At 67.4% G+C, this 56,143-nt stretch carries 53 protein-coding genes and 2 tRNA genes (1 of these 55 only partly in view); 24 read left to right on the forward strand and 31 right to left on the reverse strand.

Going from position 1 to position 56,143, the window contains the following annotated elements; genetic code table 11:
- Positions 1-440 precede the first annotated feature (440 nt).
- The 6 genes from ACM2ZB_RS00790 to ACM2ZB_RS00815 form a co-directional block, all read right to left on the reverse strand.
- Positions 441-1,646, reverse strand: coding sequence for an MFS transporter (locus ACM2ZB_RS00790; protein WP_416057050.1), 1,206 nt, complete (start codon positions 1,644-1,646; stop codon positions 441-443).
- Positions 1,647-2,002: 356 nt separating this feature from the next.
- Positions 2,003-2,079 (reverse strand) — tRNA-Pro (locus tag ACM2ZB_RS00795).
- A 142-nt stretch (positions 2,080-2,221) separates the two neighbouring features.
- Positions 2,222-2,298, reverse strand: a tRNA-Pro gene (locus tag ACM2ZB_RS00800).
- Between the two features lie 55 nt (positions 2,299-2,353).
- Positions 2,354-2,470, reverse strand: coding sequence for a cytochrome bd-I oxidase subunit CydX (gene cydX / locus ACM2ZB_RS00805; protein WP_005410354.1), 117 nt, complete (start codon positions 2,468-2,470; stop codon positions 2,354-2,356).
- Positions 2,471-2,496: 26 nt separating this feature from the next.
- On the reverse strand, positions 2,497-3,651 hold the full coding sequence (gene cydB, locus ACM2ZB_RS00810; protein WP_416057051.1) for a cytochrome d ubiquinol oxidase subunit II: 1,155 nt from the start codon (positions 3,649-3,651) through the stop codon (positions 2,497-2,499).
- Positions 3,652-3,666: 15 nt separating this feature from the next.
- Positions 3,667-5,250: a cytochrome ubiquinol oxidase subunit I gene (locus ACM2ZB_RS00815; RefSeq protein WP_416057052.1), complete on the reverse strand. Its 1,584-nt coding sequence runs from the start codon at positions 5,248-5,250 to the stop codon at positions 3,667-3,669.
- Positions 5,251-5,475: 225 nt separating this feature from the next.
- On the opposite strand from ACM2ZB_RS00815, the gene cydD reads away from it, so the two are divergent.
- Positions 5,476-7,221, forward strand: a complete 1,746-nt coding sequence (gene cydD, locus ACM2ZB_RS00820; protein WP_416057053.1) for a thiol reductant ABC exporter subunit CydD — start codon at positions 5,476-5,478, stop codon at positions 7,219-7,221.
- Complete coding sequence (cydC, locus tag ACM2ZB_RS00825) at positions 7,218-8,891, forward strand: thiol reductant ABC exporter subunit CydC (RefSeq protein WP_416057054.1); 1,674 nt, start codon at positions 7,218-7,220, stop codon at positions 8,889-8,891. The genes cydD and cydC overlap by 4 nt, the downstream gene beginning before the upstream one ends.
- A gap of 199 nt (positions 8,892-9,090) precedes the next feature.
- Here cydC and ACM2ZB_RS00830 read toward each other — a convergent pair whose 3' ends face one another.
- From ACM2ZB_RS00830 to ccmA, 11 genes are all read right to left on the reverse strand, one after another.
- Positions 9,091-9,435: a DUF1294 domain-containing protein gene (locus tag ACM2ZB_RS00830; protein WP_416057055.1), complete on the reverse strand. Its 345-nt coding sequence runs from the start codon at positions 9,433-9,435 to the stop codon at positions 9,091-9,093.
- Entirely contained in the window at positions 9,435-10,547 is a 1,113-nt protein-coding gene (metX, locus tag ACM2ZB_RS00835) for a homoserine O-acetyltransferase MetX (protein ID WP_416057056.1), read from the reverse strand. Before metX ends, ACM2ZB_RS00830 begins: the two co-directional genes overlap by 1 nt.
- A 118-nt stretch (positions 10,548-10,665) precedes the next feature.
- Positions 10,666-11,658, reverse strand: coding sequence for a tetratricopeptide repeat protein (locus tag ACM2ZB_RS00840; RefSeq protein ID WP_416058597.1), 993 nt, complete (start codon positions 11,656-11,658; stop codon positions 10,666-10,668).
- The gene (locus tag ACM2ZB_RS00845; RefSeq protein WP_416057057.1) at positions 11,652-12,137 is read right to left on the reverse strand and encodes a cytochrome c-type biogenesis protein; all 486 of its coding nucleotides are present in this window, start codon (positions 12,135-12,137) and stop codon (positions 11,652-11,654) included. Before ACM2ZB_RS00845 ends, ACM2ZB_RS00840 begins: the two co-directional genes overlap by 7 nt.
- The gene (locus ACM2ZB_RS00850; protein ID WP_313437742.1) at positions 12,106-12,723 is read right to left on the reverse strand and encodes a DsbE family thiol:disulfide interchange protein; all 618 of its coding nucleotides are present in this window, start codon (positions 12,721-12,723) and stop codon (positions 12,106-12,108) included. The genes ACM2ZB_RS00845 and ACM2ZB_RS00850 overlap by 32 nt, the downstream gene beginning before the upstream one ends.
- 8 nt (positions 12,724-12,731) lie before the next feature.
- Positions 12,732-14,651 (reverse strand): heme lyase CcmF/NrfE family subunit, encoded by a 1,920-nt coding sequence (locus ACM2ZB_RS00855; RefSeq protein WP_416058598.1) that lies wholly within the window; start codon positions 14,649-14,651, stop codon positions 12,732-12,734.
- Positions 14,652-14,663: 12 nt separating this feature from the next.
- Entirely contained in the window at positions 14,664-15,125 is a 462-nt protein-coding gene (ccmE, locus tag ACM2ZB_RS00860) for a cytochrome c maturation protein CcmE (protein WP_416057058.1), read from the reverse strand.
- Positions 15,122-15,307: a heme exporter protein CcmD gene (ccmD, locus tag ACM2ZB_RS00865; protein WP_416057059.1), complete on the reverse strand. Its 186-nt coding sequence runs from the start codon at positions 15,305-15,307 to the stop codon at positions 15,122-15,124. Before ccmD ends, ccmE begins: the two co-directional genes overlap by 4 nt.
- Complete coding sequence (gene ccmC, locus ACM2ZB_RS00870) at positions 15,304-16,080, reverse strand: heme ABC transporter permease CcmC (protein WP_416057060.1); 777 nt, start codon at positions 16,078-16,080, stop codon at positions 15,304-15,306. The genes ccmD and ccmC overlap by 4 nt, the downstream gene beginning before the upstream one ends.
- 43 nt (positions 16,081-16,123) lie before the next feature.
- Positions 16,124-16,819, reverse strand: a complete 696-nt coding sequence (gene ccmB / locus ACM2ZB_RS00875) for a heme exporter protein CcmB (protein ID WP_313437732.1) — start codon at positions 16,817-16,819, stop codon at positions 16,124-16,126.
- Positions 16,816-17,577 carry a heme ABC exporter ATP-binding protein CcmA gene (gene ccmA, locus ACM2ZB_RS00880; RefSeq protein ID WP_416057061.1) on the reverse strand — a complete coding sequence of 254 codons (762 nt, stop codon included), beginning with the start codon at positions 17,575-17,577 and terminating at the stop codon, positions 16,816-16,818. The genes ccmB and ccmA overlap by 4 nt, the downstream gene beginning before the upstream one ends.
- Before the next feature lie 98 nt (positions 17,578-17,675).
- On the opposite strand from ccmA, the gene ACM2ZB_RS00885 reads away from it, so the two are divergent.
- The 3 genes from ACM2ZB_RS00885 to ACM2ZB_RS00895 all read left to right on the forward strand — a co-directional run bounded on the left by ACM2ZB_RS00885 (position 17,676) and on the right by ACM2ZB_RS00895 (position 20,192).
- Positions 17,676-18,824 carry a pyridoxal phosphate-dependent aminotransferase gene (locus tag ACM2ZB_RS00885; protein ID WP_416057062.1) on the forward strand — a complete coding sequence of 383 codons (1,149 nt, stop codon included), beginning with the start codon at positions 17,676-17,678 and terminating at the stop codon, positions 18,822-18,824.
- Between the two features lie 13 nt (positions 18,825-18,837).
- Positions 18,838-19,644, forward strand: a complete 807-nt coding sequence (locus ACM2ZB_RS00890; protein ID WP_416057063.1) for an amidohydrolase — start codon at positions 18,838-18,840, stop codon at positions 19,642-19,644.
- Between the two features lie 113 nt (positions 19,645-19,757).
- Complete coding sequence (locus ACM2ZB_RS00895; RefSeq protein WP_416057064.1) at positions 19,758-20,192, forward strand: hypothetical protein; 435 nt, start codon at positions 19,758-19,760, stop codon at positions 20,190-20,192.
- 7 nt (positions 20,193-20,199) lie between these two features.
- On the opposite strand, the gene ACM2ZB_RS00900 is transcribed toward ACM2ZB_RS00895, so the two are convergent.
- The 6 genes from ACM2ZB_RS00900 to ACM2ZB_RS00925 all read right to left on the reverse strand — a co-directional run bounded on the left by ACM2ZB_RS00900 (position 20,200) and on the right by ACM2ZB_RS00925 (position 25,086).
- Positions 20,200-20,478, reverse strand: coding sequence for a hypothetical protein (locus tag ACM2ZB_RS00900; protein ID WP_416057065.1), 279 nt, complete (start codon positions 20,476-20,478; stop codon positions 20,200-20,202).
- Between the two features lie 3 nt (positions 20,479-20,481).
- Positions 20,482-20,727 carry a protein L gene (locus ACM2ZB_RS00905; protein WP_313437716.1) on the reverse strand — a complete coding sequence of 82 codons (246 nt, stop codon included), beginning with the start codon at positions 20,725-20,727 and terminating at the stop codon, positions 20,482-20,484.
- A 178-nt stretch (positions 20,728-20,905) separates the two neighbouring features.
- The gene (locus ACM2ZB_RS00910; RefSeq protein WP_416057066.1) at positions 20,906-21,628 is read right to left on the reverse strand and encodes a hypothetical protein; all 723 of its coding nucleotides are present in this window, start codon (positions 21,626-21,628) and stop codon (positions 20,906-20,908) included.
- Positions 21,629-21,655: 27 nt separating this feature from the next.
- The gene (locus ACM2ZB_RS00915) at positions 21,656-23,296 is read right to left on the reverse strand and encodes a pseudouridine synthase (RefSeq protein ID WP_416057067.1); all 1,641 of its coding nucleotides are present in this window, start codon (positions 23,294-23,296) and stop codon (positions 21,656-21,658) included.
- Positions 23,289-24,167 carry an SMC-Scp complex subunit ScpB gene (gene scpB / locus ACM2ZB_RS00920; RefSeq protein WP_416057068.1) on the reverse strand — a complete coding sequence of 293 codons (879 nt, stop codon included), beginning with the start codon at positions 24,165-24,167 and terminating at the stop codon, positions 23,289-23,291. The genes ACM2ZB_RS00915 and scpB overlap by 8 nt, the downstream gene beginning before the upstream one ends.
- A 13-nt stretch (positions 24,168-24,180) precedes the next feature.
- Positions 24,181-25,086, reverse strand: coding sequence for a ScpA family protein (locus ACM2ZB_RS00925; RefSeq protein ID WP_313437706.1), 906 nt, complete (start codon positions 25,084-25,086; stop codon positions 24,181-24,183).
- 371 nt (positions 25,087-25,457) lie between these two features.
- Between ACM2ZB_RS00925 and ACM2ZB_RS00930 the strand changes: the two genes are divergently transcribed.
- From ACM2ZB_RS00930 to ACM2ZB_RS00975, 10 genes are all read left to right on the forward strand, one after another.
- The gene (locus tag ACM2ZB_RS00930; RefSeq protein ID WP_313437783.1) at positions 25,458-25,757 is read left to right on the forward strand and encodes a YciI family protein; all 300 of its coding nucleotides are present in this window, start codon (positions 25,458-25,460) and stop codon (positions 25,755-25,757) included.
- Positions 25,754-26,029 (forward strand): BolA family protein, encoded by a 276-nt coding sequence (locus ACM2ZB_RS00935; RefSeq protein ID WP_416057069.1) that lies wholly within the window; start codon positions 25,754-25,756, stop codon positions 26,027-26,029. The genes ACM2ZB_RS00930 and ACM2ZB_RS00935 overlap by 4 nt, the downstream gene beginning before the upstream one ends.
- A 148-nt stretch (positions 26,030-26,177) precedes the next feature.
- Complete coding sequence (locus ACM2ZB_RS00940; RefSeq protein ID WP_313437700.1) at positions 26,178-27,215, forward strand: LacI family DNA-binding transcriptional regulator; 1,038 nt, start codon at positions 26,178-26,180, stop codon at positions 27,213-27,215.
- Between the two features lie 76 nt (positions 27,216-27,291).
- Positions 27,292-30,348 carry a TonB-dependent receptor gene (locus tag ACM2ZB_RS00945; RefSeq protein ID WP_416057070.1) on the forward strand — a complete coding sequence of 1,019 codons (3,057 nt, stop codon included), beginning with the start codon at positions 27,292-27,294 and terminating at the stop codon, positions 30,346-30,348.
- A gap of 277 nt (positions 30,349-30,625) precedes the next feature.
- Complete coding sequence (locus tag ACM2ZB_RS00950; RefSeq protein WP_313437695.1) at positions 30,626-32,230, forward strand: glucoamylase family protein; 1,605 nt, start codon at positions 30,626-30,628, stop codon at positions 32,228-32,230.
- Between the two features lie 4 nt (positions 32,231-32,234).
- Positions 32,235-33,575 carry a sugar ABC transporter substrate-binding protein gene (locus ACM2ZB_RS00955; RefSeq protein ID WP_416057071.1) on the forward strand — a complete coding sequence of 447 codons (1,341 nt, stop codon included), beginning with the start codon at positions 32,235-32,237 and terminating at the stop codon, positions 33,573-33,575.
- On the forward strand, positions 33,572-34,453 hold the full coding sequence (locus ACM2ZB_RS00960; protein ID WP_416057072.1) for a carbohydrate ABC transporter permease: 882 nt from the start codon (positions 33,572-33,574) through the stop codon (positions 34,451-34,453). The genes ACM2ZB_RS00955 and ACM2ZB_RS00960 overlap by 4 nt, the downstream gene beginning before the upstream one ends.
- Positions 34,450-35,286 (forward strand): carbohydrate ABC transporter permease, encoded by an 837-nt coding sequence (locus ACM2ZB_RS00965; protein ID WP_313437688.1) that lies wholly within the window; start codon positions 34,450-34,452, stop codon positions 35,284-35,286. The genes ACM2ZB_RS00960 and ACM2ZB_RS00965 overlap by 4 nt, the downstream gene beginning before the upstream one ends.
- Positions 35,283-38,450: a discoidin domain-containing protein gene (locus ACM2ZB_RS00970; RefSeq protein WP_416057073.1), complete on the forward strand. Its 3,168-nt coding sequence runs from the start codon at positions 35,283-35,285 to the stop codon at positions 38,448-38,450. The genes ACM2ZB_RS00965 and ACM2ZB_RS00970 overlap by 4 nt, the downstream gene beginning before the upstream one ends.
- 2 nt (positions 38,451-38,452) lie before the next feature.
- On the forward strand, positions 38,453-39,343 hold the full coding sequence (locus tag ACM2ZB_RS00975; RefSeq protein WP_416057074.1) for an endonuclease/exonuclease/phosphatase family protein: 891 nt from the start codon (positions 38,453-38,455) through the stop codon (positions 39,341-39,343).
- 168 nt (positions 39,344-39,511) lie between these two features.
- Here the strand turns inward: ACM2ZB_RS00975 and ACM2ZB_RS00980 are convergent, their stop codons facing one another.
- A complete protein-coding gene (locus ACM2ZB_RS00980) occupies positions 39,512-42,790 on the reverse strand; it encodes an Rne/Rng family ribonuclease (RefSeq protein WP_416057075.1) in 3,279 nt (1,092 codons plus the stop codon).
- 407 nt (positions 42,791-43,197) lie between these two features.
- Between ACM2ZB_RS00980 and ACM2ZB_RS00985 the strand changes: the two genes are divergently transcribed.
- Positions 43,198-44,172, forward strand: coding sequence for an RluA family pseudouridine synthase (locus tag ACM2ZB_RS00985; protein ID WP_416057076.1), 975 nt, complete (start codon positions 43,198-43,200; stop codon positions 44,170-44,172).
- A gap of 98 nt (positions 44,173-44,270) precedes the next feature.
- Here ACM2ZB_RS00985 and zupT read toward each other — a convergent pair whose 3' ends face one another.
- The 3 genes from zupT to ACM2ZB_RS01000 form a co-directional block, all read right to left on the reverse strand.
- Positions 44,271-45,080: a zinc transporter ZupT gene (gene zupT / locus ACM2ZB_RS00990; protein ID WP_313437676.1), complete on the reverse strand. Its 810-nt coding sequence runs from the start codon at positions 45,078-45,080 to the stop codon at positions 44,271-44,273.
- Between the two features lie 100 nt (positions 45,081-45,180).
- On the reverse strand, positions 45,181-45,597 hold the full coding sequence (locus tag ACM2ZB_RS00995; RefSeq protein WP_313437674.1) for an energy transducer TonB: 417 nt from the start codon (positions 45,595-45,597) through the stop codon (positions 45,181-45,183).
- The gene (locus tag ACM2ZB_RS01000; protein ID WP_416057077.1) at positions 45,594-45,944 is read right to left on the reverse strand and encodes a 4a-hydroxytetrahydrobiopterin dehydratase; all 351 of its coding nucleotides are present in this window, start codon (positions 45,942-45,944) and stop codon (positions 45,594-45,596) included. Before ACM2ZB_RS01000 ends, ACM2ZB_RS00995 begins: the two co-directional genes overlap by 4 nt.
- A gap of 90 nt (positions 45,945-46,034) precedes the next feature.
- Here ACM2ZB_RS01000 and ACM2ZB_RS01005 point away from each other — a divergent pair, with 90 nt between their 5' ends.
- Together ACM2ZB_RS01005 and ACM2ZB_RS01010 are read left to right on the forward strand one after the other, a co-directional pair.
- Positions 46,035-46,634, forward strand: a complete 600-nt coding sequence (locus ACM2ZB_RS01005; RefSeq protein ID WP_313437673.1) for an NfuA family Fe-S biogenesis protein — start codon at positions 46,035-46,037, stop codon at positions 46,632-46,634.
- Positions 46,635-46,644: 10 nt separating this feature from the next.
- Complete coding sequence (locus ACM2ZB_RS01010) at positions 46,645-48,399, forward strand: hypothetical protein (protein WP_416057078.1); 1,755 nt, start codon at positions 46,645-46,647, stop codon at positions 48,397-48,399.
- 61 nt (positions 48,400-48,460) lie between these two features.
- On the opposite strand, the gene ACM2ZB_RS01015 is transcribed toward ACM2ZB_RS01010, so the two are convergent.
- Positions 48,461-48,874, reverse strand: a complete 414-nt coding sequence (locus ACM2ZB_RS01015; RefSeq protein WP_313437670.1) for a barstar family protein — start codon at positions 48,872-48,874, stop codon at positions 48,461-48,463.
- Positions 48,871-49,329, reverse strand: coding sequence for a ribonuclease domain-containing protein (locus ACM2ZB_RS01020; protein ID WP_313437668.1), 459 nt, complete (start codon positions 49,327-49,329; stop codon positions 48,871-48,873). The genes ACM2ZB_RS01015 and ACM2ZB_RS01020 overlap by 4 nt, the downstream gene beginning before the upstream one ends.
- A 224-nt stretch (positions 49,330-49,553) precedes the next feature.
- On the opposite strand from ACM2ZB_RS01020, the gene ACM2ZB_RS01025 reads away from it, so the two are divergent.
- The gene (locus ACM2ZB_RS01025; RefSeq protein WP_079222465.1) at positions 49,554-50,165 is read left to right on the forward strand and encodes a superoxide dismutase; all 612 of its coding nucleotides are present in this window, start codon (positions 49,554-49,556) and stop codon (positions 50,163-50,165) included.
- A 92-nt stretch (positions 50,166-50,257) separates the two neighbouring features.
- Here the strand turns inward: ACM2ZB_RS01025 and ACM2ZB_RS01030 are convergent, their stop codons facing one another.
- Positions 50,258-51,109, reverse strand: a complete 852-nt coding sequence (locus tag ACM2ZB_RS01030; RefSeq protein ID WP_313437665.1) for an endonuclease/exonuclease/phosphatase family protein — start codon at positions 51,107-51,109, stop codon at positions 50,258-50,260.
- Between the two features lie 162 nt (positions 51,110-51,271).
- Here ACM2ZB_RS01030 and ACM2ZB_RS01035 point away from each other — a divergent pair, with 162 nt between their 5' ends.
- Together ACM2ZB_RS01035 and ACM2ZB_RS01040 are read left to right on the forward strand one after the other, a co-directional pair.
- Entirely contained in the window at positions 51,272-52,837 is a 1,566-nt protein-coding gene (locus ACM2ZB_RS01035; protein ID WP_416057079.1) for an oligopeptide:H+ symporter, read from the forward strand.
- A 12-nt stretch (positions 52,838-52,849) separates the two neighbouring features.
- On the forward strand, positions 52,850-53,473 hold the full coding sequence (locus ACM2ZB_RS01040) for a rhomboid family intramembrane serine protease (RefSeq protein ID WP_313437659.1): 624 nt from the start codon (positions 52,850-52,852) through the stop codon (positions 53,471-53,473).
- Positions 53,474-53,519: 46 nt separating this feature from the next.
- Here ACM2ZB_RS01040 and ACM2ZB_RS01045 read toward each other — a convergent pair whose 3' ends face one another.
- Positions 53,520-53,684 carry a hypothetical protein gene (locus tag ACM2ZB_RS01045; RefSeq protein WP_313437657.1) on the reverse strand — a complete coding sequence of 55 codons (165 nt, stop codon included), beginning with the start codon at positions 53,682-53,684 and terminating at the stop codon, positions 53,520-53,522.
- Positions 53,685-53,893: 209 nt separating this feature from the next.
- On the opposite strand from ACM2ZB_RS01045, the gene ACM2ZB_RS01050 reads away from it, so the two are divergent.
- The 3 genes in view from ACM2ZB_RS01050 to cfa are tightly spaced (at most 36 nt apart) and all read left to right on the forward strand, a layout consistent with a single transcriptional unit that may run on beyond the window.
- Positions 53,894-54,196: a GNAT family N-acetyltransferase gene (locus ACM2ZB_RS01050; protein ID WP_416057080.1), complete on the forward strand. Its 303-nt coding sequence runs from the start codon at positions 53,894-53,896 to the stop codon at positions 54,194-54,196.
- A 36-nt stretch (positions 54,197-54,232) separates the two neighbouring features.
- Entirely contained in the window at positions 54,233-55,120 is an 888-nt protein-coding gene (locus ACM2ZB_RS01055; RefSeq protein ID WP_416057081.1) for a PdaC/SigV domain-containing protein, read from the forward strand.
- A 17-nt stretch (positions 55,121-55,137) separates the two neighbouring features.
- Positions 55,138-56,143: the 5' portion of a cyclopropane fatty acyl phospholipid synthase gene (gene cfa / locus ACM2ZB_RS01060; RefSeq protein ID WP_416057082.1), read on the forward strand. It continues 110 nt past the right edge of the window; 1,006 of the gene's 1,116 nt are visible here — the first part of the coding sequence; its start codon is at positions 55,138-55,140; its stop codon lies beyond the right edge, outside the window.

Below are 56,143 nucleotides of genomic sequence, written 5' to 3' on the forward strand. Positions count from 1 at the left end.
CATTTCGATCTCAATTCGAAATATTCGATTCCGATTGAGAATCATCCACGCATGGCGTGGATCTACTGGCCGCCGGCGCCATGGATGGCGCCTACGAGTTTCCGCGATCTGTCGGAACGGCATTCTGCCTTGGTCGACACAGTAGAGCCACGCCATGCGTGGATGCATTTCGATTTCAATTCGAAATATTCGATTCCGATTGAGATTCATCCACGCATGGCGTGGATCTACTGGCCGCCGGCCAACTGTCAGAGGTGGGGCGGTGTGGGCTTGCAGGACCGCAGGCGCCATGGATGGCGCCTACAAGCCCCCAGGGACGGGTTTACGGCGTGTCCTGCAAGCCCACGCCGCCCCGCCATCCCACGGAAATTCCGCCTTGGCTTTGGCTTTCGCCGTTGCATTGAGCAGGTGCAGGGCTGCAAGCCCTGCCGAGAAAAAACCTACCAGAGATCTTCGAGCTTGCGCGGCTTGCACGCCACCCACGACGCACACAGCATCAGCGTCGCGCAGCCAAACAGGAACCCGAACGGCAGCCCCCAGCCTCCACTCACCGTGTGCAGCCAACCCACCAGGAACGGCCCCAGGCAGCTGAAGCTGTAACCCACGCCCTGCATGAACCCCGACAACGCCGCCGAACCGGTCGGCGTGCGCGTGCGCAGGTTGATCAAGGTCAGCGCCAGCGGGAACGTGGACGGACCCACGCCCAGCAGCGCCGCCCACAGCAGCGGTGCCTTCAACGGCGCCAGCAGCAGGCCGGTGAAGGCGATCACGAACGCGGAAAAACCAATCAGCACCAGCGGGAACGGGTTCGGCAGGCGTACCGCCAGCGAGGGAATGATCAGCGACGGCAGCAGGCCCAGCGCCGAGAACACCGCCACCATCACCCCGCCAAATGCCGGCGTGGCACCGGCTTCCACCACGATGCGCGGCAGCCAGGTGAACATCGAATAGGTCATCAGCGAGGTCATGCCGAACATCAGCGTCATGCTCCAGCCCAGCGACGTGCGCCAGACCCTGCCGTGCGGCTGCGCCGTGGGGTCGCTGCTGTCCTGCACCGGCTTCGGTGCGCGGCGGGCCAGCAGCAGCCAGGGCAGGGCGGCGGCCAGGGCCAGCAGCGCCCACATGCCCAGGGACACGCGCCAGCCTGCGGCGTTGGCCACCGGCACCGCCAGCAGCGCCGGCATCATCGTGCCCAACTGCAGCACGCTGATGTACAGCGTGCTCATCGTGCCCACCTTGTTGGCGAAGTAGCGCTTCACCAGCGGCGGCACCACCACGTTGCCGATGCCCATGCCCGCCAGTGCGATCACCGAACCCAGCAGCAGGGTGCCGACGTTGCCGGCGCTGGAGCGGAGCAGCAGGCCGGCCATGGCCAGGGTCATCGCCAGCAGGGTGGTGCGCTCCAGGCCCAGGCGCCGGGCCACGGCGGGGGTGGCCACGCCGAACAGCGCGAAGGAGGCCGTGGGCAGCATGCCCAGCACGCCGGTCATGGTGGTGCCGAAGCCGAAGTGCTGGCCCAGCACGTCCAGCAACGGGGTGATGGAGGTGACTGCCGTGCGCAGGTTCACCGCCGCCAGCAGGATGGCGGCGAACGCCAGCAGGCGCCCGTGCAGCAGCGATGGCGAGGGGGAAGTCGGGGACGTCATGGGGGTGGTCCTTGCAGGTGGCGCACGCACTGTCGGTGGCGTGCAGCGCCGCACTGGGCCAGGCCGGTGGGGCAGGTGGGGGAAGGCGGCCATTGTACGTGGGTGGCTGGGCCAGGTCCTGTCGGCGCAGATCTGTCGTGCTCGGCAGCGAACGGAGCCGCCCCGACCAGGACGTGGGGATGCGGTGGTCGAAGGCCTGATCCAGGCCTGCCGGCAGTTGACCGCACAGGCCAGCCTGCGGCTGCGGCCGGTGTGAAGATGGCCGGGGTGGGGCGACCACAGCGCCGCCCCCGGAGCGCAGGCACAAAAAAACCCGGAGGACTGTCGTCTTCCAGGCTTCTTGGTGACCACCGAAGTGGTCGGGGAGACAGGATTCGAACCTGCGACCTCTACGTCCCGAACGTAGCGCTCTACCAGACTGAGCTACACCCCGAAGGGAGCCGCCTATTCTATCCATTCACCCCGGTGGCGGCAAGGGGTAAATGCTGTTTCCTTCACACTGCCGAAGCAGTGGACTTCTTCAGGGAACAAAAAAGCCTGGAAGACTTCACCAGGCTTCAATGCGACCACCGAAGTGGTCGGGGAGACAGGATTCGAACCTGCGACCTCTACGTCCCGAACGTAGCGCTCTACCAGACTGAGCTACACCCCGAAGGAGCCGCCTAAGATACCGTGTGAAGGCCAAGGCGGCAAGGTTTTTTTACAGCTCAGCGACGATTTTCTTTCTCGATGCGGTTCTGCTCGCGGGCTTCGAACCACATGCCGTTGAGGATGGCCACCGTTGAAGCCAGACCGGCGCCAAGAATCCAGGCGAAGTACCACATGTTCGTTTCTCCTTGGGATCGTTCAATCAATACGCGTTCGGGTTGTCGCCCATTTCCTCGACCGTGGTCTTGCCCTTCAGCACGCGATACACCCACGTGGTGTAGGCCAGGATGATCGGCAAGAAGATGGCGGTGGCCAGCAGCATGATCCACAGCGTCAGATGGCTGGACGAGCTGTCCCAGACGGTCAGGCTGGAGGTGGGCTGGCTGGAGGACGGCAGCAGGAACGGGAAGATCGCAAAGCCGACGGTCAGGATGATGCCGGCGATGGAGGCGCCCGAGGCGATGAAGGCCAGGCCGCCACGGCGTGCACGCAGCAGCACCGCACTGGCCAGTGCGCCCAGCAGGCCCAGCAGCGGGAACACCACCGTGGCCGGCATGCTGCTGTAGTTGCGCAGCCAGCCGCCGGCAGCGGTGCCCAGTTCGGCCGTCTTCAGCAGCGGGTTGGTCGGGCCATCGGTCACCACCTGCGAGGTGATCTGGTAACCCGGCAGGCCGAAGGCCACCCACGCGCCGGCAACGGCGAACAGCACGAAGCTGATGATCGCGGCGATGCTGCCAAAGCGCGCAGCACGTTCGGCCACCGGGCCGTCGGTCTTGATCACCAGCATGGCCGCACCGTGCGACACCAGCATGGCCACGCTGACCAGGCCGGCAATCAGTGCGAACGGCGAAAGCAGGCCGAAGAACGAACCGGTGTAGGTCACGCGCAGAGTGTCATCGAAGTGGAACGGCACGCCCAGCAGCACGTTGCCCACCGCCACGCCGGCAATCAGGCCTGGCAGCAGGCCGCCCACGAACAGCACGCGGTCCCAGTTGTCGCGCCAGCGCTTGGACGGCATCTTGCTGCGGTACTTGAAGCCGACCGGCCGCAGGATCAGGCCGAACAGCATCGCAAACACCGCCAGGTAGAAGCCGGAGAAGCTGACCGCATACAGCGGCGGCCACGCGGCGAAGATCGCGCCGCCACCCAGCACCAGCCAGACCTGGTTGCCTTCCCAGACCGGGCCGACGGTGTTGATCACCAGCCGGCGTTCCTCATCGGTCTTTGCAACGAACGGCAGCAGGGTGCCGACGCCCAGGTCGAAACCGTCCATCACCGCCCAGCCGATCAGCAGGATGCCGAGCAGCAGCCACCAGATCACGCGGAGCGTGGTGTAATCAAGTGCAATGAATTCCATCTGGATTCTCCTGCCTCAAGCCTGGCCGGCAGCGGCTGCAGTGGGGGAAACAGGCCGGATATCAGCCTGCAGCGTCGGCAGGATGTCGTCCGGGCCGGTACGGATCGCCTTCAGCATCAGCTTGACCTCGATCACCAGCAGCACCGTGTACAGCGCGGTGAACACCGCCAGCGTGGTCAGGATTTCATGCAGGGCCAGGCCCGATGCCGCGTAGAAGGTGGGCAGCACGCCATCCACCGCCCAAGGCTGGCGGCCGTATTCGGCCACGAACCAGCCGCATTCGATGGCAATCCACGGTGCCGGCAGCGACCACACGGCCAGCTTCAGGAACCAGCGCTTGTCCTGGAAGCTGTTGCGGCACGAGTAGTAGAAGGCCAGTGCGAAGAAGGCGATCAGGTAGAAGCCCAGGCCCGCCATGATGCGGAAGGTCCAGAACAGCGGTGCCACGCGCGGCACGGTATCCATGGCCGCCTTGGAAATCTCTTCCGGGGTGGCGTTGAGGATGTCCTCGCGGTAGCGCTTCAGCAGCAGGCCGTGGCCCAGGTCCTGCCAGTGGCGGTCGAACATCTCGCGCGCTTCAAGATCGTTGCGGTCCTTCTTGATGCGCTCCAGTGCGCCATAGGCGATCTGGCCACCGCGGATGCGGTGCTCGGCACGTTCCACCAGTTCCAGGATGCCCGGAATCGGCTGGTCCAGCGAACGGGTGGCGATCAGGCCCATCAGGTACGGGATCTTGATCGAGTAATCGTTCTGGTGGGTGGTCTGGTTGGGAATGCCGAAGGCGGTGAAGTCGGCCGGCGCACGCTCGGTTTCCCACATCGCTTCGATCGCCGCCAGCTTCATCTTCTGGTGTTCGCTGGCGGCGTAACCGCTCTCGTCACCCAGCACCACCACCGACAGCGACGACAGCAGGCCGAAGGCTGCGGCCACCGTGAACGAACGGCGGGCCATGTCCTTGTGCTTGTTGCGCAGCAGGTACAGGGCGCTGATGGACATCACGAAGATGGCGCCGGTCACGTAACCGGCACTGACGGTGTGCACGAACTTGGCCTGCGCCACCGGGTTCAGCAGCACGGCGGCGAAGTCCACCACTTCCATGCGCATCGTTTCCGGGTTGAACACCGCACCGGTCGGGTTCTGCATCCAGCCGTTGGCGATCAGGATCCACACCGCCGACAGGTTGGTACCCAGCGCCATCAGCCAGGTGACGGTAAGGTGCTTGACCGGGCTCAGGCGCTTCCAGCCGAAGAAGAACAGACCGATGAAGGTCGCTTCCAGGAAGAAGGCCATCAGGCCTTCGATGGCCAGCGGGGCACCGAAGATGTCACCCACGTAGTGGCTGTAGTACGACCAGTTCATGCCGAACTGGAATTCCATCACCAGGCCGGTGGCCACGCCGATGGCGAAGTTGATGCCGAACAGCGTGCCCCAGAACAGGGTCATCTGCCGCCAGACCTGTTTGCGGGTCATGACGTACACGCTCTCCATGATGGCCACCATGAAGGACAGGCCGAGCGTGAGCGGTACGAATAGGAAGTGGTACATCGCGGTCAGAGCGAATTGCAGCCGCGACAGTTCTACGACTGTCTGATCAATCATGGCCTGGCTACCTCGTTGGATAGTGCCGTTGCAGGTGGCGGGAAGGGTGGTCTACGGGTGAATGATGTGACCGACTACTTCAAACAGCCTTGATCCAGATCAATGTATGAATGGGTACCCAGGAGGATCGTATGCCTTTCTGGTGACCACTGCGACCGCCGGCCGCAGGGGGCGGCTGTTGCCTGCGCCTACAATGCCGAGCATCTCCCGTTGCCTGTGAAGACCTTGAGCGCTGCCGAAACGACTGCTGAGCCCCTTGCCGCCGAAGAAGAATCGACCCGGCAGCGGCGCGCCCGTACGGTCTGGCTGGCCGGGCTGGCCCATGCCGCCCGCGGCCGCCAGCGGTTGGCGGCACTGTGCATCAGCCTGTCCGGCGCGCTGCTGATCGGCCAGGCTGCGGCCATTGCCTGGCTGGTGCAGACAGTGCTGGTGGAGCGCGCGCCGCTGGCCGGGGGATGGCCGGTGCTGGCCGCGCTGGCAGTGATCCTGGTGCTGCGCACGCTGTTGGGCAGTGCCACCCAGGCCGCCGCCGGCGACGTAGCCGATGCGGCCCGCCTGGCCCTGCGCGAGCGCGTGTTCGCGCGCCTGCTGGGCCATGGCCCGCTGTGGCTGCGGCAGCGCCGCACCGGCGAGCTGGGCGAACTGATGCTGCACCATGGCGATGCCATCGAAAGCTATTACAGCGGCTTCCTGCCGGTGCGCACCGAAGTGGTGGTGGTGCCGCTGCTGATCCTGGCCGCAGTGGCCTGGGTCGACTGGGTGGTGGCGCTGATCCTGCTGTTCACCGCCCCGCTGGTGCCGTTCTTCATGATGCTGGTGGGTTGGGGCGCCGAAGCGGCCGGCCGTGCCCAGCTGGGCGAGCTGGCGCGCATGAGCGGCCACTTCGCCGACCGCATCAAGGGTCTGGGCCTGCTGCGCCTGTATGGCCGTGGCGAGGCCGAACTGGCCGGCATCGAAGCGGCCGCCGAGGGCGTGCGCGTGCGTACCATGAAGGTGCTGCGCATCGCCTTCCTGTCGTCCACCGTGCTGGAATTCTTTGCTTCGGTCAGCGTGGCCATGGTCGCGCTGTACTTGGGCCTGAGCTATCTGGGGCTGATGTCGCTGCATGCCGCAGTGCCTACCCTGGGCGCCGGCCTGTTCTGCCTGCTGCTGGCGCCGGAGTTCTACGCACCGCTGCGACGGCTGGCCGCGCATTACCACGATCGCGCCAATGCACTGGCCGCTGCGGCCGAAGTGGAGCGCCTGCTGCACGCGCTGCCTGACGAACCGGCCCTGCTCGAGGCCCCTGCCGCGCCGCTGGCGGTGGAACCGGCCGAGGCCGCCTTGCCGCCGCTGCAGGCACAGGGCCTGGTGCTGCGCCCGCTGGGCGCCCCGCACGATGTGCTGCAGGGTGTGGATCTTCTGCTGGAGCCGGGCCAGAGGCTGGCCCTGGTGGGCCCCAGCGGCTCGGGCAAGAGCACCCTGCTGGAAGCGCTGGCCGGTTGGCTGCCGCCGCAGGCCGGGCGGCTGCAGCTGCGCCCCGGCGTGCAGGTGGCCTACGCCAGCCAGCGTCCCTATCTGTTCCACGGCAGCATCGCCGACAACCTGCGCCTGGCTGACCCCGGTGCCACCGATGCACGCCTGCGTGCGGTGGCCGAGGCCGCGCAGGTGCTGCAGTTCGCCCAGCGCCTGCCTGATGGGCTGGACACGGTGATTGGTGAGCGTGGCTTCGGCCTGTCCGGCGGTGAGGCGCGGCGCATCGGCCTGGCCCGCCTGCTGCTGCGCGACCCGCAGGTGCTGCTGCTGGATGAGCCCACCGCCTTCCTCGATGCCGACACCGAAGCAGCGCTGCTGGGCAGCCTGGCGGCCTATGCGCGTGGCCGCAGCGTGGTGGTTGCCACCCACAGCCCGGCGGTGATCGCCTGGGCCGACCGTTGCCTGCTGCTGCCCGAAGGACGCCTGGTCGACCCGGCACAGGCGGTGCACGCATGAGCCGTTCGCCCGATTCGCTGCGCGCGGTGTTCCTGCGCCATCGGCCACGCCTGCTGCTGACCGTGCTGCTGCTGTGGATCACCATGCTGGCCGGCACCGCGCTGCTGGGCCTGTCCGGTGGCTTCCTCACCGCCGCAGCACTGGCCGGGGCGGCCGGGTTGGCGCAGGGCTTCAACTTCTTCTCGCCGTCGGCCGGCATCCGCGGCCTGACCATGGCGCGCATCGTGTCGCGCTATTTCGAAAAGCTGGTGGGCCACGATGCCACCCTGCGCATCGCCCGCGACCTGCGCGTGTGGTTCTTCCGCCGCGCACTGCCGCTGGCCCCGGCGCGGTTGGGCGCCACGCGCACCGGCGAACTGCTGGCGCGCCTGCTGGGTGATATCGGCGAAGTGGATGGCCTGCTGGTGCGCGCGATCGGGCCGCTGGTGGCGCTGGGGGCACTGTCGCTGGTGGCGGTGGGCTCGGCCGCGCTGATCCTGCCGTCGGCCGCCTTGCTGCTGGCGGTGCTGGCGCTGCTGATCGGTTTCGGCGTGCCGTGGCTGGGCGTGCGCGGGCATGACGATGAAGAGGCCGACCGTGCCGCGCACCGTGCCGCGCTGCGTACCGCTGCATTCGAAGGCCTGGAAGGCGCGGGCGATCTGGCCGCGCTGCATGCCGATGCCGCATGGCAGTTGAAGGTGCGCGTGGCGGCCAAGCAGCTGGCCTCGCGCGATCGCCGTCGGCGCTGGCGCTTGATCGCGGCGTCGACCCTGCATGGCCTGGTGGCTGGCCTGGGCCTGGTGGCGATGCTGGCGCTGGCCCTGCACGCAGCCGAACAGCAGCGCATCGCTGCAGAAATGGCCGCAGGGCTGGTATTCCTCACCGTGGCGATGATCGAACTGTGGGCCGGCATGGGCCTGGCCTGGCAATCGCTGCAATCCGGGCGCATCGCCGCCGATCGCCTGCAGGCCATCGTTGAACAGGCGCCGGCCGTGGACGAGCCGAGCGTACCGCAGCCGGTGCCGCAGGCTGCGCGCGTGCACTGGGACGATGTGCATTTCCAGTGGCCGGGTGCAGCGCGGCCGGTGCTGTCGGGCCTGCAGTTGACCTTGGCGGCAGGCGAGCGCATTGCCATCCGCGGCGACAGCGGCAGTGGTAAGACCACGCTGTCCAGCCTGCTGCTGCGCCTGTGGGACCCACAGCAGGGGCGGGTGACCTACGGTGGCCGTGACCTGCGTGATTTCGCCCAGGCCGACTGGCACCGGCAACTGGCATGGCTGCCGCAGAACGCCCCGGTGTTTGCCGGCAGCGTGTCCGAAAACCTGCGGCTGGGCGATCCCGATGCCAGCGACGCGGCGTTGTGGGCCGTGCTGCGCCGCGTGCGCCTGGGCGAGTGGGCCGAGCGCAATGGCGGCCTGCAGGCGTGGGTGGGCGAGAACGGCGCGACCATGTCGGCCGGACAGGCACGGCGCCTGGCGCTGGCGCGCGCGCTGCTGCGCAACGCGCCGATCCTGCTGCTGGACGAACCGACTGAGGGCCTGGACGTGGATACCGCCCGTGCGCTGCTGCAGGATCTGGCCGGCCTGCTGGACGGCCGCAGCCTGCTGATGATCACCCACGATGACCTGCCCGACGGCGTGGTGGATGTGCAGTACCGCCTGCGTGACGGCGTGCTGGCGCGGGAAACGTAACCGCGGTGGATTTACGTGTGCCGTCCGCCCGAGGTAGCGCCGGGCGATGCCCGGCGGCCGTTTGCGTGATGGCGTGCCGGGCGGCACATCCACGCATGGCGTGGATCTACTGTAGAGCCGAGCCCACGCTCGGCTCCGCGCAGAAAGCAGCCGAGCATGGGCTCGGCTCTACAGGCACGCATCCGCGTCGTTCGAACGGTTACTGCGGAAATTCGCGCAGCATCACCGCGATCGAGGCCACATTGGCCACGACGCACAGCCAGAACACCCACTGGAATTCCGCTTTGCGATGCTTGTGGCGGAACAGCGCCTGGCCCAGCAGCGCGCCCGGCCAGCCGCCGGCGAAGGCCAGCAGCTGCAGGGTGCGCTCGGGAATGCGCCACTGCTTTCGCTGTGCCGCCCGCTTGTCATGGCCGTACAGCGCGAACGACACCGCGCTGGCCAGCAGGCACCAGCCACCGGCCCACAGCGGCAGCACGCCGCTGACCATCAGCGCGACCAGGGCGCCGAGCGCGGCCAGCGCGAGGTTGCGCCGCCAGGCCACTACAGCGCGTCGAGGAAGCCGCGCACGGCCGGGCCAAAGCGGTCGAAATCGACCAGGAACGCGTCGTGGCCCTGCGGCGAATCCAGGCCGATGAACTGCGCATCGGCACCGCCCGCACGCAGGCCGTCGGCGACCTGTTGCTGCTGCTGCACCGGGAACAGGATGTCGGTGTTGGCGCCGATGGCCAGCGCCTTTTCGACGCGGATCTTCGCCAGGCCGGCCAGCACATCACCGTCGGCATATTCGGCCAGGTCGAACCAGTCCATCGAACGGCTCAGGTACAGGTAGCAGTTCGGGTCGAAGAAACGCACGAAGCGCCGCGCATGGCCTTCCAGATAGCTTTCCACCTGGAATTCCAGGCCGAACGGATCATCGTCGGTCTGGTCAGAATCCAGGCGCACGCGGCCGAAGCGGCCATCCCATTCCAGCGCCGAACGGTAGGTGATCACGCCCAGCTTGCGCGCCATGCGCATGCCCGATTCCGGATACTCGGTTTCGGAATAGCGCCCGCCGTTCCAGCGCGGGTCCAGACGGATCGCTTCACGCTGCAGCGAGCGGATGGCGATGGAGAACGGCAAGGCCTGCGCGCTGCCGGAAATGTTGATATGGCTGCGGGCGATGCCCGGGTGCAGCATCAGCACCGCCAGCGCGGTCATGCCGCCCATCGAATTGCCGATCACGCAGGCCAGGTGTTCGATGCCCAGGGCGCGCACCACGTCGATGGCGGCGCGGGCGCCGTCTTCCACCGACAGTTCCGGGAAGTCGAGGCGGTAGGGCTCACCGGTGGCCGGGTTCAACGATGCCGGGCCGGTCGAACCCTTGCAGCTGCCCAGTGAATTGACGCAGACCACGAACCAGCGGTCGGTATCGATGGCCTTGCCGGGGCCGACCATGGCTTCCCACCAGCCGGGGGCCGGGTTGGCATCGTTGGCGGCAGCGTGCGCATCCGGCGACAGGCCGGTGACGATCAGGATCGCGTTGCTGCCATCGGCGGCCAGCGTGCCCCAGGTTTCGTAGGCCACGCGCGCGCCGTGCAGGGCGCCACCGCGCTTGAACGGGAACGGCGAGGGCAGGGCATGGAAGCGGGTGCCGGGCGGAATGAATTCGGTCATGCGGGCATTCTAGCGGGGCCGCCTGTGCAGCTGGCGACACGCTGGTTTCCATTGGGGCCGGTATCCACGCATGGCGTGGATCTACTGTAGAGCCGAGCCCATGCTCGGCTGCTCGGATCTACGGGAACCGCAACTCCACCACGCCGTCCTGCGGCAGCTTCACCCGCACCACGTCACTCTGCAGATCGCCTTCGCTGCGGTTGGCGCTGCCGCTGCGCGAGATGCGCGCCAGCACCTCCACTTCGCCATGCGCCGACAGCGGCGCGGTGGGCATGGGACTGTCACCGTCGCCCAGGCCGACCATGGCCGGGAAGCCGGCCAGCGGCAGCCTGCGCGCGGCCACTGGCATCGGCGGCCCGCCTACGGCGCGGGCCAGCACGAACACCTGGGTGCTGGCCGGCCAATCACGCGACGCGGCCGTATCGGGCAGGTGCACGCGCACCTTCAGCAGCGCCGGGGACGCGGCCGCCGGTGCATCCGCTGCCTGGCCCGCGGCGTCGCGGGCAATGGCGATCTGTGCCTGCAGTGCCTGCGCGGCACCTGCGTCCAGGCGGGGCAGCAGGCTGCTCCAGACATCGGCTGCTTCGGCATTCCTGCCGCGCTGGCGCAGGGCGATGCCCAGCAGCCAGCTGGCGCGCTCGGCCTCGGGGGCCAGGCGACGGGCCTGCTGCAGCCAGTCCATCGCGGTGTCATCGAACTGCTTGCCCGGATCGGCCTGCGCGCGTGCCTGCGCCGCTTCCACCAGCACGCCAGCATCGTCGGGGGCCAGTGCAGCGGCACGGGCGAAGGCATCGGCGGCGGCCTGGCTGTTACCCAGTTCGGCCTGCGAACGGCCCAGCAGGGCCCAGCCATCGGCGCGCTGCGGGTCGCGCTGCAGCGCCTGCTGCAAGGCCTGCACACCCTCACGCAGGGTGGCCACCGACGGCGCGGGCTGCACCTGCGCCGCGCGCGGGTCACCCACCAGCAGGTACAGGCAGGCACCCACCACGCCCAGCGCCACCACGCCCAGCACGAAGCCGCGGCGGCCGTGCTGGCGCAGCGGCCACAGCACCAGGGCGGCCATCACGGCGGCAACCAGGCCGGCCAGCACGGGCAATGCGTAGCTCACCAGCCATCTCCTTCGTCGGCCTTGCCGGCCGCTGCGGGGGCGACCTGGCGGCCGCGGCGGCGGACGATGCCCAGCACCACCAGCCCGCCTGCGCCCAGCACCAGCAGCGGACCCCCCCACAGCAGCCAGGTACCCGGCTGCAGCGGTGGCTGGTAGAGCACGAATTCACCATAGCGGGCGACCAGGAAATCCTTGATCGCGGCATCGTCGTGGCCCTGCTGCATCAGCTGCAGCACTTCACGGCGCAGGTCCTGGGCGATCTGCGCGTTGGAATCGGCCAGCGACTGGTTCTGGCACTGCACGCAGCGCAGCTGCGCGGCCAGGTCGTGGAAGCGCGCTTCTTCGGCGGCATCGCGAAACACCAGCGGGCGCGGGTCATGCAGCGGTTGCTGGGCAAGCGCCGGCAGCGCCGTGGCCACCAGCAGCGCCAGCAGCAGCCCGTGCAGGGCGTTACGGATTGCCGTGCAGGCCGGTATCGGCATTGCCCTGGGCCTTCTCGATCTTCTGCAGCGCCGGAATCAGCTTCTCGTCCACCACCTTCTGGGTCATCGCGCCGCTGTACTTCCAGCGCACGATGCCGCTGCCGTCGACCAGGAAGGTTTCCGGCGCGGCGGTCACGCCCCAGTCGATGGCGGTGCGGCCTTCAACATCGCTCAGCACCACCATGAACGGGTTGCCCAGCGTTTCCAGCCAGTGCAGCGCGTCGGTGGGTTCGTCCTTCCAGTTGTAGCCGATCACGCGCACGCGCTTGCTTTCGGCGAAGCGGGTCAGCACCGGGTGTTCCTCGCGGCAGGCCGCGCACCAGCTGCCCCAGACGTTCAACAGGTACGGTGCGCCACGCAGTTCTTCGCTGCGCACGGTCATGCTGGGGTCGTGCAGCACCGGCAGGGCGAAGGCCGGTGCCGGCTTGTCGATCAGCGCCGAGGGCAGCACGTCGCGCTGCGGGTCGCCCGACTTCATCACCCCGTAGATCATCAGCCCGAGCAGGCCGAAGAAGAACAGCACACCGATCACGATGGCTACCGGCGGCAGCGGGCGGGACGGGCGCGGGGCGGGGGACTCGGACATGGAAACTCCTACGGACGACGGAAACGACGATCAGCGGCGGTGATGAATCCGCCCAGGGCCATCAGCAGCGCGCCCAGCCAGATCCAGCGCACGAAGGGCTTGATGTGCACCCGTACCGCCCATGCATTGTTGCCCAGCGGCTCGCCCAATGCCACGTAGACATCACCGCTCAGGCGTGCATCGATGCCGGCTTCGGTCATCACCTGGCCGCCGCTGGCGTACTGGCGCTTTTCCGGATGCAGCAGGGCCAGCTCGCGGCCATTGCGGAACACCCGCAGATGGCCACGATCGGCGGTGAAATTGGGGCCCTCGCGGTGGTCCACGCCTTCGAAGCGCACTTCATGGCGGCCCACCACCAGCTGCTGGCCCGGTGCCAGGGCGACTTCGCGCTGCACGTTCAGCGCTTCCACCAGCAGGGCGCCGGCCAGGAACACGGCAATGCCGGCGTGGGCAACGATCATGCCGAGCATTTCGGCGGTGAAGCGGCCATTGCCACGCAGGCGCTGCCAGACGAAGCGTGCGGTGCCCAGGGCCACCCAGGCCGCTGCAGCCACGCCGATGCCGGCCTTCCAGCCGTTCTGCGGTGCCTGCCACCAGGCCAGCGCGCCCAGCGCCACGGCCAGGCCCAGCCACGGCGCCAGCAGCGCGAAGGCGCGCGAGGGCTGGTCACGCTGCCACTTCACCAGCGGGCCGAACGGCAGCAGCAGCACCAGCGGTGCCATCAGCAGCAGGAACAGACTGCCGAAGTAGGGTGGGCCGACCGAAATCTTGCCCAGCGACAAGGCATCGGCCAGCAGCGGATACAGCGTGCCCAGCAGCACCATCGCGCAGGCGGTGGCCAGCAGCAGGTTGTTGGCCAGCAGCAGGGTTTCGCGCGAGGTGGCGGTGAAGCCGCGGCGCGGATCATCGGCATCCACGCTCAGGCCACTGGCACGCAGCACGTACAGCAGCAGGCTGCCGCCGACCAGCAGCGACAGGAACACCAGGATGAACAGGCCGCGCGAGGGATCGGCGGCGAACGAGTGCACGCTGGTCAGCACGCCCGAGCGCACCAGGAAGGTGCCCAGCAGGGACAGCGCGAAGGCGGCGATGGCCAGCAGCAGGGTCCAGCTGCCGAAGGTGCCGCGCTTTTCAGTGACGGCCTGCGAGTGGATCAGCGCGGCACCGACCAGCCACGGCATGAAGCTGGCATTTTCCACCGGATCCCAGAACCACCAGCCGCCCCAGCCCAGTTCGTAGTACGCCCACCAGCTGCCCAGCGCGATGCCCAGGGTCAGGAAAGCCCAGGCCACATTCGTCCATGGCCGCGTCCAGCGCAGCCAGCGTGCATCCAGGCGGCCTTCCAGCAGCGCGGCCACGGCGAAGGCGAACGGCACGGCGAAGCCCACATAGCCCAGGTACAGCATGGGCGGATGGATGATCAGCCCCGGGTCCTGCAGCAGCGGGTTGAGGTCGCGGCCTTCCAGTGGTGCCGGGTTCAGGCGCAGGAACGGGTTGGAGGTGAAGATGAGGAAGGCAAGGAAGCCGACGCTGACCACGCCCATCACCGCCAGCACGCGTGCCTGCACAGGTGCCGGCAGGTGCCGCGAGAACAGCGCCACCGCGCCGGTCCACAGCGCCAGCACCAGCGCCCACATCAGCAGTGAGCCTTCGTGCGCGCCCCACACCGCCGAATAGCGGTAGATCATCGGCAGCAGCGAATTGGAGTTCTCGGCCACGTAGCGCACCGAGAAGTCCTGCTGCACGAACGCGGCGGTGAGGACGGCAAAGGCGCCGGCCACCAGCAGCAGCTGGGCGAAGGCGGCCGGGCGCGCCACCGCCATCCACGCGCGGTGGCCCCGCTGCGCGCCGACCAGCGGCAGGCCAGCCTGCAGCAGCGAGGCCAGCAACGCGCACAGCAGCAGGATCTGGCCCAGCTCGGGCAGCACGCCGGGCAGCACTCAGTGCACCTCGGGCGCCGTTACCGGCACGTCGTGCTTGCGATGGGCATCGCCCATCTTGTCAGCCACTTCCTTGGGCACGTAGTTCTCGTCGTGCTTGGCCAGCACTTCATCGGCCACGAAGACACCCTCCTGCAGGCGCCCGCTGGCGACCACGGCGGTGCCTTCGCGGAACATGTCCGGCAGGATGCGCGAGGTGGTGACCGGCAAGGTGGCGTCGCCATCGGTCACCACGAAGTGGGCGTCCAGCGAACCACTGGGGCGGTTGAAGGAGCCCTTCACCACCATGCCCCCCAGGCGGAAGCGTGACTGTGCATCGACATCGCCACGCAGGACTTCAGCGGGCGTGTACAGATAGGCGATGTTGCGCTGCAGGGCGAAGGCCACCAGCGTGGTTGCCAGCGCCGAGGCCAGCAACAGCAGCAGCACCCAGATCATGCGGCGTCGCTGTACCGGCGTCATCGGCTGAGCTCGCCGGCCAGCGGTGCTGGGGCCGTGGCGTTGCTGCGTGCCTGCAGGCGCTGCTGCCGGCGCAATGCCTGTTGCCGCGCGTGCCGCAGCCGCAACCACGAACCCAGCGCATCGCAGGCCAGCACCAGCAGGAACACCGCGAAGGCGGCAATGATGAAGGGCAGGTGGGTCATCGCAGCGTCTCCGGCGCAGTGTGCGGGGCCGCGGTACCGAAGCGTTCGCCCACCCAGGCCTTGCCGGATTCGCGCGCCAGGTTGTCCGCACGTGCCTTGGCCAGCAGCGAACCTACGAACCAGAGCTTGGTGGCCACCACCATCCACCACAGCGGCGCGATCAGTTCAGGGCGCACCGCGTTCTCGCCGAATACGTTGATCGACTGGCGCTGGTGCAGCGCGCCCCACCAGTCCACCGAATAACGGATGACCGGCAGCAGGCCGACACCGACGATGGCCAGCAGGCCGGCCGCGCGCGCGGCGCTGCGGCGATCCTCGATGGCGTGGTACAGCCCGATCACGCCCAGGTACAGGAACAGCAGGATCAGCTCGCTGGTCATGCGCGGGTCCCAGTCCCACCAGGTGCCCCAGGTGCCCTTGCCCCAGATGCTGCCGGTCAACAGGGTGATGAGGGTGAAGCCGGCACCCATCGGGGCACAGGCCATGGCCAGGATCTCGCAGATCTTGATCCGCCAGACCAGGGCAATGATCGAATACAGCGCCATCAGCGCGAACACAAACAGGCTCATCCATGCGCTGGGGACGTGGATGTAGATGATGCGGAAGGCATCGTTCTGGTTCTGTTCCGGCGGCGCCACGAACAGGCCCTGCCACAGGCCGATCAGCAGCACTGGCAGCGCGGCGATGTAGAACACGCGCGACCAGCGCGCGGAGAAACGGTCGAAGGTGGGCGGTGAGCCGAGTTGGTGGAACCAGCGGACAATCGGATTCATGCGTGGTGGCTATCCAGCAGGGGTGGATTGGCTTTCAGCCGGGTCAACTCAGGGAAATACGGATTGCAGCAGCGGTGGCCAGCGGTGCCAGTACCAGGGCGATCACCAGTCCAGCCCCCAGCATCAGCAGCGCACCGACCGGGTCCTGCCCGCGGCTGGCTGCCGCCAGGCTGCCTGCACCGAACACCAGCACCGGTACGTACAACGGCAACGACAGCAACGCCACGAGAATACCAGAGCGCCGGATGCCCACGGTCAGCGCGGCAACCACGCCACCGATCAGGCTCAGCACCGGTGTTCCCAGCAGCAACGATGCCAGCAACATCGGCAGCTGGTCATGTGGCAGATGCAGCATTTCCGCCAGCAGCGGGCTGACCGCGATCAGCGGCAGCGCGGTGGTGGCCCAGTGCAGCAGTACGCGCACCAGCACCAGCCAGGCCAGCGGCACCGGCGCCAGCAGCCATTGTTCCAGCGATCCATCCTCGGCATCGGAGCGGAACAGCGAATCCAGCGCCAGCTGCCCGGCCAGCAGCACTGCCAGCCACAGCACCGCCCCGGCGGTGGCCGCCAGCGGCTGCGGGTCGCGGCCCTGCGCCAGTGCGAACAGCACCACCACCAGCACGGCGAACAGCACCGGCTGCAGCGCATCGCCGCGGCGGCGCCACAACAGGCGCAGGTCACGCCCGATCAGGGCACGCGCGGTCTGCCAAAGACCCGGTTCGGTGCCTGGTGCGATCACGAGTCACCCCCGTCCATGTGCGCGGCTGCCTGCCCGGCGGCGGCCAGTTCCAGCAGGCGCGTGCGCACCGGCGGTGCGGCATAGGCGCCGTGGGTGGTGACCAGGGCGGCACCACCGCTGCGCAGATGTGCGGAAATCATCCGGTTGACCAGGTTGATGCCATCCAGATCGAGGTTGGCATAGGGTTCGTCCAGCAGCCACAGCGGAGCCGGTGACAGCCAGATGCGGGCCAGCGCCAGCCGCCGTTTCTGCCCGGCCGACAGGTGCCGCACCAGGGTGTCCTCGTAACCGGCCAGGCCGACGATGGCCAGTGCGTTGCCCGGCATCTGCCGGGCGCGGCGGCCATGCAGGCCGCAGAGGAAATGCAGGTTTTCCAGCGTATCCAGGTCCGGCTTCAGTGCCGGCAGGTGGCTGAGGTAGGCGACATAACGGGCACGTTCGGCATTGCTGGCCGGCTTGCCGTCGATGCGGACCTGGCCGGCGCCGGGGCGGGCCAAGCCCGCCAGCACGCGCAGCAGGGTGGTCTTGCCGGCACCATTGCCGCCCTGCACCAGCAGGGCTTCACCGGCGTCCACCTGGAAGTCCAGCGGGCCGAACACGGGTTCGTCATTGCGGGAAAAACTCAGGCCGCTGGCGGCCAGCAATGCTGGGGTGTTCAAGGGGCAGGGGTCTTCGTGCCGGAGTGCGGCGGCAATTGTAGCGATGAAACCTTCCCAGGTAGCGCCGGGCAATGCCCGGCGGCGGCAGGGAATATGCAAAGAGCCGCCGGGTATGACCCGGCGCTACCGGCTGAGCCCACGGGCAAGGCTTGGATTTCGTACACTTTCAGCCCTTGTCTCCCCATATCCCCAGGCCGATGCAACCCACCACCAAGCTGCCCAAGGTCGGTACCACGATCTTCACCGTGATGTCCCAGCTCGCCGCCGAACACGGCGCGGTCAACCTGGGCCAGGGTTTCCCGGATTTTTCCGCGCCGCAGCGCCTGATCGACGAAACCACCCGGGCGATGGCCGCCGGCCTGAACCAGTACCCGCCGATGACCGGCGTGGCACCGCTGCGCCAGGCCATCGCGCAGAAGTCGCTGGACCTGTACGGGGCGACGATCGACCCGGATACCGAGATCACCGTCACCAGCGGTGCCACCGAGGCGATCTTCAACGCCATCCACGCCGTGGTGCGTGCCGGCGAGGAAGTGATCGTGCTGGACCCGGCCTACGACTGCTATGAACCGGCCATCGAACTGGCCGGTGCCACCGCCGTGCACGTGCCGCTGGACCCGCAGACCTTCGCCGTGGACTGGGACCGCGTGCGTGCGGCGATCACCCCACGCACCCGCATGCTGATGGTCAACACCCCGCACAACCCGTCCGGCGCGATGCTGGACGAGGCCGACATGCAGGCGCTGGCCGACGTGCTGCGCGGCACGCAGATCTACCTGATTTCCGATGAGGTGTACGAGCACATCATCTACGATGGCCGCCGCCATGAATCGGCGCTGCGCTACCCGGAACTGCGCGAACGTACCTTCGTCATCTCCAGCTTCGGCAAGACCTACCACTGCACCGGCTGGAAGATCGGTTATGCGGTGGCGCCGCCGCTGCTGACCGCCGAATTCCGCAAGGTGCACCAGTACAACACCTTCACCAGCTTCGGCCCGGCCCAGTATGGTTTCGCCGCGATGATCCGCGAAGAGCCCGAGCACCACCTGGAGCTGGGCGCGTTCTACCAGGCCAAGCGTGACCGCTTCCGCGAGCAGCTGGCCGGTACGCGCCTGAAGCCGCTGCCGGTGCCGGGCGGTTACTTCCAGCTGGTCGACTATTCGGCCATCAGCGATCTGCCCGACCACGAATTCGTGAAGTGGCTGACCATCGAGAAGGGCGTCACCGCCATCCCGCTGTCGCCGTTCTACGAGACCGCGCCGGTCGGCCAGCGCCTGGTGCGCCTGTGCTTCGCCAAGAACGAAGCGACCCTGGACGCGGCGATCGAACGCCTGCGCCTGCTCTGAGGACGTGACGACCATGCAGGACCTGCGCATTTCCCTCGTCCAGGGTGACACCCGCTGGCACGACCCGGCGGGCAACCGTGAGTACTACGGCGCGTTGCTGGCGCCGCTGGCCGGCAGCACCGACCTGGTGATTCTGCCGGAGACCTTCACCAGCGGCTTTTCCAACGATGCCATCGCCCAGGCCGAAGGCATGGAGGGACCGACCGTGGCCTGGGTGCGCGAACAGGCCAAGGCGCTGGACGCGGCGGTGATGGGCAGCGTGCAGCTGCGTGATGGCGACGGCGTCTACAACCGCCTGCTGTTCGCCACGCCCGATGGCGCGCTGCAGTACTACGACAAGCGCCACCTGTTCCGCTACGGTGGCGAGCACGAGCGCTACGCCGCCGGCCGCGACCGCCTGAGCGTGGAATGGAAGGGCTGGCGGATCAATCCGCAGGTCTGCTACGACCTGCGTTTCCCGGTGTTCTGCCGTAACCGCTACAACGTGGAGCGGGCCGGGCAGATGGATTTCGACCTGCAGATCTTCGTGGCCAACTGGCCGTCGGCGCGTGCCTATGCGTGGAAGACCCTGCTGCGCGCGCGGGCCATCGAGAACCTGTGCTTCGTGGCGGCGGTCAACCGCATCGGCGTGGATGGCAACCAGCTGCACTACGCCGGCGACAGCGCGGTGATCGATTTCCTGGGCCAGCCACAGGTGGAGATCCGCGAGCGCGAACAGGTGGTCACCACCACCATTTCGGCTGAGGCGCTGGCCGCGCACCGCGCGCGCTTCCCGGCCATGCTCGACGCCGATGCGTTCCACCTGGACGAGCAGGCCTGAGCCTCGTGGCGGGCGGCTGAACGCCGCCCCCACCGCAGCGCGCGCCTGCATCCGGCCTGCACGCGCGCGCTGCTAGATTCGCCCGCAGTCCGACCTGAAGTGGAAGTCCTGTGATGAACAAGCCCCTTGCCCTGCTGCTGGCGCTGGCCGCCGCCTCCCTGGCCCCGGCCGCGCATGCCGGCGGCAACCTCGATTGCCAGCTGCGCTACAACCTGTCCGGCTGGTCGCTGATCTACAAGACCGCGTCGGGCACCGGCACCGTCCACTGCAGCAACGGCGCCAGCATGCCGGTGCGCATCCAGCTCAAGGGCGGCGGCCTGACCGTGGGCAAGTCGAAGATCACCAACGGTCGTGGCAGCTTCACCGGCGCCAGCAGCGTGGGCGAACTGCTGGGCACGTATGCATCGGTGGGCGCACATGCCGGTGCGGTGAAGTCCAGCAACGCCCAGGTGATGACCAAGGGCGATATCTCGCTGGCCCTGTCCGGCACCGGCAAGGGCTGGGACCTGGGCGTGGACGGCACGGCCTTCACCATCAGCCGCCGCTGACGCCGCCTTACCAGCCGATCTGCACGTTCCAGCCGTGGCCGGTGACGCTGAGCTGTTCGACCACGAAACCGCGCGCCTGGTAGGTGCGGATCACCGTTTCGGTGTGCCCTTCGTTGGCCAGCGTGCGGGGCAGGGTGACGATGATGCGGCGTTCGCCACGGCGCGAGGTGACGCCGATCAGCAGGTCGAATTCGGCAATGAATTCATCCGGGCTGCGCGTGGCGGCGGCGGCGTTGGCACGGGCCTGGTCGGGGGTGATGGAGGCGACCGGTGATGGCGTCGACATGGCTCATTCCCCCTTCGTGTTGGTGCGCACGTTCAGCCGCCAGCGGATGCTGCCCTGTGCCGGCGTATGCGTATGCCCGGTCTGCGGCGGGAAGGGGTCACCTTCGTTGCTGGTGACCTCGCAGTCGCAGCCCAGGCAGCGGTAGATGCCCGACATGGGCACGATGTCGCCCGGATGGTGGATCTTCGCCCAGTGTGGTCCGTCGCCGACCACGATCTGGACCTTCGAACTAGCGGTGTACCAGGCCATGTGAACTCCTTGGATGTGCGGGAGCGATCACGATAGGCATGGACCGGGTTCAATGCGGCGATGCACGGCACAAACGGCACCGTTTCAAACTATTCCTAGCAACACTGCCTGGGCGCACTGAAAACGAAGCCCCGTCGAAACGGGGCTCCAGGGATCGGCAGGTGGCGCGAGGCGGTGCCTACTGCTGCGCCAGCAGCCACGCCAGCGTGCCGCGGTGCGGCTCGGGCAGGGTGGTGACGGCATCGAACATGGTGCGCGTGGCCCAGCAGGCATCGGCCGGTGACGCCGCTTCAAGCGCAGGCATTACCGCAATGGCGCGCGAACGCACGGCCTCGGTGGGCAGGGACAGGATGAAGGCTTCGGACGCGGCCTGGATCTGTGCATCCTTGAGCTTGGTCGGCGGGTGCTGCTCCAGTTCGGCCAGGGTGGCCTGGTAGCTCATTTCGAACCAGAACTCGATGTCCTCGGCCGGGCGCTTTTCCAGGTGGGCGAAGAACAGGTCGCCCAGCTGGGCAACCTCGGCGGCGGTGCTGGTGCGCGCGACGCGGGCGCAGTCCTGCTCCGGCATGGCGTGCAGCATGCTGCCCATCACCTTGGCGCGCTGTTCCAGCATCGGCAGCGGCAGGCGGGCGATCCCATCCAGTGCCAGCTGTGCACCGGCCACGGCGGCCTTCTGCTTGCTGCCGGCCTGCTTGATGCGGGACACGTAGCGTGGCTCGATGATCAGCCTGCGCAGCATGCGATCGGCCGGCGCGTGCAGTGGCGAGGACTTCGGCCAGGGATTCTGCCGGGCCACCAGTTCCTGCTTCAGGCGGTCGGCGGCGCGTTCGCATCCGCCCACCACCAGCAGCAGGGCCAGCAGGGCGCCGATGCGGGCGCCCAGGGACAACATCCGTGTCATCGATCGTTCCTTCGTGGTTGCAGGGAATCAGCCGCCGCGCGGGCCGTTGCGGCGCGGGCCGCCCGGACCACGGTTGCCGCCGGGGCCACCCGGGCCGCGGTTGCCACCGGGGCCGCCGGGACCACGGTTGCCACCCGGGCCGCGATTGCCGCCACCCGGGCCACGGCTGCCCGGACGGGCACCCTGGGCGGGCTTGGGGCTGCCATACGGGTTGAAGCCCGGATTGGCATGGTCGGACGGGAAGCTGGGGGCGTTGCCCGGATGGCCGTACGGGTGCTTGTTGCCCTGGCCCTGCGAGCGGTTGCCCGCAGCGGCCGGACGACCCTGGCCGCCACCGGCGCCGCCGCGGCCTTCGCCGCCGAAGCCGCCACGACCCTGGCCACCACCGGCGCCTGCGCCCGGACCCTTCGGCTTGCCGTACGGACGGCCCTGGCCGCCTGCGCCCGGACCACGGGCACCCGGGCCACGGGCACCCGGACCGGCGTTGCGGTGGCCGCTCGGGCCGGTGCTGACGCCATCGGGCACGTACCAGGTGCGGAATGCGGCCGGGTTGCCTTCCGGCAGCGAACGGTCGTTCTTCGGCGCGCGCTGCTTGAACGGCTTCTGCGACTGCTTGGCGGCCGCTTCACCGCTGACGGTCAGGCCGCCCTTGAAGCCACCACCACCCTTGCCGCCGCGGCCACGGCCACGGTCTTCGCGCACGTTGTCGAAACGACGCAGCTCGCGACCTTCGTCGGCGGTGCTGTGGCCGTTGACGTAGGCATTGCCACGACCGCCTTCGCGCACGCGCACGGTGGTCTTGGCGGCACGACGCTGGCCGATCACCGGCTGCAGGGTCAGCGCCGACGGCGCACCTTCTTCCAGCTTCAGCTGCGCGCGCAGCGCTTCCACCTGGGCCGTCGGCAGTTCCACCGAGTGGCCACGGGCCAGTTCGCGCGGCAGGCCGACCTTGCCATAGCGGGTGCGCTTGAGGCGGCTGACCTGGCAGCCCTGCGATTCCCACAGGCGGCGCACTTCGCGGTTGCGGCCTTCCTTCACCACGACGCGGAACCAGTCGTGCGAATCGGTGCCGCCGATGCGTTCGATCTCGTCGAACTTGGCCGGGCCGTCTTCCAGCGCGACGCCACGGGCGAGGCGGTCGACGATGGCGTCGGACACCTTCTCTTCGCCTTCCGGGGCACGCACGCGCACCACGTATTCGCGCTCGACCTCGAACGACGGGTGCATCATGGCGTTGGCCAGTTCGCCGTCGGTGGTGGCCAGCAGCAGGCCGGTGGTGTTGATGTCCAGGCGGCCGACGGCGATCCAGCGCGCGCCCTTCAGCGCCGGCAGGGATTCGAACACGGTCGGGCGGCCTTCCGGATCATCGCGGGTGGTCACTTCGCCTTCCGGCTTGTTGTAGACCAGCACGCGCGACGGCTCGGCCAGCGCGGTGGCGACGAAGCCACGGCCATCCAGCTCGATCTTGTCGCCGCTCTTGACCGACATGCCGGTCTGCGCGACTTCGCCGTTGACCTTGACCAGGCCTTCGGCGATGCGCTGCTCCAGCGCGCGGCGCGAGCCGAGGCCGGCCTGGGCCAGCACCTTGTGCAGGCGCTCTTCCAGCTTGAACTGTTCGGAGGTGGCTTCGCGCTTGAGCGAGAGCTTGTTACGGGGGGTGTCACTCATCAGTTTTGCTCCGGCCGACGGTTTCGAGGTCGGCCTCTGGTTCGGAATCGGCTTGGTCAACAGCCACGGTCGTCGTCGCGACGGCGTTGTCTTCGCGTTCGTTCAGGGGCACCGCGCGCTCGCCCGGCGCGGAATCGGGGTGCCCATCTTCGAGGGGCGAAGGTGCTTGCTCATCGGTGGCCGGTGCAGCAGCTGCTCCGGCGGAATCGGGGGGGTTGCCATCGCCGCCCTGCAGGCCGGCATCATCGTTGACGGCCGCATCGGGGTCGGCGCTGATATCCGGGCCGGCGGCACCGGCAACGGCGGGACCATCGCGGTCCAGCGCCAGCTGCGGTTCCAGCTCGCCCAGGTCTTTCAGTTCCGACAGTGGCGGCAGTTCGTCCAGGCGCTTCAGGCCGAAATAGTCCAGGAAGCCCTTGGTGGTGCCGAACAGCGCCGGCTTGCCGGGCACGTCGCGGTGGCCGACCACGCGGATCCATTCGCGTTCTTCCAGCGCCTGGATGATATTGCTGCTGACCGCCACGCCACGGACCTGTTCGATCTCGCCGCGGGTGATCGGCTGCCGGTAGGCAATCAGCGCCAGGGTTTCCAGGGTGGCACGGGTGTAGCGGGTCTTGCGTTCGGTCCACAGCCGGCTGATCCAGCCATGCACTTCGCCGGTCACCTGGTAGCGGAAGCCGGAAGCGACCTCCACCAGTTCCACGCCGCGGCCTTCGCAGCCTTCGCGCAGCCGTTCCAGCGCGCGTTCAATGCTGCCCGCCGGTGCCGGTTCCTCTTCCGGGAACAGGTCTTTCAGCTGGGCCAGGGTGAGCGGCTGGCTGGACGCCAGCAGGGCACCTTCGACAATGCGGTTGATCAGCGATTGATCCATCGGCAGTCAGCGCTCACTCGTTTTCATTGGCGGCGTCGTTGTCGTCGAATTCGCTGCTGAACTGCAGCGGGGCATTGGTGTTGCCGGCCGCCAGCGACTTCACGTAGATCGGCGCCAGCGGTTCTTCCTGGACCAGGTCCAGCAGCTGTTCCTTGGCCAGTTCCAGCACCGCCAGGAACGTGACCAGCACGCCCAGCTTGCCTTCTTCGGCGGTGAACAGCCCTTCAAAACGGTAGAACTTGCCATCTTCCAGCCGGCCCAGCACTTCACCCATGCGCTGCCGCACGCTCAGCGCCTCGCGCTTGATGGCGTGGCCGCTGAACAGCTCGGCGCGCTTGAGCACGTCGTGCAGGGCCAGCAGCATCTCCTTCAGATCCACCGGCGGCGGCAGCTTCACCGCAGCGCGTTCGGGCATGAAGGCATGCGCCACCGAGGTGTCGCGGTCCTGCCGGGGCAGGGCGTCGATATCCTCGGCGGCCTGCTTGAAGCGTTCGTACTCCTGCAGCCGGCGCACCAGCTCGGCGCGCGGGTCGGCTTCGTCGCCTTCCTCGCTGACCGGGCGCGGCAGCAGCATGCGCGACTTCACCTCGGCCAGGATCGCGGCCATCACCAGGTACTCGGCGGCCAGCTCGAAACGCAGCTCGCGCATCACGGTGATGTATTCCACGTACTGCCGGGTGATCTCGGCCACGGGAATGTCCAGCACGTCCAGGTTCTGCCGGCGGATCAGGTACAGCAACAGGTCCAGCGGGCCTTCGAAGGCATCCAGGATGACTTCCAGCGCATCCGGCGGGATGTACAGGTCCTGCGGAATCTGCAGGACCGGTTGCCCATGCACCACGGCCAGCGGCATTTCCTGCTGCTGGGGGGCGGGCGGCCGGGTTGGCGGGTTCGCGTCGAGCGCGAGTTCGGAAGTCATCTAATGGACATCAGGATTGCAACGGACCAGTCGCGGCACCGGGTTCGCCGGGCCAACGCCACGGAGCCCCAGGGCACCAGACACGCCGGGATCGGCGCGATTCCACACATATCAAACAGCAGGACGCGCCGCTGGAAACGGCGGCGACGGAACTACGGGGAGGTCGTCTACGTGGCCCGGCCAGATGGTCCGGTTGAGGCAGCGGGACGGTCGTCGGGGGCTGCGGTGGCCGCAAAAACCGACGGGCTGCTGCATCCAGCCACGTGCAATGGACCTAAGGGTAAGGCTTTGCTGGCCCAGTGTCCAGCCGGGCCGGGGCAGGGCGCCCATTGGCTAGAATCACCGCACCGCAACATGAACGAGGAATGCCCGTGTTCTATGTGATTGAAGGATATGACGGCCAGGACGTGCTGGCGCAGCGGCTGCAGGCGCGGCCGGAACACCTGGCGCGGCTGCACGCGCTGCGTGACGAGGGCCGCCTGCTGCTGGCCGGGCCCTGCCCGGCGGTCGACAGCGAGGACCCGGGTCCGGCCGGCTTCAGCGGTTCGGTGGTGATTGCCGCGTTCGACTCGCTGGTGCAGGCCCAGGCCTGGGCCGATGCCGACCCCTATGTGGCGGCAGGCGTCTACACCCGAGTGCAGGTGCGGCCGTTCCGCAAGGTGCTGCCGTGAACGCGCGACGCATTGAATTGATTCGTGATGCACTGCAGCAAACGCTGGCCCCCAGCGTGCTGGAGATCGAAGACGACAGCCATCGCCATGCTGGCCATGCCGGCGCGCGTGACGGGCGGGGCCATTTCAACGTGCATGTGGTCAGCGAACGCTTCGCCGGCATGCTGCCGCTGGCGCGCCACCGCGCGGTGTACGCCGCGCTGGGCACGCTGATGGACACCGATATCCACGCGCTGTCCATTCGCGCACACACCCCGTCAGAGCAGGGCTGATGGCCTGTCCTGACAAGTCCTGGCCGGTCCAGGAACCGACCGCTCATGGTCAGATTTTGATGTCCGTCGTGGGACATTCGTCTAACGGAGTGTTTACAAGCGCAGATGGAAACGCTTACATTCCGCGCCAAGCTGGTAGGTCCAAGCCGTGGAGGGCGGCTTCGTGAACAAGGCAGCCATAACAATCAAAGACGTCGCACGCGAAGCCCGGGTCTCCGTGGCCACGGTTTCCCGCGCGCTCAACGGGCATGAGAATGTCGCCGAACCGGTCCGCCAGCTTGTGCTGGAGGTCGCCGCACGGCTGCGTTACACCCCGCACGCCGCCGCCCGCAGCCTGAGCAGCCGCCGCACCAATACGGTGGGCGTGGTCCTGCCCGACCTGTACGGCGAATTCTTCTCCGAGCTGATGCGCGGCATCGACAACGTTGCCCGCAACCGCCGGCAGCACCTGCTGGTGTCCAGCTACCACGGCGACCAGGAGCAGCAGGGCGCGGCCCTGCGTGCCATGCGCGGCCGCGTGGACGGGTTGCTGGTGCTCTCGCCCTATGCCGAGAGCCCTGGCTTCCTGACCGACAACCTGCCGCAGTCGCTGCCCACGGTGCTGATCAACACCTACCTGCCGGGGCAGGATCATCCGGTGCTGAGCATCGATGACCATGCCGGCGCGATGGCGATGACCCGCCATCTGCTCGATGCCGGCCACCGCCGCATCGCTTTCATTTCTGGCCCGGACCTCAACTTCGACGCGCGCGAGCGCCTGCGTGGCTTCCGTGACGCGCTGGCGGCTTTTGGCAACGGCGCCGAAGGCATCGAGCTGCCCGGTGATTTCGACGAAGCTTCCGGCCATCGCGCCGGTCAGGAGTTGTTGGCAGCCGGTGCGCTGCCCGATGCCGTGTTCGCCGCCAACGACATGATGGCCCTGGGTTGCCTGTATGCGTTCGCGCAGGCAGGTGTCCATGTGCCCACCGATGTCGCCCTGGCGGGTTTCGATGACATTCCACTGGCGCGGTTTGTACACCCCTCGTTGACCACCATGCAGGTCAGTATCGCCGAGTTGGGCGATAGGGCGATGACGCGTCTGATGCAGTTGATGGACGGCAACACCCCCGATGGGGCTGGTGACAAGCAGACGCTCGTTCCCAGTCTCGTCGTTCGCGATTCCACCACTCCGCCATCGGGCCATTGAAGCCAGAGGCGTTCCTTCTTTTTTGATTGATCGCAGGTACCGCATTCGCGGTTACCGCCACCCGGAGATTGAGTTGATGATGCATTCCACGATCCGCATGCCGGCGCGCCGGCTGCTGAGCACCGCACTGGTCAGCTGCCTGATGCTGGCTGCCGCCCCGAACGTCATGGCCCAGTCGGCCAACGCCAGCCTGCGTGGCCAGGTGTCCGGCGCCCAGGCGGGCTCGGAAGTCACCGCCACCAACGTGGCCACCGGTACCGTCCGCCGCGGCACCGTGCGCGCCGATGGCAGCTACTCGCTGATGGGCCTGGACCCGGGCACCTATGACGTGGTCGCCAACGGCCAGACCCAGAAGGTCACCGTCACCGTCGCCTCGACCTCCACGCTGAACTTCAGCGAAGCCGCCGCCAGCGGCGGTGGCAGCACCGCAGCCACCAACCTGGACACCGTCAACGTCGTCGCACCGACCCTGCTGCAGGAAGTGCGCACCTCCGAAGTCGGCAAGACCGTCAGCCTGCAGCAGATCCAGACCACCCCGCAGGTGTCGCGCAACTTCCTGGAATTCGCCGACGCGGTGCCGGGCATGATCTTTACCCGTGATGCGAAGGGCAACACCTCGCTGCGCGGTGGTGCCACCAACTCCGACGGCACCAACGTCTATATCGACGGCGTGGGCCAGAAGAGCTACGTCAAGGGCGGCGGCGTGGCCGGCCAGTCCGGCAGCGCCGGCAACCCGTTCCCGCAGTTGGCCATCGGCGAATACAAGGTCATCAGCGGCAACTACAAGGCCGAGTACGGCCAGGTGTCGAGCGCCGCAGTGACCGCGGCCACCAAGTCCGGTACCAACGAATTCAAGGGTGAGGCGTTCTACCGCTACACCAACGACAGCATGCGTGCGATGACGCCGGCCGAGCGCCAGCCGAACAAGGGCAAGGAAGAATCGGCCGAGAAGGAATACGGCTTCGCCCTGGGTGGCCCGATCATCAAGGACAAGGCGCACTTCTTCGTGACCTACGAAGCCAAGCGCTTCGACCTGCCGGTCACCATCGCGCCGGACGGCGCGGTCACCGGCGCTGCCGGCCTGCTGCCGCCGGCCGGTGCCGCTGGCCTGGGCCCGGCCAGCCAGCCGTTCCAGCAGGACCTGATCTTCGGCAAGATCGACTTCGAGCCGACCGACAACGACCGCATCGAGCTGACCTTCCAGGATCGCGACGAAACCCAGTCGCAGTTCAGTGGCCAGACCTCGCCGGAAGCCGGCCGTGAAGTGGTCAACACCGACCGTCGTTATGCGCTGCGCTGGAACCATAGCGGCGAGCGTTACTACAACGAAATGATGGTCACCCATGAAGATTCGTTCAACAACCCGACCCCGCTGACCCTGGCCAACGGCATCACCTACACCGCACCGGACGGCACCGAAGACCGCACCGTGGTGAAGATCGGTGGCGCCTCGGCGCTGGATTCGCAGGTGAAGGGCCAGAAGGGCTGGTCGATCGAAGACAACCTGACCCTGGACGGCATCCAGTGGGCCGGCGACCACACCATCAAGATGGGCGTGAAGTACAAGGCCATCGACCTGTACGCCTCCGACGCGGCACAGATCAACCCGACCTTCACCTACAGCCTGGGCGATCCGGACTTCCCGGATGGCATCCCGTACAAGGCGCAGTTCGTCAAGCCGGTGACCGGCGTGGACGGCGTGTCCGGTGAAGTGCGTTCGAAGTCCAAGCAGTACGGCGTGTTCATCCAGGACGACTGGCAGGTCAATGACCACCTGCAGATCAACCTGGGCCTGCGCTGGGACTACGAAAAGACTCCGTCCTACCTGGATTTCGTGACCCCGCAGGCCGTGGTCGATGCGATCTACTCGCAGGATCCGCGCGCTGCCGCCGGCCAGACCTACGCCGATTCGCTGGCGCTGGGCGGCCTGGACATCAGCGACTACATCAGCAACGGCCACAACCGCAAGGCGTTCAAGGATGCCTGGCAGCCGCGCCTGGGCTTCTCGTATGACATCAACGCCGACGAGCAGCACGTGATCCACGGTGGTGCCGGCCGTTCGTACGACCGCGATCTGTTCGACAACCTGCAGCTGGAAACCACCAAGCTGGCCCTGCCGCAGCCGACCATCTACTTCCGCAACCCGGCCACCGGCGCCTGCATCAACGGCCAGGCCGCCTGCTATGACTGGAACCCGAACCTGCTCAACGGCATCGGCAACCTGCAGGCCCTGGTGGGTGCCACCAGCAACGCCGGCCTGGAAGTCGATCTGCTGAACAACAAGCTGAAGGCTCCGTATTCGGATCAGTTCAGCCTGGGCATGAGCAACCAGATCGGTGACTGGCTGACCGACGCCACCATCGCCCGTACGCTCAGCTACGACGGCTTCGCCTTCACCCTGGGCAACCGTTACCCGACCGGCCAGTTCTTCGATGACCCGCGCCTGTGCGGTGGCACCGAGCCGGGCCTGAGCCAGGCCTGGAGCTGCAACGTGCCGGGCTTCGGCAGCCTGATCATCGGCCAGCAGGGCATCAAGACCCGTGCGACCCAGGTCCTGCTGTCGGCGCAGAAGCCGTTCACCCAGGAAAGCGGCTGGGGTACCTCGATCGCCTACACCTGGACGACCGCGCGCCACAACCGCGACATCAACGAGAAGTACGCCTTTGACCGCGGCCTGATCGGCGATTACCCGACCATCCGTTCCAACGGCGCGCCGCGCCACCGCCTGGTGGTCACCGGTTCGTACGCTGGCTTCTGGGGAATCACCTTCGGTGGCAAGATCACCCTGGCCACCCCGACCGCAGTCAACGACTGGTACCCGGTGCCGCAGGCCAGCGGTTACAACCTGCCGACCCCGCAGGCGGCCGTGCCCAACGCCAATGGCAAGTTCCTGGTGGGTGGCAAGATCTTCGGCTACCGTTCGGTCGATCTGCAGGCCACCAAGACGTTCAAGATGGCGGGCGACACCGAGCTGTACGCGCGTATCGACATCATCAACGTGTTCAACTTCGATAACTTCTCCAGCTACAACTACATCAAGACCAACGGCAAGCTGCAGGCCAGCTACAACGAGACCGGCGACATCATCGGTACTCCGCGCCAGGTCAAGGCCGAAGTGGGCTTCCGCTTCTAAGCCACGATGTACTGCAACACCCTGTTGCCACCGGTCCGCCGGTGGCAGCGGGACCTGGCAATGGCCGGCCTGCGGGCCGGTCCATTGCCCAGGCCCCTGTGCCGTCGCGCGTGTTCCGGCGCGCCGACGGCACACGGGCCTGGGCGATGAATCCCATGAAGTACCCGGTGTAAGGCGACCACGTTTTCGTGGTTTTTTCAGAGCGCGGCTTGTAAACGATTTCAGGTCATTGGACGTTATGCTTTCCCTTCGATCAGCTTCCTGGAGGACCCGCGCCATGCAGGCACGCCATCTGTTGACCGCCGCAGCCATCACCGTGGCTGCAGTTGCCTGCAAGCCCGCACCGCCGGAGCCGGCCAAGCCGAAGCCGCCGGTGATCCTGATCGAAGCCGATGCGCCGCCGCGGCCGATGAAGCCGGAGCTGCCGCCGCTGTTCGACGACATCGAACGCCGCACCTTCCAGTTCTTCTGGGACACCACCAACGAAATCAACGGCCTGACCCCGGACCGCTATCCGTCGCGGCCGTTCGCCAGCATCGCCTCGGTGGGCTTCGCGCTGACCGCATACCCGATCGGCATCGAGAACGGGTGGGTCAGCCGCAACCAGGCCATCGACCGCACCCTGACCACCCTGAAGTTCTTCCGTGACGTGCCGATGGGCCCGCAGCGCACCGGCAAGGCTGGTTACAAGGGCTTCTACTACCACTTCCTGGACATGCAGCAGGGCCGCCGCTACGACAGCTGGGTCGAGCTGTCCTCGGTGGACACCGCGCTGCTGATGATGGGCGTGCTGTTCGCGCAGTCGTACTACGACGGTGACGACCCGCGCGAGAAGGAAATCCGGCAGATCGCCGATACGCTCTACAAGCAGGTCGACTGGCCGTGGCTGCAGCAGCGGGCGCCGTTGATCTCGATGGGCTGGTTCCCCGAAAGCGGCTTCATCGACCACGACTGGATGGGCTACAACGAGGCGATGATGGTCTACATCCTCGCCCTGGGTTCGCCCAGCCACCCGGTCAGCCCGGATGCGTGGACCGTGTGGACCCGCACCTACGACAACGACTGGGGGGTGTACCAGGGCCAGGAATACCTGTCCTTCGGCCCGCTGTTCGGCCACCAGTACAGCCACGTCTGGATCGACTTCCGCGATATCCAGGACGCGTACATGCGCGAACGCGGCAGCACTTACTTCCTCAACAGCCGCTCGGCTGCGCTGGCCCAGCGTGAATACGCCATCGCCAACCCGATGCAGTGGAAGGACTACGGCGAGAACGTGTGGGGCCTGACCGCCAGCGATGGCCCGCAGAACACCACCCAGGACTACCGCGGCGAGCAGCGCCAGTTCCGCCATTACTCTTCGCGCGGCGCTGGCCTGCGCGAGAACTTCGATGACGGCACCATCGCGCCCACCGCGGCGGTGTCCTCCATCGTGTTCGCGCCCGAGCAGGTCATTCCGGCCACTGTGGAAATGCACAAGCGCTACGGCGACTACATCTATTCCAGTTACGGCTTCCTGGATTCGTTCAACCCCAGCTTCAACTACGACATCCCGATCAAGACCGGCCGCATGGTGCCGGACCGTGGCTGGGTCGCCAGCGATTACATCGCCATCGACCAGGGCCCGATCCTGACCATGATCGCCAACTACCGCGACGACTTCGTCTGGGATGTGATGAAGAAGAACCCGTACATCCGCAAGGGTCTGGAACGGGCAGGCTTCAGTGGCGGCTGGCTGGCACCGGAAGGCGAATTCCAGCCGCTGGTGCTGCAGAAGGATGAAAAGGCCGCGGCGGCACGCGCGGTCGGTATCGCAGAATCGCGCGCGGCTGCCGCGCAGGAACAGAAGAACAATGCCAACCGCAATACGGGCCAGGGGAAGTAACAAGGTGCACGATTGGATTGACCGCCTGCGACGCTGGGCCCTGCCTGCCATGGCCGCCCTGGCCATCGCCGGCTGCGCGCGCACCGAGCAGGGCACCACCACGGTGCGCTTCTGGGCAATGGGCCGCGAAGCGGAAGTGGTCAGCGAGCTGATCCACGAGTTCGAAGCTGAAAACCCCGGCATCAAGGTGGATGTGCAGAACATCCCCTGGACGGCCGCGCACGAGAAGCTGCTGACCGCCTTTGCCGCCGACGGCCTGCCCGATGTCTGCCAGCTGGGCAACACCTGGGTGCCCGAGTTCGCCGAACTGGATGCACTCACCCCGCTGCAGCCGTTCGTGCAGCGTTCGGCCGTGGTCGATCCGAAGGACTACTTCCAGGGCATCTGGGATACCAATGTGATCCATGGCGAGCTGGTGGGCGTGCCGTGGTACGTCGATACCCGCCTGATCTACTACCGCAAGGACCTGCTGGCCAAGGCCGGGTTCGACCACCCGCCGCGCACCTGGGCCGAGTGGGACCAGCAGATGGCCGCGATCAAGAAGATGCAGGGCCCGAACCGCTACGCGGTGCTGATGCCGATCAACGAATTCGAGCAGCAGCTGTCGCTGGCCCTGCAGCAGCCTGACCCGCTGCTGCGCGACGATGACACCCGCGGCAACTTCGCCAGCCCCGGTTTCCGCCGCACCCTGGCGTTCTATTCGAACATGTTCGAACAGGGCTGGGCACCGAAGATGTCCGAGACACAGATCTCCAACGTCTGGGATGAATTCTTCCGCGGCTTCAACGTGTTCTACATCTCCGGCCCGTGGAACATCCGCGAGTTCAAGAAGCTGCAGCCGAAGGAACTGGAAGGGCAGTGGGGCACCGCCGCCCTGCCGGGCCCGGACGGTCCAGGTGCCGGCATCGCCGGTGGCACCAGCCTGGTGATCTTCCGCAAGTCGCAGCAGAAGGAAGCGTCGTGGAAGCTGATCGAGTTCCTGTCGCGGCCGGAAATCCAGGCCCGCTTCCATTCCATCATCGGCGACCTGCCGCCGCGCCGCAGCACCTGGAACGCCCCGTCGCTGGCCAATGATCCGCTGGCGGCCGCCTTCCGCGACCAGCTGGAGCGGGTCAAGCCCACGCCGAAGGTGCTCGAATGGGAGCGCATCGTGCAGGAAATGCGCATCGTCACCGAAAAGGTGGTGCGTGGTGGCCTGCCGCAGGACAAGGCGGTGGAGGAGCTGGACCAGCGCGTGGACAAGGTGCTGGCCAAGCGCCGCTGGATGCATGAACAACAACGCCTGCAGCGCAGCGAAGCCCCCTCGGGTTCGACCAGTGCCGTAGCGGTCGGGAGCCCGCAATGAAACGTACCTCGCTTGCCGGCTGGATCTTCGCCGGTCCCTCGCTGATCGTGCTGGGCCTGTTCTTCGGCCTGCCGGTGGCCTCGGCGCTTGCGCTGAGCGTGACCGACTTCGATCTGTATGCGCTGGCCGACGGCAGCAACCTGCGCTTTGTCGGCCTGGGCAACTACATCGATCTGCTGCAGACCCCGATGTTCTGGAAGTCGCTGTGGAACACCACCTACTTCGTGCTGATCGGCGTTCCGCTGTCCATCGGCGTGTCGCTGGGCGCGGCGATGCTGCTCAACGCACCGGCGGCGCGCTTCAAGGCCCTGTTCCGCACCGCGCTGTTCGCCCCGGTGGTGACCACCCTGGTGGCGGTGGCGGTGATCTGGCGCTATCTGTTCCATACCAGCTACGGCCTGGTGAACTACGGGCTGGGCCATATCGGCATCAGCCCGATCGACTGGCTGGGCGACCCGAACTGGGCCATGCCCACCATCATGCTGTTCGCGGTGTGGAAGAACTTCGGCTACAACATGGTCATCTTCCTGGCCGGCCTGCAGGCCATCCCGCATGACCTGTACGAGGCCGCGCGCATCGATGGCGCCTCGCGCTGGAAGCAGTTCCTGCACATCACCCTGCCGATGCTGGGCCCGGTGCTGCTGGTGGTCGGTGTCATCACCGTGTCCGGCTACTTCCAGCTGTTCGCCGAACCCTACGTGATGACCCGCGGCGACCCACTGCAGAGCACCGTCAGCGTGCTGTATTTCATGTTCGAGGAAGGCTTCAAGTGGTGGAACCTGGGACGCGCCTCGGCTGTGGCGTTCCTGCTGTTCCTGATCATCCTGGCGGTGACCACCGTGATGCTGCGTTTCGGCCGCAAGAGGCAGTTGGTATGAGTCGTGAAATCGGCCAGTCGCGCTGGCACCCGTGGATGATCAATGGCGCGTTGCTGGTGCTGGCCCTGGTCAGCCTGGCGCCGCTGTTGTGGATGCTCTCGGTGTCGTTCATGCCGCAGGGCGAGGCGACCCATTTCCCGCCGCCGCTGCTGCCTTCGCACGTGACCACCCGCAACTACCTTGAGCTGTTCGCACGCACCGGCATGGGGGGCAACTTCGCCAACAGCCTGCTGGTGTCGGTCGGCATCACCCTGGGTTCGCTGCTGCTGAACACCATGGCCGGCTATGCCTTCGCCAAGCTCAACTTCGTCGGCCGTGAACGCCTGTTCCAGGTGCTGATGGCCGCGCTGGTGATCCCGGCGCAGGTGGCGATGCTGCCGCTGTTCCTGCTGATGAAGCAGCTGGGCCTGGTCAACAGCTTCGGCGGCGTGATCGTGCCGGCGCTGGCCAGCGTGTTCGGCATCTTCCTGGTGCGCCAGTACGCCCGTTCCATTCCGGACGAGCTGCTGGAGGCGGCCCGCATCGACGGGGCAGGGGAGCTGCGCATCTTCTTCCAGATCGTGCTGCCCATGCTCAAGCCGGTGCTGGTGACCCTGGCCATCTTCACCTTCATGGGCGCATGGAACGATTTCATGTGGCCGTTGATCGTGTTGACCGACCAGGAGCACTACACTCTGCCGGTGGCCCTGGCCACCCTCTCGCGCGAACACATCATGGACGTGGAAATGATGATGGCCGGCGCGGTGGTCACCGTGGTTCCGGTGCTGGCGCTGTTCCTGGTGCTGCAGCGGTACTACATCCAAGGTCTGTTGCTGGGGAGCGTCAAGGGATGAAGCGTGCGGTCGCCGTTGGATTGGGTCTGTTGTGGACGTCCCTGGCGATCGCCGCCCCACCGGCGCTGCCGGCACCGAAGGTGCTGGATGATTTCGACGACATCGGCGCGTGGAAGCTGGTGTTGTCCGACCAGGTCAGCGGTTCGCTGCGGCCGGTCAACGGTGCCGGCGGTGGCCGCGCGCTGTGCCTGGATTACGACTTCCACAAGGTGTCCGGCTACGTCGGCATCCGCCGCGCGCTGAATATCGAGTACCCGGCCAACTACCGGTTCGGCTTCCAGCTGCGGGGGGATTCGCCGCGCAACGACCTGCAGTTCAAGCTGATCGACGCCAGCGGCGACAACGTGTGGTGGGTCAACCGGCCCGGCTACAGCTTCAGCAAGACCTGGGCGCCGGTGGAGTACCGCCGCCGGCAGATCGACAAGGCCTGGGGGCCGTCGCCTGAAAAGGAGATGGCACGCAGTGCTGCGGTCGAGTTCACCGTCTACAGCAAGGTCGGTGGCCGCGGCACGGTGTGCTTTGACAAGCTGACCCTGCAGGGCCTGCCGCCGCAGGATGATTCACCGCTGCGCCCGGGCGTGATTGCCGATACGGCCACCGCGCTGCAGGAACGGATGATCGACGGCAGGAGCGATACCTTCTGGGTCAGTGGCGGGGTCAAGCAGCAGACCATCAGCCTGGACCTGCACAAGAGCCGCGAGATCGGTGGTGCGGTGATCGACTGGCTGCCCAGCCTGGAGGCCACCCGCTATACGGTGCGCACGTCGGAAGATGGCCGCGACTGGCGCACCGTGCGCGAAGTGACCGGCGGTGGTGGCGGCCGGGACTGGCTGGCGCTGCCCGATACCGATGCGCGCTACGTGCGGTTCGACCTGCAGGATGGACCGAACTGGCGCTATGGCATCCGTGACATCGCGCTGAAGCCGCTGGCGTTCGCAGCCACGCCCAATGCGTTCCTGTCTTCGGTGGCCGGCGATCTGCCGCGTGGCGCGCTGCCACGTGCCTACGTGGGCGAGCAGCCCTACTGGACCCTGCTGGGCCTGGATGGCGGCCAGGAACAGGCGTTGATCAGCGAGGATGGTGCTCTGGAGCCGGCCAAGGGCAGCTTCAGCATCGAACCCTTCATCCGCCTGGACGGCAAGCTGCTGGACTGGTCGAAGGTGGCCATCAGCCAGTCGCTGCAGGATCGCTACCTGCCGATCGCCACCGTGGACTGGGTGCATGAGAAGGCCGGGCTGTCGGTCACCAGTTTCGTGCAGGGTACGCCTGATCGCGCGCAGCTGATCGGCCGTTACCGCCTGAGCAACCCGGACAAGGTCGCCCACGAATACACCCTGGCGCTGGCGATCCGCCCGTGGCAGGTCAACCCGCCCACCCAGTTCCTCAACACCACCGGTGGCTTCAGCCGCATCGACGCGCTGGACGTGGGCGAGCAGCTGGTGCGCATCAATGGCGAGCCGCGCGTGTACCCGCTGCAGGTGCCGGATGCGCGCTTTGCCTCGACCTTCGACGGCAAGCTGGATGCGATGCACCTGGCATCGGGCAGGTACCCGGCCAGCACGGCGGTGAAGGACAGCACCGGCATGGCGTCCGGTGCGCTGCTTTACACCCTCAAGCTCGAACCCGGGCAGAGCCGCGAGGTGGCCATCGTGCTGCCGCAGACCGGCGGCTGGAAACCGCAGGCGCTGGACGTGGCCAAGGCGCAGCAGCAGGTTGCGGCGATGTGGCGTGACAAGCTGGGCGTGGTCAACCTGCAGGTGCCCGATGCTGGCAAGCCGCTGGTGGAAACCCTGCGCACTGCGGTGGCGCACATGCTGATTTCGCGCGTCGGCCCGCGCCTGCAGCCGGGCACGCGTTCGTATGCGCGCAGCTGGATCCGCGATGGCGCGATGATTTCCGAAGGCCTGCTGCGCATGGGCCGCAGCGATGCGGTGCGTGATTACGTGACCTGGTATGCGCCCTTCCAGTTCGAGAACGGCAAGGTGCCGTGCTGCGTTGACGCCCGTGGCAGCGACCCGGTGCCGGAGAACGACAGCCATGGCGAGCTGATCTACAACATCGCCGAGTACGGCCGTTACACCGGCGATACTGCCTTCCTCGAGCAGATGTGGCCGCACGTGCAGGGCGCCTTCAACTACATGGAGCAGCTGCGCGCCAGCGAGCGCACCGAGGAAAACCGCGCGCGCAATCCTGCCTTCTACGGGATGATGCCCGCCTCGATCAGCCACGAAGGCTATTCGGCCAAGCCGATGCACTCGTACTGGGACAACTTCTGGGCGCTGCGCGGCTACAAGGACGCCGCACAGCTGGCGGCCCAGCTGGGCAAGGTCGAAGCGATGCAGATGAGCGAATCGCGTGACCAGTTCCGCGATGACCTGCAGGCCTCGCTGCTGTCGGCCATGCAGCAGCACCGCATCGACTACCTGCCGGGTTCGGCCGAGCTGGGCGACTTCGACGCGACCTCCACCACCATCGCGCTGGCCCCCGGTGGCGAACAGGGCCGGCTGCCGCAGGAAGCCCTGGACGCGACCTTCCAGCGCTACTGGAACGAGTTCGTGGCACGCCGCGATGGCAAGCGCGAATGGAAGGACTACACCCCGTACGAATGGCGCAATGTCGCTGCCTTCGTGCGCCTGGGCTGGCGTGACCGCGCCTGGCAGGCGACCGAGTTCTTCTTCAAGGACCGCGCGCCGCAGGCCTGGAACCAGTGGGCCGAGGTGGTGTCGCGCACCCCGCGCAAACCGTTCTTCGTCGGTGACCTGCCGCATGCCTGGGTGGCTTCGGACTTCGTGCGCTCGGCGCTGGACATGTTCGCCTACAACCGCGATGTGGATGATGCGCTGGTGCTGGCCGCCGGCATTCCCACCGCGTGGCTGCAGGGCGAGGGGATCGCCGTACAGGGCCTGCGCACGCCGCAGGGCCAGTTGAACTACCGCCTGCAGCGCAGCGACAAGCAGCTGGTGCTGGACGTGCAGCCGGGCCTGGTGCCGCCGGCCGGTGGCGTGGTGCTGCCGTGGCCCTACAGTGGCGAACCGGGCCAGGCCACCATCAACGGTGAACCGGCCGAATGGATCGACCGCGAACTGCACGTGCACCAATTGCCGGCGCGGGTCGAGATCGAGGTGCCCAGCGCGGTGCGCCGCGCCGAACGCAAGGGACAGTAAGCATGGAGCAGCGGTGGGGAAGGGCGGGCAGCGGCCTGCGCGCCCTGGGCCTGGCGATCGCCCTGGCATTGCCGGGGCTGGCGGTGGCCGCATCGCCGCCGGTTGCGGCTACCAGCGAAAGCGCCACCGCGCCGGGCATGGGCATGGGCATGGTGACCTTCAACCTGCACCATGACCGCGAGGACTGGCCGACCCGGCGCCGCACCATCGTGGCCGAACTCAAGCGCCTGCAGCCCGATGCCATCGCGCTGCAGGAAGTGATCCAGCGCCGCAACGTGCGCAACCAGGCGCAGTGGCTGGCCAGCCAGCTGGGCTACCAGTATGTGTTCGTGTCCACCGATCCGGTGGGCGCGCCCAAGCGCTACGGCAACGCGCTGCTGACCCGGCGCCCGATCCTGGCCCGTGGCGAGCACCTGCTGCTGCCGTTGGATGACTACCGCACCGTGGCCCATCTGCGCATCGACGTGGAGGGTCGCCCGGTGAACATCTACGCTACCCATCTGAACGAACGCAGCGACGAGCGCGGGCAGGGCATCCGCCGGACCCAGGTGGAGGATCTGCTGCGCTACATCGCCAGAACCTCCGCCGGTGCGCCGGTGGTGATCGCGGGCGACTTCAACGCCCTGGTCGACGCCAACGACCTGAGTGAGCTGCGCAGCCACTACGGCGACAGCTACGGCAGCGTGCACGTGAACACCGACCTGGCCGGGGTCAGCACGCTCAACCGCCACTATTACCAGGCGCCGTCGCGCATCGACCACATCTTCTTCCAGCAGGATGAGCTGGTCGCGCGCGAAGCGAAGATCCTGTTCGACCAGCCCGACGACGGCGGCCGCTGGGCCTCGGATCACTACGGCGTCTGGACCCGGCTGCAGTTCGCCCCGGCACGCTGAAATCGCCGCGCTTCATGCTCTGGCAGGTGCCAGCCCTGATTGGCACGGGCGTATCCGCGCGCATTGAATCAATGGCTCCGACCAAGATTGGCAGCTACCAGAGGCACAAACAAAAACGGCGGGGATCATCGATCCCCGCCGTTTCGTTTTCAGACGATCAATGAACGATCAGTTCGCCGGCGGCGTGCGCTTGGCGGCTTCTTCGTCTTCGTCCGACGCCTGGGCTTCGGCCGCCTGGCTGGCCGCATCGGCGTGGCCATCGGCCACCGGGTCGACCGACGGGGTCACCACGGCTTCGGCCACCGGGGCGGCGGCTTCAACCGGCGCGGCTTCCACCACGACCGGAGCGACCGGCTGTTCGGTCACCGGCGCGGTCTCGACAACCGGCTGTGCTTCCACTGCCGGTGCGGCCTCGACCACCGGAGCGGCCTCCACAGCGACCGGCTTCGATTCGACCACCGGAGCCGCCTCAGCGACCACCGGCTTCGACTCGACCACCGGGGCGGCTTCTGCCACGACCGGTGCCGGTTCGGCTGCCGGGGCGACCTCGACCGCGGCCGGGGTCACTTCAGCCACCGGGGCTGCAGCAACCACCGGCTGGACCGGGGTAGCGGCGTCGATCGCGTCCAGCATGCTGGTCTGCACCGGCTGCGGCTTGGCTTCGGTCCTTGCAGCGGCGTCTGCCGGTGCCTGCACGTCGGTCACGACCGGGGCGACCGCCTCGACCACGGCGCTGCTCACGGCAAGCACCGGGGCGGCAGCGGCAACCGCCACCGGCGCGCGCGCCGGCTTATCGGTTCCCACGGCGACCGGCTCGACTTCGTCATCGAAGTCGAATTCGGGCTGCGAGCGGGCCGGCTGCCGTGCGGCGGCGGCCGGGGCAACGGCATCGGCACCCTGTTCGGCAGTGTCCATGCTGTCGCCGTCATCACCTTCGTCACCGTCGTCCTGGTCATCGCCCAGGGCGTCGGTACCGGCGGCATTCTCGGCGCCACCGCGACGACGGCGACGGCCACCGCGACGCCCGCGACGACGGCGGGTTGCGCCTTCGCCGGCCTGTTCGCCGTTTGCATCGGTCGCCGCGTCTTCACCGGCCGCGGCAGCGACCGCCGCCTCGGCTGCGGTGTCCCCGCTGGCAGCGGTGTCGATCACCGCAGTGGTCTCCGTCTGAGCGCGCTCCACGTGGGCAGGCTCGGCCGGGGCAGCGACAGCCACCGGGGCCGTCGCTTCCTGTGCAGTCACCACGTTGGCGGCAACCGCAGTGGCGGCCACGGCAGCGGCAGCGGTGGTGGCATCGGCCGGAGCTTCAGCGGCGGTGCGCTGCGGCTTCTCGGCCGGCTTGTCGCCATCCTGCTGCGGACGCGGCTGCTTGGGCTGCTTCAGCTTCGGCTGCTGCTGCGGGTTCTGACCCTGGCCCTGCTGCTCGTTGCGCGGCTGCTTCTGCTGCTGGCCGTCCTTCTGCTGGGCGTCCTTCTGCTTGCCCTGCTGCGGCTGCTGCTGGGCATTGCCGTTGTTGTTGCCACCCTGGCGGCCGTCCTTGCGCTGCTCACCGCGGTCCTTGCGGTTGCCGCCGTCCTTCTGCTGCGCATTGCCGTTGCCGCCGTTGCCACGGCTGTCGTCGCGACGGTCCTTGCGGTCCTTGTTGCGATCCTTGTTGCGGTCCTTGCGGCCGCCATCCTGCTGCGGCTGGCGGGCTGCCGGGGCCGGAGCGGCGGCCGGAGCCGGCTCGCCACCGAAGATGCGCTTCAGCCAGCCGACCACGCCGCCACTGGCGGCAGGTGCCGGGGCAGCGGCGACCGGTGCCGGGGCCGGGGCGGCCACCGGTTCGGCTTCGGCACGCACCGGGGCCGGTGCGGTGTGCTTGACCTGGGTCACGGCCGGCGGCGGGATGTTCAGCTGGCCCTTGGTCAGGGCGTGCACCGGCAGCTTGCGCGGGGTGCCGCGCTGGTAGCTGGGCTTGCTGCTCTCTTCACCCAGCTCGTTCTCGCGCAGGCGGGTCACGGTGTAGTGCGGGGTGTGCAGCTGCTCGTCGGCGACGATCACGATCGGCGCTTCATGGCGCTGCTCGATCTCACGCAGGGCGCTGCGCTTCTCGTTCAGCAGGTAATTGGCGATTTCCACCGGGGCCTGGACCAGCACCTGCCCGGTGTTCTCCTTCATCGCATGCTCTTCGGCGACGCGGATGATCGACAGCGACAGCGACTCGACGCTGCGCATGCGGCCGTGGCCGTCACAGCGCGGGCAGACGATCTGGCTGGATTCACCCAGGCTCGGGCGCAGGCGCTGGCGGCTCATTTCCAGCAGGCCGAAGCGCGAGATGCGGCCGACCTGGACGCGCGCGCGGTCGTACTTCAGCGCGTTGGCCAGGCGGTTCTCGACCTCACGCTGGTGCTTGTTGGAGGCCATGTCGATGAAGTCGATCACCACCAGGCCACCCAGGTCGCGCAGGCGCAGCTGGCGGGCCACTTCCTCGGCCGCTTCCAGATTGGTCTGGAAGGCGGTGTCCTCGATGTCGCTGCCCTTGGTGGCGCGCGAGGAGTTCACGTCCACGGCGGTCAGCGCTTCGGTCTGGTCGACCACGATCGAGCCGCCCGACGGCAGGCGCACGTTGCGCTCGTAGGCGCCTTCGATCTGCGATTCGATCTGGAAGCGGTTGAACAGCGGGATGTCGTCCTTGTAATGCTTGAGCCTGCGCAGGGTCTGCGGCATCACCTGCTGCATGAACTCGCGGGCGTGCTCGTACATCTCCTCGGTGTCCACCAGGATCTCGCCGATGTCGGCGCGCAGGTAGTCACGCAGGGCGCGCACGATCAGGCGCGATTCCTGGTAGATCAGGAACGGGGCCGGCTTGCTCAGCGCGGCCTCGGCAATGGCGCGCCAGACGTTGAGCAGGTAATCCAGATCCCACTGCAGCTCTTCCGCATCGCGGCCGACGCCGGCGGTACGGATGATCACGCCCATGTCGTCGGGGATGTTCAGCTTGTCCAGGGCGTCCTTCAGGGCGGCCCGGTCTTCGCCCTCGATGCGACGGGAGACACCGCCGGCGCTGGGCGAGTTCGGCATCAGCACCATGTAGCGGCCGGCCAGCGAGATGAACGTGGTCAGGGCGGCGCCCTTGTTGCCACGCTCTTCCTTGTCGACCTGGACGACGATCTCCTGGCCTTCCTTCAGCAGTTCGCGGATGCCGGCCTTGTTGTGGTCGACACCGGCCTGGAAGTAGTCGCGGGAGATTTCCTTCAGCGGCAGGAAGCCATGGCGGCCACCACCGTATTCGACGAAGGCCGCTTCCAGCGAGGGCTCGATGCGGAAGATCCGGCCCTTGTAGATGTTGGACTTCTTCTGTTCCTTCGCCGGCTGCTCGATATCGATGTCATACAACGACTGGCCATCGACGATGGCAACACGCAGCTCTTCGGCCTGCGTGGCGTTGATCAGCATTCGCTTCATTGTTGCGTTCCTCGCAAGCGGCTACCGCGCGGAACGCCATGGGGTTTCGCCTCTGGACACGGTTCACCGCCCATTCGCGCATGCGCGGGGAGGGCGGCTTGGGTTTCCAGCGCTACGACACCACGGCAGGCCGCGGGAGCGCTTCACTTTTCTGGTTTTGGGGTGTTGCAGGGCCGGCGGCAGCTGTCAGCCAGGCTGGAGCGCCACACGGGACATGTTCAGCACGGTTGCGTGTCAGGCATCCGGCGATGGCCGGGAAGGCCGGTGAGCCGCTAACATGGCCGCCCCGCGGGCGGTGGTCGCGCACTGTGCCGGATTCGTCGGAAGCTGGGCTTCTGGCCCTGAGTAACTTCCAACAAAATCAATCCCTTATCTCGCCCCCCGAGTGTAACAGAATAAACAGCCAGATGACTGCCCCAGACCCCACCAAGCCCGCCGGCGACAAGCCTTCCGTGCGCATGATCACCGTTCCCGAGGACCGTGCCGGCCAGCGCCTGGACAATTTCCTGCTGGGCCAGTTGAAGGGCGCCCCGCGCAGCCTGGTCTACAAGCTGGTACGCAGCGGACAGGTCCGCGTGAATGGCGGCCGGGCCAAAGCCGAGCGCAAGCTGGAGGCGGGCGACGAGGTGCGTGTGCCGCCGGTTCGTCTCACTGAAGAAGGAGACAAGGCTGGCCCGCCCGAGTCGTTCATGCGCCGGCTGGAACAGGCCATCGTGTTCGAGGATGCGCGCCTGCTGGCCCTGAACAAGCCCACCGGCGTGGCCAGCCACGGCGGCAGCGGCATCAGCTTCGGCGCCATCGAGACCCTGCGCGCCCTGCGCCCGGGGCAGACCCTGGAGCTGGTCCACCGGTTGGATCGCGACACCTCAGGCCTGCTGATCGTGGCCAAGAAGCGCTCGGCCCTGAGCGAACTGCAGGCGCTGCTGCGTGAAGACCATGGCGCCGGCATCCGCAAGCGCTACCTGACCCTGCTGGCTGGACGCATGCCCGACGGGGTGATGACCGTGGACGCACCGCTGCACGTCGGCCTGCGCCAAGGGGGCGAGCGCCACGTGCAGGTCAACGCGATCGGCAAGGAATCGATCAGCCACTTCCGGGTGCTGGAACGCAAGGGCGGCCATTCCTACTGCGAAGTGCGCATCGAAACCGGGCGTACCCACCAGATCCGCGTGCATGCCCAGCATCTGGGTCATCCGGTGGCCGGTGACGACAAATACGGCGATCCGGCAGTCAACAAGCGGCTTCGTGAGCAGATCGGGCTGAAGCGCCTGTTCCTGCACGCGGCCTCGCTGGAGTTCGCGCTGGACGCAGGCAAGACCCCGTACGTGCTGAACGCACCGCTGGCTGACGAGCTGGTGGAGGCGCTGGATCGTCTCCGCTGAAGGTTGCCCCGGACGCCGGTCACTGCCGCCAGGCATGGCCTGGCGCTACCTGGGGGCGGTAGATCCACGCCACGCGTGGATGCGCGTTGCGAAACCCCTCACCACTTGAACAGCACCAGGCTGATCGCCAGCGTGCCCATGCCCGCCACAAGGCCATACACGGTCTCGTGGCCCTTGGCGTAACGCTTGGCCGCCGGCAGCAGCTCGTCCAGCGCCAGGAACACCATCACGCCGGCAATCAGTCCGAACACCCAGCCGAACGTGGCGTGCGACAGCGAACCCTTCAGCAGGAAGTAGCCGAGCACTGCGCCCACCGGCTCGGCCAGGCCCGACAGCAGGCTGGCGGCGAAGGCGTGCAGCTTGCTCTGCGTGGCGAAATACACCGGCACCGCAATCGCGATGCCTTCGGGAATGTTGTGGATGGCGATGGCGAAGGCCAGCGGCATGCCCACTGACGGGCTTTCCACGGTGGCGAAGAAGGTGGCCAGGCCTTCCGGGAAGTTGTGCGCGGTGATCGCCACGGCGGTCAGCAGGCCGACCCGCTTGATGTAGGCCTTGTTGTTGTCGCGGAATGCCGGTTCCTTCGAATCCAGCGTCTCGTGCGGGTTCGGGATCAGGTGGTCGATGGCCACGATCGCCAGCACGCCCAGCAGGAAGGCGATGGTGCCGTAGGTGAACCCGCTGCGCTCGCCGTAGGCCAGGGCAAACGAGGCGATCGACTTGTTCAGGATTTCCGACAGCGACACATACACCATCGCGCCGCCGGCAAAGGCCAGGCCGAACGCCAGCAGGCGTGGGCTGGGGCGCCGCGAGAACAGCACCAGCAGGCTGCCAAGGGCGGTGGCCAGGCCGGCCGCGAGAGTGACCGCCAGGGCGATCCAGAAGTTTTCCGGGGAGATCTGCAGCATTTACCGACGCGTTCCTGGTCGTTCAGCGAACGCCCCGGCAGTGGCCGGGGCGGCAAGGGCGAGGAGGCGGGCGTCGGCTGGCCGGGTCACGGGGCGGCGGTCAGCCGCCGCGGCGCATCCGTTCTTCAATGGCGAAGCACTGGTCCGGCTTCGGCTGCGGCGGGTTGAAGCTGACCGGCACCTGGATGGTGGCCGGCACGGCCGCGCCATTGCGGGTGGCGGCCTTGAACTGCCAGCCCTGCACCGCGGTGCGCGCCAGTTCGTCCAGCTGCGGGTTGCCCGCGCCGGTCAGCAGGGCCACCTCGCTGGGCTTGCCATCGGTACCGATGGTGACCTTGAAGGTGCTGGTGCCACCCACGCCCATGCAGGCCAGTTCCAGCGGGTACTGCGGCGGCGGGGTCTTCACCGCGGCCACCTCGGTGGGCGGTGCGGCCGGCGGTGCCGGTGGTTCGGAGGAACCGCAGCCGGCCAGGCCGGTGGCGGCCAGCAGGGACAGGCTCAGCAGTCGAACGTTCATTTCACGTGCTCCGTCAGGGCCGAAGTCTTGGCCGCGCAGATGAAGTCGTTCTCGCTCAGCCCACCCACGTCGTGGGTGGAATAGCGCACGACGGCGCGGTCGTAATGCACGCCCAGGTCCGGGTGGTGGTCCTCGTGGTGGGCGATCCAGGCCAGCGCGTTCACGAAGGCCATGGTGGCGTAGTAATCCTTGAAGCGGAACGTGCGCACCAGCGCCTGGCTGGCTTCAGCCAGCTCCCAGCCCGGCACCTGCGGCAGCAGTTCGGCCAGGCGGGCTTCGCCCAGCTTGTGGTCGCTGCCCTTTCGCGGCACGCAACGGGCTTGTGCCAGCGGAATCAGGTCGGACATGGGTTCCTCCACCTCGTGTTGACTGAACAATGCGCCGGCCGGTGTATAAACCGAATGAGCGGCCGACGCTGACTTGGCTAGAATAGCCTGATGATCCAGATCTCCGACACTGCCCAGACCCATTTCCGCAAGCTGATCGAACGCGAGGGCGTGCCCGGCATGGGCGTGCGCCTGAGCGCGGTCGATCCCGGTACCCCGCGCGCCGACGCCCGTCTGGAGTTCGCCGAACCCAGCGACCTGTCCGGTGACGAGTGGGCCGTGGACTGCGATGGTTTCACCCTGTATGTGGACGCGCGCAGCGTGGCCTGGCTGGACGGTGCCGAGATCGACATCGTGCCCGGCGCGGCCGGCACCCAGCAGCTGACCATCAAGGCACCGCGCATCAAGGGCGAAGCGCCCGGCGAAGCGGCCTCGCTGGTGGAGCGCGTGCACTGGGTGGTGGAAAACGAGGTCAACCCGCAGCTGGCCTCCCACGGCGGCAAGGTGGCGGTGCAGGAAGTTTCCGCCGACGGCGTGGTGCTGCTGCGCTTCGGTGGTGGCTGCCAGGGCTGCGGCATGGCCGATGTCACCCTCAAGCAGGGCATCGAGAAGACCCTGATGGGCCGCGTGCCGGGCGTGACCGCCGTGCGCGACGCGACCGACCACGACAGTGGGCACGCGCCGTACATTCCCCGCGGCAACGCCGCCTGATCGCCAACGCGTGCCTCTGCCCAGAGCCGAGCAACTGATCGACCTGCTGCTGGCCCGCCAGCAGCACCCCCTCATCCTCGAAAAGCGCACCCGCCTGCCGTACGGCTGGGCGATCTGGCTGCGCTCGTTGAAGCCGCTGCCGCGGCCGTTCCATGCCAGCGACGTGATCGCGGTGTTGCTGCCGCGGCCATTGCCGGGCCGCCCCGGCCGCGTGCCGGCGCTGGGCCCGTGGGCTGCAGCGCGGCGGCTGTTCTGGCAGGACTGGGATCCGGCCCCGCGCGACCAGCGCTGGATGCGCTGGACATCGGCGCTGGCCAGCGCGCTGCTGCACCTGCTGTTCTTCGTGCTGCTGCTGTGGGTGGCGGTGATCCGCACCACGGCGCCGGAGGATGCAGGTGCCGAGGGCGAGCGCGTGCAGATCGAATTCGTTGGCCGTGGCGCGCAGGAAGGTGGCGGCGACCGGGCCGGCGCGGAGGCTGCCGCGGCGGCGGCTGCCGGTGCGGTGGCAAGCGGCCAGGACGCCGGCGAAGCCAGCGCGCCGCGTCCGCAACCGGCTGCAGCGGCTGCGCCGGTCCCGGCGGCCGCAGCGCCGCCGGCTGCCAGTGCCGCGCCACCTGCGCAAGCCGAACCTGCACCGCAGGCTGCGCCACCGCCGGTTCCGGTGCAGGCGACCGAAGTGGCCCAGGCCACCACCGATTTCGTGGTGCCGCCGGTCAGCGTGCCGCGCACCGAAGTGAACATCGTGCCGCGAGACAGCACGCCGGCGGTGCGCGAGCGCAGCGTGCAGACCGTGCAGGCGCCGTCGCTGCCGGCCGTGCGCACACCGGCGCTTGCGCTACCGGCACCGCAGCAGCGCGATCTGCAGGTGCGCGAACGCGAGATCACCACCGTTGAAGCGCCCGTCGTGCAGCAGGCGCTGCGCACGGCCGACGTGCAGGTGCAGCTGCCGCAGCGCGAACTGCAGGTGCGCGAGCGCGATGTCCAGGCCGTGGTCGATCCGCAGGTGCGCATGGCCGCCGTGCCCGGGCGCGAGCCCAGCGTACGTGCGCCGGCGGGGCGCGAGGTGCAGGTGCGCGAACGCGCTGTGGCCAATGCCCCCGTGGCGGCACCTTCGCCGTCAAGTGGCAGCAGCGCCACGGCGACGCCATCGCCGGCCGGCAGTGCCAGCGCGTCCAGCGCGACGAACACACGCCCTGCGGCCACCGCCAGCGCGCCCGCGCAGGCCGGTGCGCGGCCGGCGCCGAATCCGGGCAACTGGGCCACGCCTGCCAAGGGCGATGACTGGGGCGCGTCCAGCCGCAACCGCGATGGCGCGCAGCAGGGCGCCGCCCAGGCCAGCACCCGCGGTGCCGGGCAGGGCCTGTTCAATGCCGATGGCAGCGTGCGCGTGCCGGGCCAGGAAGGCGAAGGGGCCGCCGAGCGTGGTGCACCGGGCGGGGCCAACGACGGCTGGACCAAGGAGCGCATCGCCGAGTCGGGTCGATGGCTCAAGCGCCCGCCGTACGACTACACGCCCACCTCGTTCGACAAATACTGGGTGCCGCAGGAATCGCTGCTGGCCGAATGGGTGCGCAAGGGCGTCAAGGCCATGGAGATTCCCTTGCCGGGCACCAGCACGAAGATTTCCTGCGTGATCTCCATCCTGCAGGCCGGTGGTGGCTGTGGCCTGACCGATCCGAACATGCAGGACCAGCCGGCCGTGGCACGACCACCGCCGGACATCCCGTTCAAAAAAGAACTGCAGGAAGATAACGGCAGCCGGTAACGGCGGACTGTCCGCCGCATGCCGCGCTGCGCGCTCGCCGGGCGTGGCCCGGCGCTACCGTTTACTCGCTCTGTGAGAGAAACACCCAGAACGGCACGTCACGCCCCACCCAGTCGCGGCTGGCTTCGTCCAGCACATCCAGCAGCGTGTCGAAGTCCTTGCCGGTGCTGGCACGCAGTGCGTCCACATCCGCCAGGAACAACGCATAACCCGGTGCGGGCAGCCACTGCAGATCCCGCAGGTTGTCCGCCAGTGCATCCCAGTTGCCGCCAAAGCCGGCCGGGAAATCCATCTGTGCGGCCAGCCGCGCCAGCAGGGTGCGCTTGTCGGTCACCCCCTGCAGATCAATGCGGATCACCTTCAGCGACGCATCGCGCATGGCCGCGGCCAGTGCACCGATGTCACCGGTGTCGATGGCGTAGACGCCAGCGTTGTTGATGTCGTGCAGGCCGAGGCCGAAATCATCATGGCTCATCGGTGTTCTCCCGGGGCCGGTACGGTGAAGCTGCGGAACGATGCGTAGTGATCGTCGGTGTAGTACCACGCTTCCGGCGGGTCGCCGCCGGTGACGATGCGGCGCGTGCCACGCGTGCGTGCGCCGGGGGTGTCCACGGTGTATTCGCGGTAGTAGCCGCGCGGGCGCTGCGGCAGCTGCGCTTCGCGGTTGCCGAAGGTGCTGCCGTCCTGGCGGTGCGGATAGGGGCCGCCACGCTGGATCAGGGCGATGGTCTGCCGCGCTTCGGCCGGCAGGAAGCCGGGCAGGCCATCATTGCGGGCCTGGCGGCTGCTGGCTGCGGCTGGCGCGGTGGCCGCGCTGCCCTGCAGGTCGGGTGCGAACTGCGGGGCCGGTGGGCGTTGCAGGAAATGGTTGGCGACCAGGCCCAGCAGGAGCAGGGCGATGGCGGTGATCAGCAGCCGGGGGTTGCGCATGGGCCAGGGCAGGCAAGAGTGGTGCGTGCACTGTAGCGCCTGGGCGCTGCATGGTGCATGAGGATGCGCGGCCGCGTCACCGCTGCGTAACAATTGCCGGTGTGATCACCCGCAGGACGCAATTTCCTTTACATCCCCCTTGGTAATCTTGCGGTCTGTCCCCATCATTCAACGCGCACCGCCCGACGACGCCGTCGGGTGCCCTCGCTATCAGGAGATGCATCATGGCCTACACCCTGCCCAAGCTGTCCTACGCCTACGACGCGCTGGAACCGAACATCGATGCGGCGACGATGGAAATCCATCACACCAAGCATCACCAGACCTACATCAACAACGTCAACGCTGCGCTGGAAGGCACCGAGTACGCCGACCTGCCGGTTGAGGAGCTGGTGAAGAAGCTGAAGTCGCTGCCGGAAAACCTGCAGGGCCCGGTGCGCAACAACGGTGGTGGCCATGCCAACCACTCGCTGTTCTGGACCGTGATGGCGCCGAACGCGGGCGGCAACCCGGTGGGTGACGTGGCCAAGGCCATCGACAAGGACCTGGGTGGTTTCGACAAGTTCAAGGACGCCTTCACCAAGGCTGCGCTTACCCGTTTCGGCAGCGGCTGGGCCTGGCTGAGCGTGACCCCGGACAAGAAGGTCGTGGTGGAAAGCACCGGCAACCAGGACAGCCCGCTGATGGAAGGCAACACCCCCATCCTGGGCCTGGACGTGTGGGAACACGCGTACTACCTGAAGTACCAGAACCGTCGCCCGGAATACATCGGCGCATTCTTCAACGTGATCGACTGGAACGAAGTCGAGCGTCGTTACCAGGAAGCAATCGCCTGATTGCGGTAATGGGATGAAATGAAGAGGCCGGGGGAAACCCCGGTCTTTTTGTTTTCCTGTGACCGCATCTGCCCGCCAGCGGCCGGCACCACCTATTCGGTTGTAGCCGGCACACCCTGCAGCCGCAGCGTGGCCATCACGCCCAGGCGCAGGCCGGGCAGGTCGCCGTCGGCGGGCAGCAGGATCGCCTGCTGGCGGATGCCGCCGAAGTGCTTGACCTGGAACAGCACGTCCAGGCCATGGCCGGTCGCGCCGCCACCGCTGGCTGCCGGGGCCTCCGGCCTGCCACCAGGATTGCGCCGGGCCGGCTGGAAGCCTGGCGTGCTGCGCACCAGTTCGGGCGTGCTGGCGGCGAAGTCGCCAGCGATCAGGCTGGGCATGCCTTCGGCGGTGGCGCCGATCCAGGTCATCAGGTCGCTGGTCTGGTGCTGGCGCGCAGTGGCATCGTCCGGCTCCGGGCGCAGGCGCGCCACGTACACGTTCACCAGGGCCTCGCCCAGCTTCAGTCGCATCATGCCGGCGGCACTGAAGGTGCCGGGCGGATGCAGCAGGGTCACGCCATCCTCGCTCACCGGCAGCCGGGTCAGCATGGCGTTGCCATGGCGCAGGGTCTGGCTGGGTGGATCGGCGGTGACGAAATCGCAGCTATAGCGCAGCCGGCTGGCCAGCCAGCAGGCCGGGTTGCGGCCCTGCTGCTGCAGCACCTGCTGCACCGAGATGACGTCCGGCTGCAGTTCGGTCAGCAGTTGCAGCACCTGTTCGCGGCGCTGCTTCCACTGCGCGTCGTCGCGGCTGGGCAGCTCCAGTGCGGCCACTGTCAGCTGCCGGGCATCCGTGTCCGCCGTTCCCGGCACCGGCGCCGCCTGCGGACGCGCCCACGCGGGAACGGCCAGCAGAAGCACAAGGCAACCAAGCAGGAGGGGGGCAGGGGGGAAGCGGCGCATAACGATAAGTTTACGCTTTTGCCGTGCAGGTGCCGTGACTTCCGGCAGGGTTGTCGCGTCCTGCCATGGATTTGCGGCGCTGTCATGCAGCCCTGCAGCGTGCTTCGGAAGCCCGGGTTCCGGTAACCTTGCGCCTTTCGCTTTGCAGGAATGCCTTACAGGATGAGCCACGACGCAGTCGCCCCCATCGCCGGCCAGGGAAAGATGCCGCGCCAGATTCCGTACATCATCGGCAATGAGGCCTGCGAGCGGTTCAGTTTCTACGGGATGCGCAACATCCTGGTGCAGTTCCTGATCACCTCGCTGCTGCTGCAGGAAATCACTGCAGAAGGCCGCGCCGGTGAAGCCAAGGACATCATGCACAGCTTCATGATCGGCGTGTATTTCTTCCCGCTGCTCGGTGGCTGGCTGGCCGACAGGTTCTTCGGCAAGTACCACACCATTCTCTGGTTCAGCCTGGTCTACTGCGCCGGCCACCTCTGCCTGGCGCTGTTCGAGAACAGCCGCGAGGGCTTCTTCCTGGGCCTGGGCCTGATCGCGCTGGGTGCTGGTGGCATCAAGCCGCTGGTGGCCTCGTTCATGGGCGACCAGTTCGACCAGAGCAACAAGCACCTGGCCAAGATCGTCTTCGACGCCTTCTACTGGATCATCAACTTCGGCTCGCTGTTCGCCTCGCTGCTGATCCCGCTGGTGCTGAAGAACTGGGGCCCGCAGTGGGCCTTCGGTATTCCCGGCATCCTGATGTTCGTCGCCACCTTCGTGTTCTGGCTGGGCCGCAAGCGCTATGTGCTGGTGCCGCTGCCGCCGAAGGATCCGCATTCGTTCGCCAACGTGGTGCGCACCGCGCTGACCGCGCGCGTGGCCGGCCAGGGCCGTCCGGGCCTGGTGATGGCCATTGCCGGCCTGGTGCTGGCCGCCGCCTCGTTCGGCCTGGTCGGTTCGCTGGGCATCGTGATCTGCCTGTGCCTGGCGCTGGTGGCCATCCTGGCCGGCATCGGCGGCGGCACCTGGCTGCAGCTGGACCGTGCCCGCGCCCAGCACCCGGCCGAGGCTGTGGAAGGCGTGCGTTCGGTCTTGCGCGTGCTGGTCATCTTCGCCCTGACCACGCCGTTCTTCTCGCTGTTTGACCAGAAAGCATCGACCTGGGTCCTGCAGGGCCAGCAGATGCAGATGCCGAGCTGGTTCACCGCCTCGCAGATGCAGGCACTGAACCCGCTGCTGGTGATGATCCTGATTCCGTTCAACAACCTGGTGCTGTACCCGGCGCTGCGCCGCTTCGGCTTCGAGCCGACCGCGCTGCGCCGCATGACCGCCGGTATCGCCTTCAGTGGCCTGGCCTGGGTCGTGGTCGGTGGCATCCAGGTGGTGATGGACGGTGGCAACGCCATGTCGATCTTCTGGCAGATGCTGCCCTACGCGCTGCTGACCTTCGGTGAGGTGCTGGTGTCGGCCACCGGTCTGGAGTTCGCCTACAGCCAGGCCCCGCAGGCCATGAAGGGCGTGGTGATGAGCTTCTGGAACCTGACCACCACCATCGGCAACCTGTGGGTGCTGCTGTCCAATGCAGCCGTGCGCAACGATGCGGTCACCCACCAGATCGCCAGTACAGGCCTGAGCGAGGCGGCGTTCCTGATGTTCTTCTTCGCCGGTTTCGCATTCGTCGCGGCGTTGGCCTTCGGTTGGTACGCGAAACGCTATCGTATGGTCGACAACTACCGTACCGCCTGAGCCTGAACTGACATGACCCCCGTCAATCTGCTGTTGATCGCCATCACCGCCCTCCTGTCGTGGATGGCGTTCAACAACCGCAAGCTGGCCGACCGCATGATCCTGTGGCCGCCGGCGGTGGACCGCCATCGCCAGTACGACCGCCTGATCACCTACGGCTTCATCCATGCCGACTGGTCGCACCTGATCTTCAACATGATCACGCTGTTCTTCTTCGGCGGACAGATCGAGAAGGTGATGGTGGGGCTGACCGGCAGCTGGCTGACCTATCCGGCGTTCTACCTGGGGGCGCTGCTGGTCTCGATCCTGCCCAGCTACCTGAAGAACCAGAAGAACCCGAACTATCTGAGCCTGGGGGCGTCGGGTGCGGTGTCGGCGGTGCTGTTCGCCTTCATCCTGCTCAGCCCGTGGACGATCATCCTGGTGTTCTTCATTCCGGCGCCGGCCATCATCTATGCCGTGTTCTACGTCGGCTACAGCATCTGGATGGACAAGCGCGGCGGTGACCGCATCAACCACAGCGCCCATCTGGCCGGTGCGGCGTTCGGCGTGATCTTCATGCTGGCAATGAAGCCGGCCATCTTCGGCCACTTCCTTGGCCAGCTGTCCAACCCGACCTTCAGCCTGGGCGGCTGAAGGCGGCCGCGGGTCGGGTCCTGCCGGATCCGACCCGCCAGGCGGCTCAGGCCGCGCGGCTTTCCTGGCCGTAGGTATCCAGCAGCCGCGAGAACACTTCCTCGCCGATGCGCTGGAACGCCTGGTCCTCGGTCTGTCCTTCCACTGCCAGCTGCAGCAGGCCCTCCAGCAGGGCGTGGTCGGTGTCGGTATGGGAATCGCTGGGGTGCATTGCAGGCCTCCAAGGCATAACGCAGGGTCTTGTCTCGCAAGGGGCGTGCCAGTCAGGTCGTATCCCTCCAGAGGGGATAGCGGCCGCAGTGGCTGCAGCTTGAGGGCGGGAAGTGACGTAAACGGACCAGACTTGCCCCTGTTCAGGCTTCACGCGATCATGGCGCCCGCGTGCGCACCATCCACGCAGTCGCCGCAGGAGACAGCCCCATGGCTTCGGTCACGCCCCCCGGTCTGGCCTACGAGGTCGAGCACGACCAGGCCAACCATCGCTTCACCGCCCACGTGCGCGGGCAGCGGGCGGTGCTGGATTACCAGGTCAAGCGACGGCGCATGGTCATCACCCACACCGAAGTGCCCGAGCCGATCGCCGGCCGGGGCATCGCGGGGGAACTGACCCGCGTCGCGCTGCGCTTCGCCCGCGAGCACAAGTACAAGGTGGTGCCGGCCTGTGCCTACGCCGAGGCCTTCCTGGAGCGCCACGAGGAGTTTCACGACCTGCTGGTAGGCTGAATGCAGCGGGCCACGCTTCAGCCATCGCAGGCGATGATGTACGAACATGAACAGGGGATCCCGATGAAGATTGGAAACAACCGGCCGCTGCACGCCAGCGTGCTGGCCGGTGCAATGGGCGTGCTGCTGCTGGCCGGTTGCCAGCGCAACGATGAGGCGGCTCCGGCCACCGATGCGGCGCCGGCCGCCGACGCCAGCGCTGCCACCACCGACCCCGCACCCGCTGCGGAAGCGCCGCTGGATCTGCGCGATGTGGTCGAGAACAACGAACGCGAAGCGGTGGGCATCAGCTACCCGGCCGGTATCGACCGTTACCCGGGCCTGGCGCGCGCGCTGCAGAACTACGCCACCGCCGCCCGCAGCGACCTGCAGCAGGCACTGGACGGGCTGGGCAACGACAAGCCGACCATGCCCTACGAGCTGTCGCTCAGCTTCGAAAAGGTGCTGGAAACCCCGCAGCTGGTGGTGGTCAGTGCCGATGGCAGCCGCTACACCGGTGGCGCCCATGGCGAACCGCTGGTGGCGCGCTTCGTGTGGCTGCCGCAGCAGCAACAGATGCTCAGCGCCGACAAGCTGGTGACCGACGGCAAGGGCTGGAAGGCGATCAGCGATTTCGTGGCCGACCAGCTGCGCGAGCGCGTGGCCACCCGCCTCAGCGGCGAGGACATGGACCCGGCGCAGCTGCAGGAGACGCTGCGCAATGCATCGCGGATGATTGCCGATGGCACCGGTCCGCAGGCCGATAATTTCAGTCAGTTCCAGCCGCTGGCCGACGACAAGGGCCAGATCACCGCCCTGCGTTTCGTGTTCCCGCCCTATCAGGTGGGGCCGTATTCGGACGGCACCCAGACCGCCGACGTGCCTGCCGCCGTGCTGCTGCCGTACGTGGCCAAGGACTACGTGGAGCTGTTCGCACGCGGGTGACCGCAGACGGAGGGCATGTGGACACAGGGTTGCAGGAGCGGGTTGCCGGCCTGCTCCAGGAAGCCGGGATCCGCATCGGCGGAACCCAGCCGCAGGACATCCAGGTGCATGACCCGCGCTTCTTCGCGCGGGTCATGGCGCACGGCTCGCTCGGCCTGGGTGAGAGCTACATGGATGGCGCGTGGGATGCCAACGTCCTGGACGAATTCCTGGTCCACCTGATGCAGGCGCATCTGGACGAACGCGTGCATGGCTGGCGCGAAGTGGCCGATGCGCTGAAGGCGCGACTGTTCAACCTGCAGGCCGGGCAGGGCGCCTACGAAGTCGGCCGCCGCCATTACGATCTGGGCAACGACCTGTACCAGGCCATGCTGGGCCAGCGCCTGGTCTACAGCTGCGGTTACTGGCGCAACGCGGTCGATCTGGATGCCGCACAGGAGGCCAAGCTGGACCTGGTCTGCCGCAAGCTGGGCCTGCGCCCGGGGCAGCGCGTGCTGGACATCGGCTGCGGCTGGGGTGAAGCGCTGAAGTTTGCCGCCGAGCGCTACGGCGTGAGTGGCGTGGGCGTGACCATTTCGCAGGAACAGGCCGAGTTCGCGCGCGAGCTGTGCGCCGGTCTGCCGATCGAGATCCGCCTGCAGGATTACCGCGAACTGGACGAACCGTTCGATGCGGTGTTTTCCATCGGCATGTTCGAACACGTGGGTGAGAAGAACTACGCCCGTTTTTTCGAAGTGGCCCAGCGCTGCCTGTCACCGCGTGGCCTGCTGCTGCTGCACAGCATCGGCAGCAACGTGTCGCGGCACCGCACCGACCCGTGGATCGCCCGCTACATCTTCCCCAATTCGATGCTGCCTTCCGCGGTACAGATCACCCGCGCCTTCGAAGGGCGCTTCGTGCTGGAGGACTGGCACAACTTCGGCACCGACTACGACCTGACGTTGCAGGCCTGGCGGCGCAACGTGGAGGCGGCGTGGCCACGGCTGGACGCGCGCTATGACGAGCATTTCCGCCGCATGTGGC

Origin of the sequence: Stenotrophomonas maltophilia, assembly GCF_047782825.1 — a bacterium.
Classification (GTDB): Bacteria; Pseudomonadota; Gammaproteobacteria; order Xanthomonadales; family Xanthomonadaceae; genus Stenotrophomonas.

Bases quoted from the DNA above. Each gene is read 5' to 3' on its own strand.
- cydC (WP_416057054.1), top strand. From the start codon at position 7,218: ATGAGCCGTTCGCCCGATTCGCTGCGCGCGGTGTTCCTGCGCCATCGG.
- ACM2ZB_RS00915 (WP_416057067.1), bottom strand. From the start codon at position 23,296: ATGAGTGACACCCCCCGTAACAAGCTCTCGCTCAAGCGCGAAGCCACC.
- ACM2ZB_RS00995 (WP_313437674.1), bottom strand. From the start codon at position 45,597: ATGAACGTTCGACTGCTGAGCCTGTCCCTGCTGGCCGCCACCGGCCTG.
- ACM2ZB_RS01005 (WP_313437673.1), top strand. From the start codon at position 46,035: ATGATCCAGATCTCCGACACTGCCCAGACCCATTTCCGCAAGCTGATC.
- ACM2ZB_RS00885 (WP_416057062.1), top strand. From the start codon at position 17,676: ATGCAACCCACCACCAAGCTGCCCAAGGTCGGTACCACGATCTTCACC.
- ACM2ZB_RS00850 (WP_313437742.1), bottom strand. From the start codon at position 12,723: ATGTCCGAGTCCCCCGCCCCGCGCCCGTCCCGCCCGCTGCCGCCGGTA.
- ccmD (WP_416057059.1), bottom strand. From the start codon at position 15,307: ATGACCCACCTGCCCTTCATCATTGCCGCCTTCGCGGTGTTCCTGCTG.
- ACM2ZB_RS01000 (WP_416057077.1), bottom strand. From the start codon at position 45,944: ATGTCCGACCTGATTCCGCTGGCACAAGCCCGTTGCGTGCCGCGAAAG.
- scpB (WP_416057068.1), bottom strand. From the start codon at position 24,167: ATGGATCAATCGCTGATCAACCGCATTGTCGAAGGTGCCCTGCTGGCG.
- ACM2ZB_RS00980 (WP_416057075.1), bottom strand. From the start codon at position 42,790: ATGAAGCGAATGCTGATCAACGCCACGCAGGCCGAAGAGCTGCGTGTT.
- ACM2ZB_RS00900 (WP_416057065.1), bottom strand. From the start codon at position 20,478: ATGTCGACGCCATCACCGGTCGCCTCCATCACCCCCGACCAGGCCCGT.
- ACM2ZB_RS00970 (WP_416057073.1), top strand. From the start codon at position 35,283: ATGAAGCGTGCGGTCGCCGTTGGATTGGGTCTGTTGTGGACGTCCCTG.
- ccmC (WP_416057060.1), bottom strand. From the start codon at position 16,080: ATGAATCCGATTGTCCGCTGGTTCCACCAACTCGGCTCACCGCCCACC.
- ACM2ZB_RS00890 (WP_416057063.1), top strand. From the start codon at position 18,838: ATGCAGGACCTGCGCATTTCCCTCGTCCAGGGTGACACCCGCTGGCAC.
- ACM2ZB_RS01030 (WP_313437665.1), bottom strand. From the start codon at position 51,109: ATGCGCCGCTTCCCCCCTGCCCCCCTCCTGCTTGGTTGCCTTGTGCTT.
- ccmE (WP_416057058.1), bottom strand. From the start codon at position 15,125: ATGACGCCGGTACAGCGACGCCGCATGATCTGGGTGCTGCTGCTGTTG.
- cydB (WP_416057051.1), bottom strand. From the start codon at position 3,651: ATGGAATTCATTGCACTTGATTACACCACGCTCCGCGTGATCTGGTGG.
- ACM2ZB_RS01015 (WP_313437670.1), bottom strand. From the start codon at position 48,874: ATGAGCCATGATGATTTCGGCCTCGGCCTGCACGACATCAACAACGCT.
- ACM2ZB_RS00965 (WP_313437688.1), top strand. From the start codon at position 34,450: ATGAGTCGTGAAATCGGCCAGTCGCGCTGGCACCCGTGGATGATCAAT.
- ACM2ZB_RS01050 (WP_416057080.1), top strand. From the start codon at position 53,894: ATGGCTTCGGTCACGCCCCCCGGTCTGGCCTACGAGGTCGAGCACGAC.
- ACM2ZB_RS00925 (WP_313437706.1), bottom strand. From the start codon at position 25,086: ATGACTTCCGAACTCGCGCTCGACGCGAACCCGCCAACCCGGCCGCCC.
- ACM2ZB_RS00950 (WP_313437695.1), top strand. From the start codon at position 30,626: ATGCAGGCACGCCATCTGTTGACCGCCGCAGCCATCACCGTGGCTGCA.
- ACM2ZB_RS00905 (WP_313437716.1), bottom strand. From the start codon at position 20,727: ATGGCCTGGTACACCGCTAGTTCGAAGGTCCAGATCGTGGTCGGCGAC.
- ACM2ZB_RS00910 (WP_416057066.1), bottom strand. From the start codon at position 21,628: ATGACACGGATGTTGTCCCTGGGCGCCCGCATCGGCGCCCTGCTGGCC.
- ACM2ZB_RS00895 (WP_416057064.1), top strand. From the start codon at position 19,758: ATGAACAAGCCCCTTGCCCTGCTGCTGGCGCTGGCCGCCGCCTCCCTG.
- ACM2ZB_RS00975 (WP_416057074.1), top strand. From the start codon at position 38,453: ATGGAGCAGCGGTGGGGAAGGGCGGGCAGCGGCCTGCGCGCCCTGGGC.
- cydX (WP_005410354.1), bottom strand. From the start codon at position 2,470: ATGTGGTACTTCGCCTGGATTCTTGGCGCCGGTCTGGCTTCAACGGTG.
- ACM2ZB_RS01040 (WP_313437659.1), top strand. From the start codon at position 52,850: ATGACCCCCGTCAATCTGCTGTTGATCGCCATCACCGCCCTCCTGTCG.
- zupT (WP_313437676.1), bottom strand. From the start codon at position 45,080: ATGCTGCAGATCTCCCCGGAAAACTTCTGGATCGCCCTGGCGGTCACT.
- ACM2ZB_RS00845 (WP_416057057.1), bottom strand. From the start codon at position 12,137: ATGCCGATACCGGCCTGCACGGCAATCCGTAACGCCCTGCACGGGCTG.
- ACM2ZB_RS00985 (WP_416057076.1), top strand. From the start codon at position 43,198: ATGACTGCCCCAGACCCCACCAAGCCCGCCGGCGACAAGCCTTCCGTG.
- ACM2ZB_RS01045 (WP_313437657.1), bottom strand. From the start codon at position 53,684: ATGCACCCCAGCGATTCCCATACCGACACCGACCACGCCCTGCTGGAG.
- ACM2ZB_RS00945 (WP_416057070.1), top strand. From the start codon at position 27,292: ATGATGCATTCCACGATCCGCATGCCGGCGCGCCGGCTGCTGAGCACC.
- ACM2ZB_RS00960 (WP_416057072.1), top strand. From the start codon at position 33,572: ATGAAACGTACCTCGCTTGCCGGCTGGATCTTCGCCGGTCCCTCGCTG.
- ACM2ZB_RS00790 (WP_416057050.1), bottom strand. From the start codon at position 1,646: ATGACGTCCCCGACTTCCCCCTCGCCATCGCTGCTGCACGGGCGCCTG.
- ACM2ZB_RS01055 (WP_416057081.1), top strand. From the start codon at position 54,233: ATGTACGAACATGAACAGGGGATCCCGATGAAGATTGGAAACAACCGG.
- metX (WP_416057056.1), bottom strand. From the start codon at position 10,547: ATGACCGAATTCATTCCGCCCGGCACCCGCTTCCATGCCCTGCCCTCG.
- ACM2ZB_RS01025 (WP_079222465.1), top strand. From the start codon at position 49,554: ATGGCCTACACCCTGCCCAAGCTGTCCTACGCCTACGACGCGCTGGAA.
- ACM2ZB_RS00815 (WP_416057052.1), bottom strand. From the start codon at position 5,250: ATGATTGATCAGACAGTCGTAGAACTGTCGCGGCTGCAATTCGCTCTG.
- ACM2ZB_RS01020 (WP_313437668.1), bottom strand. From the start codon at position 49,329: ATGCGCAACCCCCGGCTGCTGATCACCGCCATCGCCCTGCTCCTGCTG.
- ACM2ZB_RS01035 (WP_416057079.1), top strand. From the start codon at position 51,272: ATGAGCCACGACGCAGTCGCCCCCATCGCCGGCCAGGGAAAGATGCCG.